This window comes from Streptomyces sp. NPDC054770 (assembly GCF_053611985.1).
On record NZ_JBSHBL010000013.1, the window covers coordinates 55212 to 110853 of the forward strand.

Annotated in this window: 56 protein-coding genes and 6 pseudogenes (2 of these 62 only partly in view); 31 read left to right on the forward strand and 31 right to left on the reverse strand. The window is 70.1% G+C overall.

Annotation, left to right across the window (positions count from 1 at the left end; all coding sequences use genetic code 11):
• On the forward strand, window positions 1-355 hold the 3' portion of the coding sequence (locus ACWGKQ_RS14545) for a VOC family protein (RefSeq protein ID WP_453292259.1). Its footprint begins 338 nt before the window's first position; 355 of the gene's 693 nt are visible here — the last part of the coding sequence; the start codon falls outside the window, past its left edge; its stop codon occupies window positions 353-355.
• Between the two features lie 706 nt (window positions 356-1061).
• Here ACWGKQ_RS14545 and ACWGKQ_RS14550 read toward each other — a convergent pair.
• Window positions 1062-1760, reverse strand: a complete 699-nt coding sequence (locus tag ACWGKQ_RS14550; RefSeq protein WP_046426084.1) for an SDR family NAD(P)-dependent oxidoreductase — start codon at window positions 1758-1760, stop codon at window positions 1062-1064.
• 105 nt (window positions 1761-1865) lie between these two features.
• Here ACWGKQ_RS14550 and ACWGKQ_RS14555 point away from each other — a divergent pair, with 105 nt between their 5' ends.
• From ACWGKQ_RS14555 to ACWGKQ_RS14570, 4 genes and pseudogenes are all read left to right on the forward strand, one after another.
• Window positions 1866-2744: a helix-turn-helix transcriptional regulator gene (locus ACWGKQ_RS14555; RefSeq protein ID WP_453292260.1), complete on the forward strand. Its 879-nt coding sequence runs from the start codon at window positions 1866-1868 to the stop codon at window positions 2742-2744.
• 40 nt (window positions 2745-2784) lie between these two features.
• Window positions 2785-3180: a transposase family protein gene (locus tag ACWGKQ_RS14560; protein WP_453292261.1), complete on the forward strand. Its 396-nt coding sequence runs from the start codon at window positions 2785-2787 to the stop codon at window positions 3178-3180.
• 37 nt (window positions 3181-3217) lie between these two features.
• A pseudogene (locus tag ACWGKQ_RS14565) lies at window positions 3218-3436 on the forward strand (transposase family protein); the annotation flags it as partial.
• Between the two features lie 170 nt (window positions 3437-3606).
• Window positions 3607-4338, forward strand: a complete 732-nt coding sequence (locus ACWGKQ_RS14570; RefSeq protein WP_453292262.1) for a phosphotransferase — start codon at window positions 3607-3609, stop codon at window positions 4336-4338.
• Window positions 4339-4368: 30 nt separating this feature from the next.
• On the opposite strand, the gene ACWGKQ_RS14575 is transcribed toward ACWGKQ_RS14570, so the two are convergent.
• Both ACWGKQ_RS14575 and ACWGKQ_RS14580 read right to left on the reverse strand, forming a co-directional pair.
• Window positions 4369-5826, reverse strand: coding sequence for a carboxylesterase/lipase family protein (locus ACWGKQ_RS14575; protein ID WP_453292263.1), 1458 nt, complete (start codon window positions 5824-5826; stop codon window positions 4369-4371).
• Window positions 5827-5891: 65 nt separating this feature from the next.
• Entirely contained in the window at window positions 5892-7178 is a 1287-nt protein-coding gene (locus ACWGKQ_RS14580) for an MFS transporter (RefSeq protein WP_453292264.1), read from the reverse strand.
• Between the two features lie 138 nt (window positions 7179-7316).
• On the opposite strand from ACWGKQ_RS14580, the gene ACWGKQ_RS14585 reads away from it, so the two are divergent.
• On the forward strand, window positions 7317-8576 hold the full coding sequence (locus tag ACWGKQ_RS14585) for an ROK family transcriptional regulator (protein WP_453292265.1): 1260 nt from the start codon (window positions 7317-7319) through the stop codon (window positions 8574-8576).
• Between the two features lie 161 nt (window positions 8577-8737).
• Here ACWGKQ_RS14585 and ACWGKQ_RS14590 read toward each other — a convergent pair whose 3' ends face one another.
• The 11 genes from ACWGKQ_RS14590 to ACWGKQ_RS14640 all read right to left on the reverse strand — a co-directional run bounded on the left by ACWGKQ_RS14590 (window position 8738) and on the right by ACWGKQ_RS14640 (window position 20267).
• Window positions 8738-9064: a DUF1048 domain-containing protein gene (locus ACWGKQ_RS14590; protein ID WP_453292266.1), complete on the reverse strand. Its 327-nt coding sequence runs from the start codon at window positions 9062-9064 to the stop codon at window positions 8738-8740.
• Window position 9065: 1 nt separating this feature from the next.
• Window positions 9066-9422: a DUF1048 domain-containing protein gene (locus ACWGKQ_RS14595; RefSeq protein ID WP_453292267.1), complete on the reverse strand. Its 357-nt coding sequence runs from the start codon at window positions 9420-9422 to the stop codon at window positions 9066-9068.
• Complete coding sequence (locus tag ACWGKQ_RS14600; RefSeq protein WP_453292268.1) at window positions 9419-9745, reverse strand: PadR family transcriptional regulator; 327 nt, start codon at window positions 9743-9745, stop codon at window positions 9419-9421. The genes ACWGKQ_RS14595 and ACWGKQ_RS14600 overlap by 4 nt, the downstream gene beginning before the upstream one ends.
• Before the next feature lie 192 nt (window positions 9746-9937).
• The gene (locus ACWGKQ_RS14605) at window positions 9938-10165 is read right to left on the reverse strand and encodes a hypothetical protein (RefSeq protein WP_453292269.1); all 228 of its coding nucleotides are present in this window, start codon (window positions 10163-10165) and stop codon (window positions 9938-9940) included.
• Between the two features lie 73 nt (window positions 10166-10238).
• On the reverse strand, window positions 10239-12782 hold the full coding sequence (locus ACWGKQ_RS14610; protein ID WP_453292270.1) for a DUF4118 domain-containing protein: 2544 nt from the start codon (window positions 12780-12782) through the stop codon (window positions 10239-10241).
• 1 nt (window position 12783) lies between these two features.
• Complete coding sequence (locus ACWGKQ_RS14615; protein ID WP_453292271.1) at window positions 12784-13467, reverse strand: response regulator; 684 nt, start codon at window positions 13465-13467, stop codon at window positions 12784-12786.
• A gap of 133 nt (window positions 13468-13600) precedes the next feature.
• Window positions 13601-14269: a potassium-transporting ATPase subunit C gene (locus ACWGKQ_RS14620; RefSeq protein ID WP_453292272.1), complete on the reverse strand. Its 669-nt coding sequence runs from the start codon at window positions 14267-14269 to the stop codon at window positions 13601-13603.
• 5 nt (window positions 14270-14274) lie between these two features.
• Window positions 14275-16407, reverse strand: a complete 2133-nt coding sequence (gene kdpB / locus ACWGKQ_RS14625; RefSeq protein WP_453292273.1) for a potassium-transporting ATPase subunit KdpB — start codon at window positions 16405-16407, stop codon at window positions 14275-14277.
• The gene (gene kdpA, locus ACWGKQ_RS14630) at window positions 16404-18068 is read right to left on the reverse strand and encodes a potassium-transporting ATPase subunit KdpA (protein ID WP_453292274.1); all 1665 of its coding nucleotides are present in this window, start codon (window positions 18066-18068) and stop codon (window positions 16404-16406) included. The genes kdpB and kdpA overlap by 4 nt, the downstream gene beginning before the upstream one ends.
• A gap of 7 nt (window positions 18069-18075) precedes the next feature.
• Window positions 18076-18165 carry a K(+)-transporting ATPase subunit F gene (gene kdpF / locus ACWGKQ_RS14635; RefSeq protein WP_037659531.1) on the reverse strand — a complete coding sequence of 30 codons (90 nt, stop codon included), beginning with the start codon at window positions 18163-18165 and terminating at the stop codon, window positions 18076-18078.
• Window positions 18166-18425: 260 nt separating this feature from the next.
• Complete coding sequence (locus ACWGKQ_RS14640) at window positions 18426-20267, reverse strand: APC family permease (RefSeq protein ID WP_453292275.1); 1842 nt, start codon at window positions 20265-20267, stop codon at window positions 18426-18428.
• A gap of 282 nt (window positions 20268-20549) precedes the next feature.
• Here ACWGKQ_RS14640 and ACWGKQ_RS14645 point away from each other — a divergent pair, with 282 nt between their 5' ends.
• Entirely contained in the window at window positions 20550-21119 is a 570-nt protein-coding gene (locus ACWGKQ_RS14645; protein ID WP_453292276.1) for a hypothetical protein, read from the forward strand.
• A gap of 39 nt (window positions 21120-21158) precedes the next feature.
• Here ACWGKQ_RS14645 and ACWGKQ_RS14650 read toward each other — a convergent pair whose 3' ends face one another.
• Complete coding sequence (locus ACWGKQ_RS14650) at window positions 21159-21944, reverse strand: DUF4118 domain-containing protein (protein WP_453292277.1); 786 nt, start codon at window positions 21942-21944, stop codon at window positions 21159-21161.
• A complete protein-coding gene (locus ACWGKQ_RS14655; protein WP_453292278.1) occupies window positions 21944-24439 on the reverse strand; it encodes an ATP-binding protein in 2496 nt (831 codons plus the stop codon). Before ACWGKQ_RS14655 ends, ACWGKQ_RS14650 begins: the two co-directional genes overlap by 1 nt.
• A 236-nt stretch (window positions 24440-24675) precedes the next feature.
• Between ACWGKQ_RS14655 and ACWGKQ_RS14660 the strand changes: the two genes are divergently transcribed.
• A complete protein-coding gene (locus ACWGKQ_RS14660; protein ID WP_453292279.1) occupies window positions 24676-26220 on the forward strand; it encodes a Na+/H+ antiporter in 1545 nt (514 codons plus the stop codon).
• Between the two features lie 432 nt (window positions 26221-26652).
• On the opposite strand, the gene ACWGKQ_RS14665 is transcribed toward ACWGKQ_RS14660, so the two are convergent.
• Window positions 26653-27471 (reverse strand): alpha/beta fold hydrolase, encoded by an 819-nt coding sequence (locus ACWGKQ_RS14665; RefSeq protein WP_453292280.1) that lies wholly within the window; start codon window positions 27469-27471, stop codon window positions 26653-26655.
• 68 nt (window positions 27472-27539) lie between these two features.
• Window positions 27540-28205, reverse strand: coding sequence for a DUF4097 family beta strand repeat-containing protein (locus ACWGKQ_RS14670; RefSeq protein WP_453292281.1), 666 nt, complete (start codon window positions 28203-28205; stop codon window positions 27540-27542).
• Between the two features lie 232 nt (window positions 28206-28437).
• Between ACWGKQ_RS14670 and ACWGKQ_RS14675 the strand changes: the two are divergent.
• Window positions 28438-28513, forward strand: a pseudogene (locus tag ACWGKQ_RS14675) (MarR family transcriptional regulator); the annotation flags it as partial.
• On the opposite strand, the gene ACWGKQ_RS14680 reads toward ACWGKQ_RS14675, so the two are convergent.
• On the reverse strand, window positions 28506-30476 hold the full coding sequence (locus ACWGKQ_RS14680; protein ID WP_453292282.1) for a potassium transporter Kup: 1971 nt from the start codon (window positions 30474-30476) through the stop codon (window positions 28506-28508). The pseudogene ACWGKQ_RS14675 and the gene ACWGKQ_RS14680 overlap by 8 nt on opposite strands.
• Before the next feature lie 371 nt (window positions 30477-30847).
• Between ACWGKQ_RS14680 and ACWGKQ_RS14685 the strand changes: the two genes are divergently transcribed.
• Window positions 30848-32071 carry a glycosyltransferase gene (locus tag ACWGKQ_RS14685; protein ID WP_453292283.1) on the forward strand — a complete coding sequence of 408 codons (1224 nt, stop codon included), beginning with the start codon at window positions 30848-30850 and terminating at the stop codon, window positions 32069-32071.
• Between the two features lie 56 nt (window positions 32072-32127).
• On the opposite strand, the pseudogene ACWGKQ_RS14690 reads toward ACWGKQ_RS14685, so the two are convergent.
• The 5 genes and pseudogenes from ACWGKQ_RS14690 to rpmG all read right to left on the reverse strand — a co-directional run.
• Window positions 32128-32253 (reverse strand): annotated as a pseudogene (locus tag ACWGKQ_RS14690) (cation transporter); the annotation flags it as partial.
• 74 nt (window positions 32254-32327) lie between these two features.
• Window positions 32328-32567, reverse strand: a pseudogene (rpsR, locus tag ACWGKQ_RS14695) (30S ribosomal protein S18); the annotation flags it as partial.
• Window positions 32568-32587: 20 nt separating this feature from the next.
• Window positions 32588-33721 (reverse strand): CobW family GTP-binding protein, encoded by a 1134-nt coding sequence (locus ACWGKQ_RS14700; protein ID WP_453292356.1) that lies wholly within the window; start codon window positions 33719-33721, stop codon window positions 32588-32590.
• Window positions 33722-33750: 29 nt separating this feature from the next.
• Window positions 33751-34008, reverse strand: coding sequence for a type B 50S ribosomal protein L31 (locus tag ACWGKQ_RS14705; protein WP_453292284.1), 258 nt, complete (start codon window positions 34006-34008; stop codon window positions 33751-33753).
• A 5-nt stretch (window positions 34009-34013) separates the two neighbouring features.
• Window positions 34014-34178 carry a 50S ribosomal protein L33 gene (rpmG, locus tag ACWGKQ_RS14710; RefSeq protein WP_453292285.1) on the reverse strand — a complete coding sequence of 55 codons (165 nt, stop codon included), beginning with the start codon at window positions 34176-34178 and terminating at the stop codon, window positions 34014-34016.
• Window positions 34179-34259: 81 nt separating this feature from the next.
• Here rpmG and rpmB point away from each other — a divergent pair, with 81 nt between their 5' ends.
• Together rpmB and rpsN are read left to right on the forward strand one after the other, a co-directional pair.
• A complete protein-coding gene (gene rpmB, locus ACWGKQ_RS14715; protein WP_453292286.1) occupies window positions 34260-34496 on the forward strand; it encodes a 50S ribosomal protein L28 in 237 nt (78 codons plus the stop codon).
• Entirely contained in the window at window positions 34496-34801 is a 306-nt protein-coding gene (gene rpsN / locus ACWGKQ_RS14720; protein ID WP_453292287.1) for a 30S ribosomal protein S14, read from the forward strand. The genes rpmB and rpsN overlap by 1 nt, the downstream gene beginning before the upstream one ends.
• A gap of 322 nt (window positions 34802-35123) precedes the next feature.
• Here rpsN and ACWGKQ_RS14725 read toward each other — a convergent pair whose 3' ends face one another.
• The gene (locus tag ACWGKQ_RS14725; RefSeq protein ID WP_453292288.1) at window positions 35124-35903 is read right to left on the reverse strand and encodes a helix-turn-helix domain-containing protein; all 780 of its coding nucleotides are present in this window, start codon (window positions 35901-35903) and stop codon (window positions 35124-35126) included.
• Window positions 35904-35989: 86 nt separating this feature from the next.
• Between ACWGKQ_RS14725 and ACWGKQ_RS14730 the strand changes: the two genes are divergently transcribed.
• The gene (locus ACWGKQ_RS14730) at window positions 35990-36967 is read left to right on the forward strand and encodes an LLM class flavin-dependent oxidoreductase (RefSeq protein WP_453292289.1); all 978 of its coding nucleotides are present in this window, start codon (window positions 35990-35992) and stop codon (window positions 36965-36967) included.
• Window positions 36968-37057: 90 nt separating this feature from the next.
• On the opposite strand, the gene ACWGKQ_RS14735 is transcribed toward ACWGKQ_RS14730, so the two are convergent.
• Window positions 37058-38194, reverse strand: a complete 1137-nt coding sequence (locus tag ACWGKQ_RS14735) for a TauD/TfdA family dioxygenase (protein WP_453292290.1) — start codon at window positions 38192-38194, stop codon at window positions 37058-37060.
• An 87-nt stretch (window positions 38195-38281) separates the two neighbouring features.
• Here ACWGKQ_RS14735 and ACWGKQ_RS14740 point away from each other — a divergent pair, with 87 nt between their 5' ends.
• The 4 genes from ACWGKQ_RS14740 to ACWGKQ_RS14755 all read left to right on the forward strand — a co-directional run bounded on the left by ACWGKQ_RS14740 (window position 38282) and on the right by ACWGKQ_RS14755 (window position 40888).
• Window positions 38282-39031: an AraC family transcriptional regulator gene (locus tag ACWGKQ_RS14740; protein ID WP_453292291.1), complete on the forward strand. Its 750-nt coding sequence runs from the start codon at window positions 38282-38284 to the stop codon at window positions 39029-39031.
• Window positions 39032-39236: 205 nt separating this feature from the next.
• A complete protein-coding gene (locus ACWGKQ_RS14745) occupies window positions 39237-39722 on the forward strand; it encodes an alpha/beta hydrolase (RefSeq protein WP_453292292.1) in 486 nt (161 codons plus the stop codon).
• A 274-nt stretch (window positions 39723-39996) separates the two neighbouring features.
• Entirely contained in the window at window positions 39997-40299 is a 303-nt protein-coding gene (locus ACWGKQ_RS14750) for a hypothetical protein (protein ID WP_453292293.1), read from the forward strand.
• Between the two features lie 79 nt (window positions 40300-40378).
• Entirely contained in the window at window positions 40379-40888 is a 510-nt protein-coding gene (locus ACWGKQ_RS14755) for a nuclear transport factor 2 family protein (RefSeq protein ID WP_453292294.1), read from the forward strand.
• A 241-nt stretch (window positions 40889-41129) separates the two neighbouring features.
• Here the strand turns inward: ACWGKQ_RS14755 and ACWGKQ_RS14760 are convergent, their stop codons facing one another.
• Window positions 41130-41654, reverse strand: coding sequence for a hypothetical protein (locus ACWGKQ_RS14760; protein ID WP_453292295.1), 525 nt, complete (start codon window positions 41652-41654; stop codon window positions 41130-41132).
• A gap of 219 nt (window positions 41655-41873) precedes the next feature.
• Window positions 41874-41972 (reverse strand): annotated as a pseudogene (locus ACWGKQ_RS14765) (IS982 family transposase); the annotation flags it as partial.
• Between the two features lie 73 nt (window positions 41973-42045).
• Here ACWGKQ_RS14765 and ACWGKQ_RS14770 point away from each other — a divergent pair.
• Window positions 42046-42435, forward strand: coding sequence for a hypothetical protein (locus ACWGKQ_RS14770; protein WP_453292296.1), 390 nt, complete (start codon window positions 42046-42048; stop codon window positions 42433-42435).
• Window positions 42436-42506: 71 nt separating this feature from the next.
• The gene (locus ACWGKQ_RS14775; RefSeq protein ID WP_453292297.1) at window positions 42507-42746 is read left to right on the forward strand and encodes a hypothetical protein; all 240 of its coding nucleotides are present in this window, start codon (window positions 42507-42509) and stop codon (window positions 42744-42746) included.
• A 176-nt stretch (window positions 42747-42922) separates the two neighbouring features.
• Here ACWGKQ_RS14775 and ACWGKQ_RS14780 read toward each other — a convergent pair whose 3' ends face one another.
• Both ACWGKQ_RS14780 and ACWGKQ_RS14785 read right to left on the reverse strand, forming a co-directional pair.
• Window positions 42923-44377, reverse strand: a complete 1455-nt coding sequence (locus ACWGKQ_RS14780; RefSeq protein ID WP_453292298.1) for an FAD-dependent monooxygenase — start codon at window positions 44375-44377, stop codon at window positions 42923-42925.
• Between the two features lie 71 nt (window positions 44378-44448).
• Window positions 44449-45084, reverse strand: coding sequence for an acyl-CoA-like ligand-binding transcription factor (locus tag ACWGKQ_RS14785; protein ID WP_453292299.1), 636 nt, complete (start codon window positions 45082-45084; stop codon window positions 44449-44451).
• Between the two features lie 269 nt (window positions 45085-45353).
• Here ACWGKQ_RS14785 and ACWGKQ_RS14790 point away from each other — a divergent pair.
• Together ACWGKQ_RS14790 and ACWGKQ_RS14795 are read left to right on the forward strand one after the other, a co-directional pair.
• Window positions 45354-45922, forward strand: a pseudogene (locus ACWGKQ_RS14790) (transposase).
• Between the two features lie 41 nt (window positions 45923-45963).
• Window positions 45964-46281 carry a hypothetical protein gene (locus ACWGKQ_RS14795; protein ID WP_453292300.1) on the forward strand — a complete coding sequence of 106 codons (318 nt, stop codon included), beginning with the start codon at window positions 45964-45966 and terminating at the stop codon, window positions 46279-46281.
• Window positions 46282-46431: 150 nt separating this feature from the next.
• Here ACWGKQ_RS14795 and ACWGKQ_RS14800 read toward each other — a convergent pair whose 3' ends face one another.
• Entirely contained in the window at window positions 46432-47025 is a 594-nt protein-coding gene (locus ACWGKQ_RS14800) for an SMI1/KNR4 family protein (protein WP_453292301.1), read from the reverse strand.
• Window positions 47026-47517: 492 nt separating this feature from the next.
• Here ACWGKQ_RS14800 and ACWGKQ_RS14805 point away from each other — a divergent pair, with 492 nt between their 5' ends.
• The 10 genes from ACWGKQ_RS14805 to hypA form a co-directional block, all read left to right on the forward strand.
• Window positions 47518-48006, forward strand: coding sequence for a TetR/AcrR family transcriptional regulator (locus ACWGKQ_RS14805; protein WP_453292357.1), 489 nt, complete (start codon window positions 47518-47520; stop codon window positions 48004-48006).
• Window positions 48007-48075: 69 nt separating this feature from the next.
• Window positions 48076-48900, forward strand: a complete 825-nt coding sequence (locus tag ACWGKQ_RS14810) for a maleylpyruvate isomerase family mycothiol-dependent enzyme (protein ID WP_453292358.1) — start codon at window positions 48076-48078, stop codon at window positions 48898-48900.
• 361 nt (window positions 48901-49261) lie between these two features.
• Entirely contained in the window at window positions 49262-50785 is a 1524-nt protein-coding gene (locus ACWGKQ_RS14815; RefSeq protein ID WP_453292302.1) for a hypothetical protein, read from the forward strand.
• Between the two features lie 3 nt (window positions 50786-50788).
• On the forward strand, window positions 50789-51883 hold the full coding sequence (locus ACWGKQ_RS14820) for an NADH-quinone oxidoreductase subunit B family protein (protein WP_453292303.1): 1095 nt from the start codon (window positions 50789-50791) through the stop codon (window positions 51881-51883).
• 54 nt (window positions 51884-51937) lie between these two features.
• Window positions 51938-53728: a nickel-dependent hydrogenase large subunit gene (locus ACWGKQ_RS14825; RefSeq protein WP_453292304.1), complete on the forward strand. Its 1791-nt coding sequence runs from the start codon at window positions 51938-51940 to the stop codon at window positions 53726-53728.
• Window positions 53721-54269, forward strand: a complete 549-nt coding sequence (locus ACWGKQ_RS14830) for a NifU family protein (RefSeq protein WP_453292305.1) — start codon at window positions 53721-53723, stop codon at window positions 54267-54269. Before ACWGKQ_RS14825 ends, ACWGKQ_RS14830 begins: the two co-directional genes overlap by 8 nt.
• Entirely contained in the window at window positions 54266-54886 is a 621-nt protein-coding gene (locus ACWGKQ_RS14835; RefSeq protein WP_453292306.1) for a DUF5947 family protein, read from the forward strand. Before ACWGKQ_RS14830 ends, ACWGKQ_RS14835 begins: the two co-directional genes overlap by 4 nt.
• 54 nt (window positions 54887-54940) lie before the next feature.
• On the forward strand, window positions 54941-55147 hold the full coding sequence (locus ACWGKQ_RS14840; RefSeq protein ID WP_093506980.1) for a hypothetical protein: 207 nt from the start codon (window positions 54941-54943) through the stop codon (window positions 55145-55147).
• 35 nt (window positions 55148-55182) lie between these two features.
• Window positions 55183-55359, forward strand: a complete 177-nt coding sequence (locus ACWGKQ_RS14845) for a hypothetical protein (protein ID WP_350777138.1) — start codon at window positions 55183-55185, stop codon at window positions 55357-55359.
• 7 nt (window positions 55360-55366) lie between these two features.
• Window positions 55367-55642: the 5' portion of a hydrogenase maturation nickel metallochaperone HypA gene (gene hypA, locus ACWGKQ_RS14850; RefSeq protein WP_453292307.1), read on the forward strand. 63 nt of this gene lie beyond the right edge of the window; the window shows 276 of its 339 coding nt (coding positions 1-276); it begins with the start codon at window positions 55367-55369; the stop codon falls past the right edge of the window.

A 55642-nucleotide genomic window follows, 5' to 3' on the forward strand; every position in this document is an offset into this window, starting at 1 on the left:
GCTGGTGGAGATCGCGATTGATGCACTGGATATCGCAGGGATTCGGCCGTTCTGGAAGGCGGTGCTGGGCTATACGGATGAGGTGGGTGCCGAGGGACCGGAGGATCCGCTCATCGACCCGGTCGGGCAGGGCCCGGCCATCTGGTTCCAGCAGATGGACCGGGCGCGCCCACAGCGCAATCGCATCCACTTCGACATCTGTGTTCCGCACGACGAGGCATCCCGGCGGATCGAGACCGCACTGGCGGCTGGAGGCCGACTCGTGTCCGCGACCCGCGCCCCCGCTTTCTGGGTACTTGCCGACCTGGAGGGGAACGAAGCCTGCGTGACCACATGGCAGGGCCGAGACGGCTGAAACTTCCTTCGAACGCGCTCTGCACGGGCCTCACTCGGATCGACACAGTCTCTGCCGGGTACGAAGCCGACTGCCACCGGGCAACCACGCAACCCCCGTTCAAGACCGCCATCACGGGCGCAGCCGAACCCGGCAGGCGATGCACACCACTGAGCCTCCGCCAACTTGAAGGCACAGGTCAAAGGGCTGGCGTGACGGTCTCCCGAGGTTCTCACGCTGGTCGGAGGCGGCAGTCTCCGGAGTAGATCGTCTGTCAGCGGTGGACTCCAAGATTCGTCAGGACGAGCAGGGCGCGCAGGAGGTGGGTGGCGCGGGTGGTCTCCGTGCTCACTCGCAAGTCCAGTGCGTCGCGCAGTAGTTCCGGTCAGGAACCCGAGCTGCCGCAGCATCGTCATCCTTCCGCCGCCCGACGGCGGCATCTGCCTCGGCGACGCTCTCCCAGCCCTTCTGCCTGAGTACAAACGCGGCGACGAGGGCGGCGACCACCAAGAAGGCGGCGGAGATGTGGAACGCCGTCTGGACCGCGCGGTCACCGGGCCCGACGGCGGCTACCGTCTCGACGTGCCGGGCCCCGGCTCGTACGTCCTGATCACCTCGGCCGGAGGTTCCGCCGACGCCAGTAGCGGCAGCGGTTCTCCTGTCCGGGACCGGTCTCGATGTTCTGCCCGTTCTGTTCTTCAGGGCCGGTGACCCGGCACCGCCGGTCTCAGGACCAGGCGATCTCGCCATGGCGGTCGATGAAGCGTCCGGTGCCGGCACCGGGCCCCTCGGTGGCGAGGGCGACGATCGCGTCCGTGCCCTCGGTGACGGTCTGGGAGCCGCTGTGACCGTTTATGTCGGTCGCGGTGTAGCCGGGGTCGGCGGCGTTGACGCGAATGCCCTTGAGCCCTTTGGCGTACTGCGTGGTCAACATCGTCAGCGCCGCCTTCGAGGAGGCGTACAGCGGCACGACGACGTGCGACTCGGACCGGCCGGGGTCGTGGGTGAAGGCGAGGGAGCCCATGCCGCTGCTGACGTTGATGATCACGGGGTCGTCCGAACGGCGCAGCAGCGGCAGGAACGCGGTGGTGGTGCGGACCACGCCGATGACGTTGACGTCGAGGACGGCGCGGGCGTCTGCGGCGGTGAGGTCGCCGGGATCACCGAAGGGACCCTGGACCCCCGCGTTGTTGATCAGGACATCGATCCTGCCCTCGTGCTCGGCGACGTCCGCGGCGGCGGCGGCCACGGACGCGTCGTCGGTCACGTCGACGGGGACGAAGCGTGCGCCCAGCGCGGCGGCTGCCTCCTCACCCCGCTCACGGTCGCGGGCTCCCAGGAGAACGGTGTGACCGCACGCGATGAGGCGGCGGGCGGTCTCGCGGCCGATGCCCTTGTTGGCTCCGGTGATGAAAGTGATCGTCATGCCTTCGATGGTTGCCTCGACGAGGGAGCCGGACCAGGGACGCTTCGACGGTGGGAAGACCAGTACCACCCTCGCGCCCCCGCCTGTGATCGGGGACGCGGGAGGATGGAGAGCATGACGACGACACCCCCCGGAGCCGGACTGGGCGCGATGATCCGCACGTGGCGGAACCGGCTGCCCCCGTCAGCCGCTGGGCTGCCGGTCGTCCGCAAGCGCCGGGCTGTCGGGCTGCGGCGCGAGGAACTGGCCGACCTGGCCGGAGTGTCGGTCGACTACGTCGTGCGCCTGGAGCAGGGGCGGGCCACGACACCCTCGGCGTCGGTGGTGGCGTCCCTGGCGCGCGCTCTCCAACTGTCCACTGCCGAGCGGGACCACCTCTACCGGCTGGCCCAGATCGTGCCGCCGGCGGACGGCACGATCTGCGACCATCTCCCGCCCGGTATGCAACGGGTACTCGTCCGCCTCGGAGACGTACCGGTGGCCGTGTTCGCGGCGGACTGGCAACTGGTGTGGTGGAACCACGGGTGGGCCGCCCTGCTGGGAGACCCCTTGGCCTCGCCGCCGCGGATGCGCAACTTCGCCCGCGACAGGTTCCCGGTGGACGTCGATCACACCCCCCTCGCGCTGTGGCCGGTCACCGAGACGGACCCCGACACCGCCGACGCCGCCCTCGTCTCCGATCTGCGCCGCGCCACCGGCCGCTTCCCCCGGGACAGCCGCCTGGCCGCGCTGGTCCGCGACCTGAACGCAGGCAACGAGAGGTTCGCCGAGCTGTGGGCGACGGGAGAGGTGACCGCGAACCGCGAGGTCCGCAAGAGGGTCGATCACCCGTCGGTGGGCCTGGTCACGGTGGACTGCGATGTCCTGACCGACGGCGACACGGAGCTCAAGATCGTCATCATGACCGCCGCGCCGGGCAGTGAGGACGAGACCAAGCTCCAGCTCACCACCGTCGTCGGCCCACCGGCCGGCACGCGCAACTGATCCGCCCCGCCCATCGGCCGACCGACGGCTCACGGTTTTCGTGACGCGCCAAACCACCGTCCGCCGCCGGCGCGACGAGCTGATCGCCCTCCTCGCCGCGCAGGCTCCGCGCCTGGACCGCGCCCTGAAGAAGGTGGCCAAGCAGGGCGGGGAGGTAGTCCTGATCGACGGCACCCTCATCCCCACCCGACGCCGCGCAGGAAAGGCCGACCGACAAAACTACTCCGGCAAATACCGCCATCACGGCCTGCACTTCCTCGCCGTGACCGACGAGAAAGGCCGCCTGATCTGGATATCCGCCGCCCGGCCCGGCCGCACCCACGACATCACGGCCGCCCGCCACGACCACATTCTGGCCCACCTGCGCGCCGCCGGTCTCGGCGCATTGGCGGACCTCGGCTTCCGCGGCCTCGACAACGACGTACGCGACCCGTGATCGTCACCGCTTCACAGCCACCCGCGCTCACAAGCTCACCCCCGGCCAGAAGACCGCCAACCGCGTCCTCGCCACCGCACGTGCACCGGTCGAACACGGATTCGCCCACCTCAAGAACTGGCGGACCCTCACCAAACTCCGCACCGACCCCGCCCGCGCCACCCACCTCCTGCGCGCCCTGCTCGTTCTGACGAACCTCGAAGGCAACCGCTGGCGGATGATCTACTCCGCAGACTGTCGCCCACGACCAGCGTGAGCACCCCGAGAACCGGTCACACCAGCTCTTTGACCTGTGATTTCAAGTTGGCGGAGGCTCACTGAGCCCCGCCGCCCTGGCGTCGCAGATCAAAGGGCTGGTGTGCTCGTCTGCCGGGGTGTCGGGACGAGTCATGAGCGTCGGAGGTGGCGATCAGGCAAGGTGGACGGATGCCTGAGTCGTCCTTGCCTGGAGGTTTCGTCAATGCGGTCGTTCGTGTCGGGGACACGGTGCGCCGTCCAGCCGCGGCGAAGTTCGTGGGTGATCTACTGAGGTTGCTTGAAGCCAGTGGTTGGGGTGGTGCTCCGCGGTATCTCGGTGTGGACGACAAGGGCCGTGAAGTCCTCGGTTTCCTCGACGGCCACGTGGCATGGGAGCCGCGACAACCTGCTGCTGTGTCATCGGACGAGAGTTTGGTGACGGTCGCCCGGCTCGTGCGTGAGTTCCATGACCTGACGGCCGACACCCCGCTGGCCGGAGATCAAGAGGTCGTGTGTCACAACGACCTGTCGCCCAGGAACACGGTCTATCAGCCGTGCAGTGGCGAGCTTCGGCCAGTGGCATTCATCGACTGGGACCTTGCGGCACCGGGCGCGCGGATCCACGACATCGCTCATGTCTGCTGGCAGTACCTCGATCTGGGCCCTTCGGTCACCGACGTCGAGGAGGTGGCCCGACGCATGAGGCTGATCGTGGACAGCTACGAGTTGCCGGACCGGCAACGTCTCGTGTCCACGATCTTGTGGTGGCAGGACCGGTGCTGGCGGGGCATCGCGACCCAGGCCGATGCGGGTGACGTCGCCATGACCCGGCTCCGGGACGCAGGGGCGGTGAGGCAGGTGCAGTCGGCCTGTCAGTGGGTTTCCGATCACCGGGGTGCGTTGGAACGCTCAGTGCGGTGAGCGCGCGGGTGACGGCCGCAGTCGGTTCGCTCAAGACCGCGCTGCCATTCCTTCCGGCCGTATCTCCGCTGCCCCCCATATACGGCGTTCGGCGCTCAGTGGGTCGTCGAGGGTGTGCGGGGTGGTGTCCCAGGTCATCGTGGCGCGGCGCTCCTGCGTGTAGCGGGGCCAGTGCGGGCCCGGGTCCAGGTCGCGGACGAAGGCGACCCAGGCGCTGTGCATCGCGTCGGCGAGGGACTGCGGTGGATGCGGGCCCGTCGCGGCGGTGACGCGTTCGGCGTTCAGGAGGTCGAAGGCGAAGGGGATGTCGATGCAGTGGGCGGCGCTGCCCCAGGTGAAGTGGTAGAGCCAGGTGGGCAGTTCGTGGTGTGCGCGGGCCTCGGCGAGGGCGAGTGAGGGGCCGCGGAAGATGGCGTCGGTGAGGGCCTGGCCCATGCGTTGCGCCGGGTCCGCCTTGTCGTGGAGGGCTGCGTACGCGCTCACGGCTTCGGGTCCGAGGCCGTTGGCGGCCAGCATGGCGGGTACGGCTTCGGCCGGTGCCGGTGTCGGGGTGGCTCCGGGCGGGGGGTTGAACTCGCGCCGGGTGAAGCCGAGCAGGAGTGGCACGCGGGACGCGCTGCCGTCGGCGAAGGCTTCGGGGACGGGCACCGGGACCGACTCCCCGTCTGCGAAGGGGGCCAGCGTCAGTCCGGCGTCGGGAGCGGCGAGGGCGTCCTGGAGGGCGAGCAGTTCGTCATCGGTGCGGTCGCGGAGTGCGGAGGCCAGGGCGGGGACGCCGGTGCGTGCGGTCAGGCGGGCCGAATCGGCGAGGGCGTCGCGCCGGTGCTGGGGGGACCGGACGGCGCCGGACTGGGAGATCGCGGCGCGGAAGAGCCCGTGTGCGGAAGGCGTGGCCATGAGGGTCTGCGCGGCGCCGCCGCCTGCCGACTGACCGGCGACGGTGACCTTTCCGGGGTCGCCGCCGAACGCGGCGATGTTGTCGCGTACCCAGGTCAGCGCGGCGATCCAGTCGAGCACACCGCGGTTGTCGGGGGCGTCGTCGAGGTGGAGGAAGCCCTCGATGCCGAGCCGGTAGCCGATGGAGACGAGGACGATTCCGTCCCGGGCGAAGGCCGATCCGTCGTACCAGGGGCTGGCGGCGGATCCGGCGACGTAGCCGCCGCCGTGGATCCAGACGAGTACCGGAAGGTCCGCGCCCGGTGTCGGGGACGGGGTGAAGACGTTGAGGTTCAGCACGCCGTCGCCCGGTATCGACGGCTCGGGGATGGTGGTGGGGCCGTCGAGGATGAAGGGGCGGCGTTGCGCGGTCGGCCCGTACCGGGTGGCGTCGAGTGGTTCGGTCCACGGCTCGGGCGGGACGGGGGCGGCGAAGCGGAGTTCGCCGACCGGGGGCTTGGCGTAGGGGATGCCGAGGAAACGGGCGGTGGTGTCCTGCCACGTCCCGAGGACAGGGCCCTGGGACGTGACAGCGCGTGCGGACTGGGGCACGGAACAACCTTTTCGTGGAGATGGGGGGGAGGAGAGAGGAGGGAGGAACCAGTGGTGGTCCAGGGCTACTTGACACCCTTGATCGGCCGGATCGCCAGCGCGCTGATCAGGACGACGGCCATGGCGAAGACGAACAGGACGCGGTAGCCCGGCAGTTTGTCGCTGCCCGCGGCGAAGGAGGTGATGAGCACGGAGGCGATGACCGGTCCCAGTGCCTGCGGGATGTTGGTGGCGATGTTGAGCAGGCCCAGGTCCTTTCCGGCCGCCGAGCCCTTGGGCAGGACCTCGGTCATCAGGGCCATGTCCAGCGACATGTAGGTACCGAATCCCATGCCGCTGACCAGTGCGTACGCGTACATCGCGGGCAGGGTGGGGCTGGCGAGCGGGATGGCCATCGACAGGGCCAGCAGGACCGAGGCGCCGACCACGAAGACCTTGCGGCGGCCGGTGCAGTCGGAGATCTTGGCCGCCGGCAGGGCACCGGCCAGGGTGCCGACGAGGGCGAGTACGGACATCAGCTGCTGGGCGCTGTCCACGGTGTCGGCGTCGAGGCCCACGTAGTCCTGGAGTGCGTACCGCTGGTAGGTGGCGACTCCCCAGTAGCCGAGGATGAACGTCATGCGGGCCACGAACGCCCAGGCGAAGTCGGGGTGCTTGCGTGGTGAGACCCAGAAGCCGGTCAGGAACTCCCGCCAGGAGAACGGCTCCGGAGCCTCGGGGCGGGTCCGGTCGCGGTTGAGCAGGACGAACGCGAGCACGGTCACCAGGACGACGGCGGCGATGACGCCGTATCCGAGGCCGAGCCGTCCGGCGTAGCGGGCGGCGAGGATCACGCCGAGTGTGGCGCCGAGGTTGGAGCCGAGGCCGACGAAGGCGGACACCATGCCGAACCGGCGGGGAGCGACCCGGTCGGCCATGACGGCGGTCAGCGGTGCCTGGATGACGTTCAGGAGCACCTGGACGGCGACCCACAGCAGCGTGAGCCACAGCAGGGTGGTGGCGTGCGAGATGGCCAGCAGGGCGAGGGTCGCGCCCACGGCGCCGAACAGCATCCAGGGGGTGCGGCGGCCCAGACGGCCCCGGGTGCGGTCCGAGATGGCGCCGATGATCGGCTGGGCGAAGAGCGTGACGATCGACGAGGTCATCGTCACCAGCGCGAGGTTCGATTCCTTCGCGGCGGCGTCGAGGTTCTGGATCTGGGTGGGGAGCAGGACCACGACGAGGCCGGCGTAGGCGGTGTAGAGAGCGGCGAATCCCGCGCCCATCGACCACATCAGGACGTTGACCTGGGAGCGGCCCAGGGTGTCGTCCGTTCGGGGAGTGGCGGGGGCGGAAGAGGTCGAAGCGGACAAGACGCCTCCACGGGGACGGACCGGCTGCGTTGCCGGTGCCGGGAGTATGGCCTCGTTCATTTATTTATTTCAAGACTCGAAAAAAAATATCTTGGCCACCCTGACCGGATCCCGTCGGGCCGGAGGCACAATCGACTGGTGAACGCACCCGCCGACTCGGCCGACGTACGACGCCGCAACCTGGCCCTGGTGCTGCGCTACCTCGACGCCCACGGCCCCTGCGCCCGTACCGAGGTCGCCGTCGGCACCGGACTGGTGCACGCCACCGTCACCGCGCTGGTCGCGGAACTCATCGACCGCGGCCTGGTCTGCGAGGCGGGCTCGGTGCCGTCCGGCGGCCGGGGCCGCCCCCGGCGCCTGCTGCGGCTCGAACCCGAACGCGTGGTCATCCTCGCCGCCCAGGTGACACTGGAGTCCGTGCACGTCATGGCGGCGGACTTCCAGGGCCACGTCCTGCACCGCGAGTCGGCGCCCCACCACGCGCCGTACGGCGATCCGCGCGCCCTGGCCGCGGTCATCGCCTGCCTGGTGCGGTCGGCCGAGGCGGCGGTGCGGGACGCGACGCCGCACGCCCACCTCGCCCAACTCGCCGTCGCCATGGCCGGGCCGGTCGTCGGGCCCTCCCATCTGGTCGCCGCCGCGATCGACTTCGGCTGGCACAGCACGGACCTGCGCGCCCTGGTGGCCGCCGAACTCCCGGGGCTCGACTGCCCTGTCGACGTGGTCAACGACGCCAACATGGCGGCCCTGGCCGAGTACCACGCCCTCGCGGCCGAGGGCGTACGGCACCCCGACACCGTCGCCTACATCAAGGCCGACACCGGAGTGGGCGGCGGGCTGCTCCTTAGCGGCCGGGTCCACAGCGGAAGTCACGGCATGGCGGGCGAGATCGGCCACCTGCCGATCGCCCTCGACGGTCCCGAATGCCGTTGCGGCACCCGGGGTTGCCTGGCGACCTACCTCGGCCCCGAACCCCTCATCCGCGCCGCCGGGCTGGAGCGGCTCGCCGAGGCGCAGGGTGGTGAAGCCGCACTGGCCGAGCTGGACCGCCGCCTGCGCGACGGCGATCCGGACGCGGTCGCGGCGCTCGGCGCGGCCGGACACGCTCTGGGAGCGGCCGTCCTCGGCGTGTCCGGCGTCACCGATGCCGGTGAGATCATCCTCGGCGGTTACCTCGCCACCTGGGCCGCGTGGTTCAGGCCCGGCCTCGAAGCGCGCCTGGCCGGACGCCACGCCCTGTCCCCCGACATGCAGCCGGTCATCACCTTCGGCGTCCTCGGCGGTGAGGCGACCCTGCGCGGCGCGTTCCAGACCTGCCGGGACGCCCTGCTCGACGACCCCACCAGCGTTCCCGCCACCCGGCGGACGCCGGTCGGCGGACCGGTGCGGCAACACTGAATGCCCGCACGTGACCACCGTGTGATACGGACAACGGCCGCCGCCAGCACGGTGGTTGCGGCCAGGGCACCCCACAACGGCGGCGGACCCGCCGTGAGCAGAGCGGTGAGCGCGGCCGTCCCGCCGCACGCCGCCTCAAGTGATCTGTCTACCCGTCGGTTTCACTTCTCGGTCGTGCCGGATTTCCTGCTGACGGACTCCTGATAGATGTCCGCGTAGGTGCGCGAGTCCTTGACCAGCCCGTCGCAGAAGGCAGCGACGTCGTTCCCGATGAGTTCCAGGACTCCCCTGCCGGCCGCGACACCCTCTTCGAAGAAATCGACGATCCCCGAGAGCAGGGTGCCGTCGGACAAACTGATCGGTCCGACCTTGAAGAAGTACTTCTGCATCTCCTTGTAGACGATCTGATAGTCCGGCGGGAGCGCCTTGACCCGCGCCATGTGCGCCCGCCACTGTTTCTTGCCCTCGATGATGTCCTGAATGCCCACGTCAGCCTCCCAGCCGGCCCAATTTCCTTGCGACGTTCCGGTTCAGCTGCTCGCGCCACCGGTCGCGATAGCTTCGAGCCCCCTCTCCGCCGGCCAGCGCCGCGCAGAAGCCCGCGACGTCGTCGCCCAGCACCTCGTGAACGCTCTGCCCGTCCGCGGCCGTTTCCTCGAGCAGCCCCAGGGCACCGTCGAGGATCGGCATCAGGTTGCGACCCGTGAAGTCCCCGTAGGGGAAGAGGTGGGCCTTGATCTGTTCCCACGCCGCCCGCTGGTCGGCCGGCAATGCCTCGGCCCGGACTTCGAACGCCTTCCATTCCCTGGTGAGGTCGCTGCCGGTAATGGTCTCCCAGAAGTTCATCGCCCGCCCTCCTTGAGCTTGTCGATTCGCGATGAGAGGTACTCCCATTTCACCCAGAACTTCCCGAGCTCTTCGCGCCCCGCGTCGTTGAGCGCATAGAACTTGCGCGGCGGCCCCATCCCGGACGGTCGTTTCGTCACCTGAACGAGCCCGTTCTTCTCCAGTCGCAGCAGGATGGTGTAGACGGTCCCCTCGATGACGTCGGCGAAGCCGAGTTCGTTCAGCCGACGCGTGATGGCGTACCCGTAGGTCTCCTCACTGCCGATGATCTGAAGCACGCAGCCCTCGAGCGTGCCCTTCAACATCTCCGTCAGGTCGTCCATCGCACCCCCCTCCGATCCTCCACTACTACGTAGTACCGAGTACCACTATACGGTATCACCGAGTAGTCGGGCGAGCGCGGGCCGGACCGGCCGCCTCGGCGCTCGGCAGAGCGACCGTCACGCGCACGGTCCGGTCACCCGACGCGGGCCGACTGAGCCTTGTCGAGGCCGCACCGCCCTGCGAACATTCGTTCAGCGCAGGCTTGTTGCATGCTCAGCGCCGTGGACCAGGCCAATGACGCGGTGGACGCCGCGCACGGCGACTGGTACGCCCTCGCCAGGAGCATCGCCGTCCTCGGGAGCCGGTGCCGAGAACCGCGGGTCCACCGTGACGGTGGTGATGCCGAGCGGAGCGGTCAGCGCGCGCAGGGCCGGCTCGGCGAGGCGGATCCAGCGGGGTACGGAAGATGTGGTCCGCACACTCGGAGCGGCCCGGCCGGGAACCGACGGGCGGGGTCGCGGTCGACACCGTGCCGCCCGGTGTCTGAGTGTCTCAGGACGTGGTCGCGGCGGGCAGCTCCGACTGCTGTGGCAGCCGGTCGGGTGCTGTCGGTACGGCGAGCACCATGGTGAGGCCGCCCCCGGGCGTGTCCTCGGCGTGGATCGTGCCGCCGACGGCCTCGGTGAAGCCGCGCGCGACCGCGAGACCGAGGCCGACGCCGGCGCCGCGGGGTGAGTCGCCGTAGCGCTGGAAGGGTTCGAAGATGCGGTCCTTGGCCTCGTCCGGGACGCCGGGGCCGCGGTCGACGACCCGTACCTCGACCCGGTCGGCGATGGCGCTCGCCGACACCAGGACCTTCTCGCCGGGCGGGCTGTACTTGACGGCGTTCTCGACGACATTGGCGACGGCCCGCTCCAGCAGCCCGCGATCGACGTCGACCATGGGCAGCGTCTCGGGGATGTCCAGTTCCACACTCTCCTCGGGGACCCCGCCGAGCGCCATGGGCACGACCTCGTCGAGGTCGGTCTCGCGGATGACGGGGGTGACGGTGCCGGTCTGGAGGCGGGACATGTCCAGGAGGTTGCCGACCAGGAGGTCGAGCCGGTCGGCGCCTCCCTCTATGGCCTGGAGCAGTTCCGTCCGGTCCTCTTCGGACCACTCGACGTCGTCGGAGCGCAGCGAGGACACGGCGGCCTTGATGCCGGCGAGCGGGGTGCGCAGGTCGTGGCTGACGGCGGCGAGCAGCGCGGTCCTTATCCGGTTGCCCTCGGCCAGTTCCTTGGCCCGGTCGGCCTCGCGCTGGAGGCGCTGGCGGTCCAGGACGACGGCGGCCTGGGCGGCGAACGCGGCCAGTACCCGCCGGTCGGAGGCCGGCAGCACGCGGCCGCGCAGGGACAGGGCCATGTGGTCGCCGACCGGTACGTCGACGTCCGCGTCCTCCGGATGTTCGGCGGGCTGGGACCCCACACTGCCCGCGCAGGTCCAGGGAGCCGTCTCGCCGGTCCGTTCCAGCAGGGCCACCGACTCCATGCCGAAGGTCTCGCGGACCCGTTCCAGCAGCGCCTCCAGCGAGGTCTCACCGCGCAGGACGTTCCCGGCGAGGTAGGACAGGATCTCCGACTCGGCCCGCAGCCTTGCCGCCTGGTGGGTGCGGCGGGCCGCGAGGTCCACCACCGAGGCCACCGACACGGCGACCCCGACGAAGATCGCGATGGCGACGATGTTCTTCGGGTCGGCGATGGTGAGGGTGTGGACGGGCGGGGTGAAGAACCAGTTCAGCAGCAGGGAGCCCACCACCGCGGAGGCCAACGCCGGGAAGAGGCCGCCCATCAGGGCCGCTGCCACCGTCAGCGTCAGGTACAACAGCATGTCGTTGGCCAGGCCGACCTCCGGAGCGGCGCTGGTGAGGAGCCAGGTGAGGAGGACAGGTCCCAGCACGCCGGCGAGCCAACCCCAGATGACCCGGGAGCGTCCCAGGCGTGCTCCGCGCGCCGCCGGCAGTCCACGGCCCTTGCCCACCTCGTCGTGGGTGATGAGGTGGACGTCGAGGTCCGGTCCTGAGTCCCGGGCCACCGTCGCGCCGACGCCCGGCCCGAAGACGTTCTGCCAGCTGCGGCGCCGGGAGACGCCGAGGACGATCTGGGTGGCGTTGACCGCGCGCGCGAAGTCCAGCAGGGCCACCGGTATGTCGTCGCCGACGACCTGGTGGAAGGTGCCGCCGAGGTCCTCGACCAGGGTGCGCTGGACGGCGAGTTCCTTCGGGGAGGCGGCGGTGAGCCCGTCGCTGCGGGAAACGTAGACGGCCAGCACCTCGCCGCCGGCGCCCTTCTCCGCGAGCCGCACGGCCCGCCGGATCAGCGTCCGGCCCTCGGGGCCGCCGGTCAGTCCGACGACGATCCGCTCGCGCGAACCCCAGATGGCCGAGACCTGGTGCTCGCTGCGGTACTCGGTGAGATACGCGTCGACCCGGTCGGCCACCCAGAGCAGGGCCAGTTCGCGCAGGGCGGTGAGGTTGCCGGGCCGGAAGTAGTTGGAGAGAGCCGCGTCGACCTTGTCCGACTTGTAGATGTTTCCATGCGCCATACGACGGCGCAGCGCTTGCGGGGACATGTCGACCAGCTCGATCTGGTCGGCCCGCCGCACCACCTCGTCCGGCACGGTCTCGCGCTGCCGTACGCCGGTGATCGACTCGACGATGTCGCCCAGTGACTCCAGATGCTGGATGTTGACAGTGGAGACGACATCGATCCCGGCGGCCAGCAGCTCCTCCACGTCCTGCCAGCGCTTGGTGTTGCGGGAGCCGGGGATGTTGGTGTGGGCCAGTTCGTCGACCAGGGCCACCTGGGGACGGCGGCCCAGGACGGCGTCCACGTCCATCTCGCTGAAGACGCTGTCCCGGTACTCCAGTTCCTTGCGCGGAATCTGTTCCAGCCCGTGCAGCATCACCTCGGTGCGCGGCCGGTGGTGGTGTTCCACGAAGGCGACCACGCAGTCGGTGCCCCGCTCGATCCGCCGGTGCGCCTCGGAGAGCATGGCGTAGGTCTTGCCGACGCCCGGTGCCGCGCCGAGGTAGATCCGAAGCTTGCCACGTGCCATGTCATCCCTCGAAGCGGTAGCCCATGCCGGGCTCGGTGATCAGATAGCGGGGGTGGGACGGGTCCGTCTCCAGCTTGCGACGCAGCTGGGCCATGTAGACGCGCAGGTAGTTGGTCTTGTTGCTCTGCGAGACGCCCCAGACCTCCTGGAGGAGGTGCTTCTGCGTGATCAGTCGGCCGGGATTGGTCACCAGGATCTCCAGCAGGTGCCACTCGGTCGGAGTCAAACGCACGTCCCGCCCGCCACGGACGACCTTCTTGGCCAGCAGATCGATGCTGAAGTCCCCGGTCTCGACAAGCGTCGTATCGGGCACCGATGCCGTGTCCTCGGTACGGCGGACGGCGGCCCGCAGCCGGGCGAGGAGTTCGTCCATGCTGAACGGCTTGGTGATGTAGTCGTCGGCACCGGCGTCGAGAGCGGCCACCTTCTCGTCGGAGGCCTGCCGGGCGGAGAGGACCAGTATCGGCACGCGGGTCCAGCCCCGCAGGCCCTTGATGATGTCGACGCCGTCCATGTCGGGCAGGCCGAGGTCGAGCAGGACCACGTCGGGCTGACGCGCGGCGGCGAGCCGGAGGGCCGTGGCGCCGTCGGGGGCGGCGTCCACTCCGTACTTGCGTGCCTGCAGGTTGATGACGAGGGCCCGTACGAGCTGCGGGTCGTCCTCCACCACGAGCACCCGGGTCATGGGTGTGTGCCTCTCCTGTCGCACATCGGGCCGTGCCCGCAGGAAGCGGGGCGACCGACGTCATGACGGTGGGAGTCGGCGGACCCGGGGTACTCCCCCGGCCGCCGACTCCCGTGTGGGTCGCGTAAGGCCATCACTTCGTCGCTACGAGGTCCTTGAGCGCGATGTTGAGTTCCAGGACGTTCACCCGGGGCTCGCCGATGAAGCCGAGGGTGCGGCCGGTGGTGTGCTCGTCGACCAGCTTCCGGACCTGGGCCACGGACAGGCCGTTCTGCTCGGCGATCCGGTGGACCTGGAGGTCGGCGTAGGCCGGGGAGATGTCCGGGTCGAGGCCGGAGCCGGAGGAGGTGACCGCGTCCGCCGGAACGTCCGACGGCTTGACCGTGTAGCCGGGCACGGAGTTGTCCTTGACCACCGCGGCCTTGGCGTCCTTCACCTGCTGGATCAGCACCTTGTTGTCGGCGGCCAGGTTGGTCGCACCGGACAGCAGCAGCTTGTACTGGGTGTTGATGCTGTTGCTGCCGAGCCCGTTGGCCGGGCGGCCCTGGAACCACTGCAGGGCGGCGTCCGGGGTCTCCTGGCCCTTCTTCAGCGGCAGGTTGTACGACTGCCCGATCAGGGACGAGCCGACGACCTTGCCGTCCGACTTGATCTCGGAGCCGTTCGCCTTGTTGTTGAACGCGGCCTGGGCGATGCCGGTGACGACCAGCGGGTAGATCACACCGGTGACCAGGGTCAGCACGAGCAGGGCCCGCAGGCCCGCCCAGAGCAACCGGGCAGTGTTCGTAATGGAGTTGTTCATGGCGATCAGCCGATTCCGGGGATGAGGGAGATGAGCAGGTCGATGATCTTGATGCCGATGAACGGGACGATCAGCCCGCCGATGCCGTAGATCGTCAGGTTGCGCCGCAGCATCCTGTCCGCGCTCACCGGCCGGTACTGCACGCCCTTCAGGGACAGCGGGACCAGCGCGATGATGACCAGCGCGTTGAAGATGACCGCGGACAGGATCGCGGAGTCCGGCGAGGACAGGCCCATGATGTTGAGCTTGTCCAGACCCGGGTACACGGCCGCGAACAGCGCCGGGATGATCGCGAAGTACTTCGCGACGTCGTTGGCGATGGAGAACGTGGTCAGCGCACCGCGCGTGATCAGCAGCTGCTTGCCGATCTCGACGATCTCGATGAGCTTGGTCGGGTTGGAGTCGAGGTCGACCATGTTGCCGGCCTCCTTGGCGGCCGACGTACCCGTGTTCATCGCCACGCCGACGTCCGCCTGCGCGAGCGCCGGCGCGTCGTTGGTGCCGTCACCGGTCATCGCGACCAGCTTGCCGCCGGCCTGCTCCCGCTTGATGAGGGCCATCTTGTCCTCGGGGGTGGCCTCGGCGAGGAAGTCGTCGACGCCGGCCTCCTCGGCGATCGCCTTGGCGGTCAGCGGGTTGTCACCCGTGATCATGACGGTCTTGATGCCCATGCGGCGCAGTTCCTCGAACCGCTCGCGCATGCCCTCCTTGACGACGTCCTTGAGGTGGATGACACCCAGCACGCGGGCACCCTGGTCGTCCTTGACGGCGACCAGCAGCGGCGTGCCACCCGCCTGCGAGATGGCGCTGGAAAGCGTGTCCGCGTCGTCCGCGACGGTGCCGCCCTGCTCCTGGACCCAGGCGATGACCGAACCGGCCGCACCCTTGCGGATCTTGCGCCCGTCGACGTCCACACCCGACATGCGGGTCTGGGCGGTGAAGGCGATCCACTCGGCGTGCGCCAGCTCCCCTTGGTGCCGCTCGCGCAGCCCGTACCTCTCCTTCGCCAGCACGACGATGGAGCGGCCCTCCGGGGTCTCGTCGGCCAGCGACGACAGCTGGGCCGCGTCGGCGACCTCGGCCTCCGTCGTCCCGCTGACCGGCACGAACTCGGACGCCTGCCGGTTGCCCAAGGTGATGGTGCCGGTCTTGTCGAGCAGCAGCGTGGAGACGTCACCGGCGGCCTCGACCGCACGGCCCGACATGGCGAGCACGTTGCGCTGCACCAGCCGGTCCATGCCGGCGATGCCGATCGCGGAGAGCAGCGCGCCGATGGTGGTCGGGATCAGGCAGACGAGGAGGGCCACCAGCACGACCATCGTCAGATGGGTGCCGGCAAAGTCCGCGAACGGCGGCAGCGTGGCGACGGCCAGCAGGAAGACGATCGTCAGCGAGGCGAGCAGGATGTTCAGCGCGATCTCGTTCGGCGTCTTCTGCCGGGCCGCACCCTCGACGAGGCTGATCATCCGGTCGATGAACGTCTCGCCCGGCTTCGTCGTGATCTTGATGACGATCCGGTCGGACAGCACCTTCGTACCACCGGTCACCGCGCTGCGGTCACCGCCGGACTCGCGGATGACCGGGGCCGACTCACCGGTGATCGCCGACTCGTCGACCGAGGCGACGCCCTCGATGACGTCACCGTCACCGGGAATGATGTCGCCGGCCTCGCAGACGACCAGGTCACCGATCCTCAGCTCGGTGCCGGGCACCTGCTCCTCGGTGTCCCCGACCAGCCGGCGCGCGATCGTGTCGGTCTTGGCCTTGCGCAGGGTGTCCGCCTGGGCCTTGCCGCGGCCCTCCGCGACCGCCTCCGCGAGGTTCGCGAAGATCACGGTCAGCCACAGCCAGGCGCTGATCGCCCAGCCGAACCAGTCGCTCGGATCCTTGAAGGAGAAGACCGTGGTCAGGATCGAGCCGACCCACACCACGAACATCACGGGCGACTTGACCATCACCCGCGGGTCGAGCTTGCGGCAGGCGTCCGGCAGCGACTTGACCAGCTGCTTGGGGTCGAACAGGCCCGCGCCGACACGGCCCTCGGCCGGCTTGTGCCCGGTGGGGACGTCGCTGTGCGGCGCCCGGGTCGGGGTGGCTGTGGACATGGAGTCCTCTGACTTCTCTATACGGGTCGTCATGACGCCAGCCCCTCGGCCAGCGGGCCCAGCGCCAGGGCCGGGAAGTAGGTCAGACCGGTGATGATGAGGATCGCGCCGACGAGCAGGCCGGTGAAGAGCGGCTTCTCGGTGCGCAGGGTGCCGGCCGTGGCCGGGACGGGCTTCTGCTCGGCGAGCGAGCCGGCCAGCGCCAGCACGAACACCATCGGCAGGAAGCGGCCCAGCAGCATCGCGAGTCCGGTCATGGTGTTGTACCAGTCGGTGTTCGCGTTGAGACCGGCGAAGGCCGAGCCGTTGTTGTTCGCCGCGGAGCTGAAGGCGTACAGCACCTCGGAGAAGCCGTGCGCCCCGGAGTTGAGCATGGAGTGCGGCGGGGTCGGCAGCGCCATGGAAGCAGCCGTGAAGATCAGCACCAGGGCCGGGGTGATCAGGATGTAGCAGGCCGCCAGCTTGATCTCACGGGAGCCGATCTTCTTGCCCAGGTACTCGGGCGTGCGGCCGACCATCAGACCGGCGATGAACACCGCGATGACCGCCATGATCAACATGCCGTAGAGACCGGAACCGGTACCACCGGGGGCGATCTCGCCCAGCTGCATGCCCAGGATGGTGACGCCGCCGCCGAGGCCGGTGAAGGAGGAGTGGAAGGAGTCCACCGCACCGGTCGAGGTCAGGGTGGTCGACACCGCGAAGATCGACGAGGAGCCGACCCCGAAGCGGACCTCCTTGCCCTCGTACGCCCCGCCCGCGGCCTGGAGCGCCGCACCGTGATGGGCGAACTCCGTCCACATCATCAGAGCGACAAAGCCGACCCAGATGGTGGCCATGGTGGCGAGGATCGCGTACCCCTGCTTCACCGAGCCGACCATCACGCCGAAGGTGCGGGTCAGCGAGAACGGGATCACCAGCAGAAGGAAGATCTCGAACAGGTTGGTGAACGGGGTGGGGTTCTCGAAGGGGTGGGCGGAGTTGGCGTTGAAGTAACCGCCGCCGTTCGTGCCGAACTCCTTGATGGCCTCCTGGGAGGCGACCGCGCCGCCGTTCCACTGCTGCGAGCCGCCCATGAACTGGCCGACCTCGTGGATACCGGAGAAGTTCTGGATCGCACCGCACGCCACGAGCACGATCGCAGCGATCGCCGCGCCGGGAACCAGGATGCGGATGGTGCCGCGCACCAGGTCGGACCAGAAGTTGCCCAGCTCACCGGTGCGCGAGCGCGCGAAGCCCCGTACGAGGGCGACCGCGACGGCGATGCCGACGGCGGCGGAGACGAAGTTCTGCACGGCCAGGCCGGCGGTCTGCACGACGTGGCCCATGGACTGCTCGCCGTAGTACGACTGCCAGTTCGTGTTGGTCACGAAGGAGACGGCCGTGTTGAACGACTGCGCCGGGTTGACCGAGGAGAAGCCGAGCGAACCGGGCAGGATGCCCTGGAGCCGCTGGAGCAGATAGAGGAAGAGGACGCTGACGGCCGAGAACGCGAGGACCCCGCGCAGGTAGGCGGGCCAGGTCATCTCGGTGTCGGGGTTGGCACCGATGCCCTTGTAGATCCACTTCTCGACGCGCAGGTGCTTGTCGGAGGAGTAGACCCTGGCCATGTAGTTGCCGAGGGGAATGTAGGCGAGCGCCAGCGCGCCTATGAGGGCGAGCAGCTGGAGAAAGCCGGCAAGGACGGGACCCATGGATGTCTCAGAACCTCTCCGGGAAGATCAGGGCGAGGACGAGATAGCCCAGCAGGGCGACGGCCACGATGAGGCCGACGATGTTCTCGGCGGTCACAGCTTCGTCACCCCCTTGGCGACGAGGGCCACCAGCGCGAAACCCGCGAGCACGGTGACGACGAAGGCCAGATCGGCCATCGCAAACTCCTGGAGTGAGGTTCGGAACGTACGGGGACAGTTAGAGGAAAGCGTCTTTCTGGCCGGATTCGGCTGCCGTTGACGGGTCCCTTACGGCGGTGTTCGCGCCTTTGACGGGACTCTTACGACCCCTGATCCATAGCCGGTGAGCAAGCCGCCGTAACGGTCGGTGACCCGGGCTCACGGCAGCCGGAAGCGGAGCCGGCAGATCACCGCGTCGGTCTCCCGGCGCACGGCGTGCGCGACCACCGCGCCCCGCTGGTTCTGCAGCAGCCGCTGCCACAGCCGCTCCGGTTCGGTCTCCGGGATGAGTACGGTCACCTGGGTGCCCGGCTCGGAGGCGGTCACCTCGCGGACGTAGGCGGCGATGGGACGGCCCAGGGTGCGCCGCTCGCAGGACAGGCGGACGAGGGGAACACCCGGGTCCCATGCGGCCCAGGCGCGCTCCAGGGCGTGCAGGGCGGCCCGGTCCTCGGGGTCCGGATAGCACACGGTCACCGCGCGGACCTCGTCGCCGAGCGAGGCAGCGGCCGTGAGAGCCTCCGAGGTCAGCCTGGACAGGGACGAGGCGGGGACCAGCACCAGCGAGCGCTCGCGGTGCGGGGGCTCGGGTATGCGGCCGAGACCGAGCCGCTCACCGATCCGGCCGTAGGCGCGGTGCACGGCGCCGAAGGCGGCCACGAGCAGCGGCAGCATCACGACGACGAGCCAGGCGCCCTCGGTGAACTTGGCGGCGGTGACGACGACGGTGGCCACCGCGGTGAGCACCGCCCCGAACCCGTTGAGCAGCGCCTTCCCGTACCAGCCGGTCCCCCGCTGCAGCCGCCAGTGCCGCACCATGCCCACCTGGGCGATGGTGAATCCGACGAAGACCCCGATGGCGAAGAGCGGCACCAGCGTGTTGGTGTCACCGCCGGAGAACACGAGTAGCGCGGCCGAGACCAGCGCCAGGGCGAGCACTCCGTGCCGGTGCACCTGGCGGTCGGCCTTCAGGGCGAAGACGTGCGGCGCGTAGTTGTCCCGGGCGAGCAGCTTCAGCAGCACCGGCAGCCCGCCGAAGCTGGTGTTCGCGGACAGGGCGAGCAGGATCATCGTCGCGAACTGGATGACGTAGAAAGCCCAGTTGTGGCCGAAGGAGGCGTCCGCCAGCTGGGCCAGGACGGTGACGCCCTCGACCGGCTGGAGGTGGAAGCGGCCGATCAGTACCGACAGGCCGATGAGCATCAGGCCGAGGACCGCGCCGAGGGCGACCTCCGCGCGCTGGGCCCGCTTGACCCGCGGCGTCCGGAAGGAGGGCACGGCATTGGCGATGGCCTCCACGCCCGTCAGCGCGGCACAGCCGGAGGCGAAAGCTTTCAGCAGGAGCAGGGCCCCCACGCTCGTGGCGTTGTCGGCGAGCACCGAGGCGTGACCGGCGGCGGTCGCCGTGCTCACGGGGTGGGAGCGGAAGAGGCCGACGGCGATGAGGACGAAGATCGAGCCGACGAAGACGATCGTCGGCACGATGAACGCCTTGGCCGACTCCACGATCCCGCGGAGGTTGACGCCCGTGATCAGGGCGAGCACCGCCAGGCACAGCCACAGCCGGTCGTCGTAGAGGGCGGGGAAGGCGGAGGTCAGCGCCGCCACTCCGGCCGTGACGGCCACGGCGACGTTGAGGACGTAGTCCAGCACCAGCGACGCCGCCGCCACCAGGCTGGTGCGCGCCCCCAGGTGGGTCCTGGCGACCGCGTAGGAGCCGCCGCCGTCCGGGAAGGCCGCGATGACCTGCCGGTACGACGCCACCAGCACCGCCAGCAGGGCGGCGATGGCCAGCGTGACCGGCATCGTGAAGCCCAGGCCGTGGGCGCCCGCGGCCGCCAGGACGAGGACGATCGCCTCGGGGCCGTAGGCCACCGACGCCATCGCGTCCAGCGACAGCGCGGCCAGGCCTGTGACGGCGGTCAGCCGGTGGCGTTCACCGGTATCGGGAGGCTCCTCGCCGGCGGGGACGGCGTTCGGCTCGGTGGTCAGGACGGACATGGATACGGACTCCTTCTTGCCTCGGCCACGCACCCGGGCTGATGCGCGCGGCAGCATCCAGGTTCTGTCCGTTTCCGGCCGTGTCCGACGGTTCCTTGCGGCATCTTCGCGCCCAACGGGCCGACCTTGACGCGACCTTGACGGGCGTGTGAGCTGGGCGGCTGTCATCTGCTCCCGCCGGCAGGCGCGTTCCTCGGTGAGGAGGCAAGGAACCGCTGGATGGCCGTCAGGGTCGCATCAAGACGAACTGATCGGGCTCCTCGGATCCCTACCGTCGACACCATGGGACGCCGTGACGACGACGTGCGCGGAGGGCCGCCAGACCCCTGCGCGGAGAGGCCCGACGCATCCGGTGACGCGACGAACGACCCCGAGTGGGCGCAGGAGTTGTGGGGTACCGTCCGCTGCGCGGGCGTGCTGCTCGCTCTCCTTGTCCTGGTCGACTGCGGTTCCGGCCGGTTCACCCTGTGGCGTGCCGCGCTGTGGTTCGCTCTCACCGGGCTGCTGTTCGTCGTGCTGTGTCCCACCCGGGTGTCCGCGGGCGGGAACTGGCTGGCTTCGCGCCGGCTGGTGCGTGAGCACCGGGTGCGGACGGATCTGCTGGTGTCGGTCCGCTGCCTGGACGGCATCTCCCAACGGATCCTGCTGCGGGACGCGCTCGGCGGCCGTGTCGAGATCGACCCCGAGGTCCTGGTGCGCAACCCGCAGCTGTGGCTGCACCTGGACCGAGGCGCGCGGAAGGCCGCTGCCGACGGGCACCTGCTGTGCGGGGCGACCGTGCTGGGGCGCATCTCCCGCCGCGTGGACCACGAGACCGCCCAGGCCGTGTTCAGAGCCTCCGGCCTGGAGTGAGCGTCAGTCCGTCCCGACCGGTCAGCCCATCCCGGCCGGTCAGCCCGCGTCCAGCGCCGATCCGGCCTGGTCGGCCAGTGTCACCGCCACGAGCCGGGCCTGGAGCGGGGGTACCGGCCCCGGGCCGGGAGTGAGCATGAAGCGGCCGAGGTAGTGCCCGTTGCCGTAGGCACGCAGCTCGATGTCGCCCTCGGGCCAGCCGGCCGTGTCCACGTTCCACGAGCGCCTGCCCGCCGTCACGCCGCCGTCGTTGTGCAGCCGGGGCGGCTGCCCTAGGAGGGTGCCGTACTCGAAGCGGCACGCGCGCAGCCCGAGGAGGTCGGTGAGCTCCTGGCGGACGTGGTCGACCACGGTGTTCGCGGAGCCCGACGACTGCGCCAGTTCGGCCGTCCGGTGGATACGGGAGAGGTGGGCCGCGTCCGTGACCGTGATGACCTCCAAGCGGCGGGCGCGGGCCGCCAGTTGGGACACGATCACGCCGACGACGAGCAGGAGCACCGCCGTTTCGATGTCGGCGGACGCGGTGATGTCGAATGTCTCGTACGGCCGGGTCAGGAAGAAGTCGAACCAGGCCGCCGCCGACAGCGCCGCGAGCACGCCCGCCGTGCGGCTGCCCAGCGTGGCCACCGCGACGACCACGACGACGAGGACGAGTGCGGCGTTCGTGTGCGACAGGCCGGTACGGAACGGGACGAGGGCGAGGGCCGCCAGGAAGGGGCCGGCGAGGCCCGCCGTCAGGGCGAGCCTGTCCCGCAACGGCCAGGTCCGGGGCGTGGTCCGGGTCCTGCTCCGGTGCTGTTTCCACGCGCTGGTCATCGTGCTCATCACGCACCTCCCACGGTGTGCTCCGTCGGTTCGGCACCCACGCTCTGCGCGGCGCGCGGCAGCGACACGACCATCGTGAGACCGCCGCCGGGAGTGTCCTCGGGGGTGAGGGTGCCGTTCATGGCCTCGGTCAGGCCCCGTGCGAGGGCCAGTCCGAGGCCGAGGCCGGTGGTGTTGTCGGTGTCGCCGAGCCGTTGGAAGGGCTCGAAGAGCCGCTCCCGGCCGTCGGCGGGCAGACCGGGCCCCCGGTCCACGACCCGCAGCTCCACCCGGCCCGCCAGGGCGCTGGCGGTGACCAGCACCTTCTTCCCGCGCGGTGTGTGGCGGTCGGCGTTGCCCGCCAGGTTGGCGATCACCCGTTCCAGCAGCGGCGGGTCGGCGAGCACCTGCGGGATCTCCTCCACGTCCGCCACGTCCACGCCTGAGACGTCCGCCAGCGCCATGGGCAAGACCTCCTCCAGAGAGGTGGGACGCAGGTTCAGCGGGAGGGCGCCCGCCTCCAGGCGGCTGAGGTCGAGAAGGTTCTCCACCAGACGGTTGAGTTTGGCCATGGACTCGTCGGCGGTGGCGAGGAGTTCGTCCCGGTCCTCCGGGGAGAACTCGACGTCCCGGCTGCGCAGTGAGGTGACCGCCGCCCAGCCCGCGGCGAGCGGGGTGCGCAGGTCGTGGCCGACGGCCCGCAGCAGCGCCGTACGCAGCCGGTCGGCGGCCTTCACCGGCTCGACCTCGGCCGCGGCCTCGGCGAGCCGGGCCCGCTCCACGGCTGAACCGACATGCGCGGCGAACGCGGCCAGCACGCGCCGCTCGGACGACGACAGCGTGCGGCCGCTCAGGGCGAGGAAGGCGCCGGGGCCCGCCGGAACGGCCGTCACTCCGGCGGCGTCGGGAGGCTCCTCCACCAGGTCCGCCGACTCCATGCCGAAGGTCTCGCGGGTCCGCTCCAGCAGTGCCGGAATCGTCGTCTCGCCCCGCACGATGCTGCCGGCCAGGGACGACATGGTCTCCGCCTCGGCCGTGGCGCGGGCGGAACGGCGCGACAGGCGCAGGGACCGGTCCACGACCGCGGCCACGGTGGCGGCCACGACCGCGAAGACCGCCAGGGCCAGCAGCGCGTTCGGGTCGTCCAGCGTGAACTGCCCGATGGGTGGAATGAACCAGTAGTTGAGCAGCAGGGATGCGGTGACGGAGGCGATCACGGCGGAGGTGACCCCGCCTATGCAGGCCACGCCGACCACCGCGAGCAGGAACAGCAGTGCCTCGCTGGTCAGGTTCAGCGTGCCCCGCAGCTGTGCGAGGACAATCGTGAGGAGTACCGGCAGCACCAGCCCGGCCACCGGGCCGGCGATCAGCCGGGCCGTCGAGAGCGTGCGCCGCCGGGACGGCAGGAGGGTGCCGCGTCCGGCCCGCTCGTGGGTGACCCGGTGGACGTCGATGTCGCCGGACAGCTCGGTCACGGTCTCTCCCGTGCCGGGCCCGGTCAGGAACCGTGCCAGCCGCCCGCGGCGGCTCGTCCCCAGCACGAGCTGGGTGGCGTTCTCGGCGCGGGCGAACTCCACCAGGGTCGCGGCGACGCCGTCGCCGACCACCGAGTGGTAGCTGCCACCGAGGTCCTCTACCAGCCGCCGCTGCCGGGCCAGCGAGGCGTGCGAGACACCGGCGGCCAGTCCGTCGCTGCGGGCCACGTGCACGGCGAGCAGGTCGCCGCCCGCCGACCGGTCCGCGATGCGCGCGGCCCGCCGGATCAGGGTGTCGCCCTCGGGCCCGCCGGTGAGCGCGACGATCACCCGCTCCCTGGTCTCCCACACCCTGCCGATGCCGTGCTGCGAGCGGTACTCCTGCAACGCCTCGTCGACCCGGTCGGCCACCCACAGCAGGGCCAGCTGCCGCAGCGCGGTGAGGTTGCCGGGGCGGAAGTAGTTGGCGAGAGCCGCGTCGACCTTCTCGGGGGCGTAGATGTTGCCGTGCGCCATCCGGCGGCGCAGCCCCTCCGGCGGCATGTCGACCAGCTCGATCTGGTGGGCGCGGCGTACGACCTCGTCCGGGACCCTCTCGTGCTGCGGCACCCCCGTGATCTTCTCGACCACGTCGTTCAGGGACTCCAGGTGCTGGATGTTCAGCGCGGTGACGACGTCGATGCCGGCGTCGAGCAGGGTCTCGATGTCCTGCCAGCGCTTGGGGTTGCGGCCGTCGCCGGGGATGTTGCTGTGGGCGAACTCGTCGACGATCACGACCTGCGGACGGCGCGCGAGGACCGCGGCCAGGTCCATCTCCTCGAACCGTCCGCCGCGGTAGGTGCAGGACACCCGGAGGACGGTCTCCAGTCCGTCGAGCATGGCCTCGGTGCGCGGGCGCCCGTGGCACTCCGCGAACCCCACCACCACATCCGCCCCGCGCGCGGCACGGCGCCGCCCCTCGTCGAGCATCCGGTAGGTCTTGCCGACCCCCGGAGCCGCCCCGAGGTAGACCTTCAGTTGTCCGGGCCGTACGTCACTCATCGCCGCCGACGCGCTCCGCTCACTGGTGCAACTCTCCTGCGCACAAGGGTTTCTCCTCCCAAGGAAGCCGCTTCGCGAGGCCGTCGGCGGGGTTGTTAGCGGTTCCTTGTCGCGGGGCCCGGGGACCTTGACACCGTCTTGACGTAACCTGCGCCCGATAGGATGACGGCCGGTGTGCCGGGAAGTCTGGTCGGCCGGGGAGCCACGTGGCTCTCCGAAAGCCCCAGGGGGACGGCATGCGCAGCGTCGGTACGGTTCTGGCCCTCGTGGTCCTCGCCACGGTGGTCGCCACCTTCGCACGCCGGTGGCGCATCCCCGCCCCCTCCCTGCTGGTCGTCGCAGGTCTGGCGGTGGCGCTGCTGCCCGGCACCCCGCGGATCGAGATCAGCCCCGAGATCATCGGGCTGGTGGTGCTGCCGCCCCTGCTGTACGCGAGCGCGGAGGACATGCCCTGGCGGGAGCTGCGCGCGGTGTGGAAGCCGGTCGGGATACTCGCCATCGGCCTGGTGCTGGCCTCCGCGGCGGCCGTGGCGGCCGTGGCCGCGCTGGTCACTCCCCTGTCCTGGCAGATGGCGTTCGTGCTGGGCGCGATCCTGGCCAGCACCGACCCGGTGGCGGTCACCGCGCTCGGCCGACGGCTCGCCCTGCCGCCCCGGGTGCAGGTGCTGGTGCAGGCGGAGAGCCTGTTCAACGACGCGACCTCGCTGGTGCTGGTGCGGGTGGCGGCCGGCGTCGCCGTGGCGTCCGCCGCCGCGAACTGGGGTGCGGCGGGGGGCGAGTTCCTGGTGCTCGCGGGCGGCGGCACGGTGATCGGGGCCGCGGTCGCCGCGGTGGTCACCCTGATCCGGCGCCGTACCGAGGACCCGGTGCTGGAGACGGTGATCGCCCTGGTCACCCCGTACGCCGCCTACCTGCTGGCGGAGGTCGCGCACACCTCCGGAGTGACGTCCTGCGTGGTGGCCGGTGTGGTCCTCGGCGGCCGGGGCGAGAAGCTCACCACCGCCCGGATCCGCCTCCAGCTCCACGCCGTCTACGGCACGGTCGTCTTCCTGCTGGAGAGCGTGGTGTTCAGCCTCATAGGGCTGGCCCTGCCCACCCAGGTGCGGGCCCTGGCCGACGGTGACCGGGCCTGGCCGCTGTACGCACTCGCCGTCGCCGCCACCGTCGTCGCCGTACGCATGCTGTGGGTCGCGCCCCTGTCTGCGGTCGTGCAGCGCAAGGGCGGGCTGGGCCGGGTGAACTGGCGGGTGCCGATGGTGCTGACGTGGGCCGGCACCCGCGGGGTGATGCCGCTGGCCGCCGCGCTGTCCATCCCGGAGGTCATGAAGGACGGGACCCCGCTCGCCGACCGGCCGCTGGTCCTGGTCCTGACCACCTCGGTCGTGGTCGTCACCCTCGTCGTCCAGGGCTTCACCCTCGCCCCGGTCGTCCGCCGCTCCGGCATCGCGCTGGAGCCCGCGCACACCGCACGCGAGGAGGCCGAGGCCCGTTCCCACCTCGCCCACGCCGGCCTCGCCCGCCTGGAGGAACTCGCGGAGCTGGAGGTCGTGCCGGACGTCGTCCTCGACCGGCTCCGCCGCGGCCTGGCGGCCCGCCTGGACGACGCCGACGTGGGCACCGAGTCCGCCGACCAGGTCTACCGCCAGCTCCGCCGGGACCTGATCGTCGTCGAGACCGAGGCACTCCAGCGCCTCTACGACGATCACACCATCAGCGACACGACCCGACGGCGGCTACAGCGGGGGCTGGATCTGGAGGAGGCGCGGTTGGCGGATGCGTAGCGCTCCGCGGGTGGGGTCGTGTTTCGTCTGTGGGTGCTACGAACCGGGTTCCTGCGCCGGTAGCCCGCGTAGGAGCACGTCGAGGAAGAGGTCGAGGCGGGGCGCATCCGGGCCGACGTCGTGCCCCGTCTGCAGGGCCCCGAGCCACTGCACGACGCCAAGGCGCCCAGCTCGTCAGCTCCCTCCCCGAGGCACTGCGCAAACTGCACCCGAGGGCCCCGGTCGGGAACCCCGTGCTCTTCGTGGTGTCCGTGGGAGCCGCGCTGACCACCCTGTCCGCGCTGCTGCATCCCCGGTCACCCGCGAAGTGCTGCGGCGGCCGTCCCGCGCGAAGGACTGGTCGCCCTGCGCGGTCGGGACGCGGTCGGGCCGGACGGTGATGACGGACGACGGCAGCGAGAACACGCGGTCGTCAGCCCGCTGGCCATGTCTTCAGCGTTCCCCTCGGTCGAGGGCCGCGACCTCGCGCACGGCCTCGGCGACGGCCGGGAAGTCCTTCTTCAGGATCGCGTCGTGGTTGCTGTCGACCTTGGCACTGAGCCGGAGGTTCGAGTTGCGCTCAAACACCTGGTCGAGGCTGGCGCGGATGCGTTCCTGCTCGTCGCCCTTGCTGCCGAGGGACGCCCCCGAGGCAAGCACGTAGCGCACCGGCACGGTGATGCCGTCCAGCACCGGGCCCAGTTCGCGTTCGCGGGAGATCCTGCCGAGCTCGATGTTGCAGTCCGCCATCTCCTGGGGGGCCATCCGCGGGGTCAGGCCCGTGGGGCGCAGCAGCGGCAGGAACCAGCCCATGCGCCGGAACATCTTCCGGATCCGCTGCTCCATGGCCTCGTCCAGCCAGTCGTACGGTTCCGCGCCGTCGACCAGGACCGCGCCCAGGCAGCGCTCCGGATTCCGGTGGGCCCAGTGCGCCCCGACGAACGCCCCGTAGGACCAGCCCACCACCAGCGCCCGGTCCACGCCCCTGGCCGCGAGCACGGCGTCGACGTCCCGGACGGCGGCCTCGAAGGAGTAGTCCGCCGAGCGCTGCGACTTCCTGCCGCGGGCCCGCTCGTCGTAGGTGATGTGCCGCCACTCCGGGCCCAGTTCGGCGACGACCCGCCGCCAGTAGCCCTGCGTGGCGAACTGGCCGTTGAGGTAGACCACCGGGATGCCGGTACCGCCGGTGTCGGCGACGGCCAGGGCGGTGTCGTCGACCCGCACCATGCCGGTCCATGTCGCCCTGGGCGAGGAAGTGCCGTTCTTCGTCATGTCGTTGTTCCCCCTGATCGTGCGAGCTGTCGGGTACGGCTGGTACGGGCCTTGCCCGCGCCGCTTCCTCAGAGGCTGCGGGCGGTGATGTCGCCGCGGGAGGTGGTGGCGCGGATCTCGAGTTCGGCGGTGCCGTCGTTCTTGAGGGAGTTGCTGACGCGGCCGTAGTCGGTGCCGGCGTCCAGGGCGGCCGAGACGCCGACGGCCGCGCCGACCGAGATGTCGCCGTCCTGGGTGCGGAGCACGACCGCGCCGCGCACGGCCTCGGCGATCCGGATGTCGCCCCTGGCGGTGCTGATCTCCGCGGGGCCGCCCAGCCGGCCGATCTCGACATCGCCGTCGAGCGCGGTGAGGCGAACGCTCGCAGCCTCATCGATCTTGATCTGGCGGTACGCGCCCTCGAACGCGATGTCACCGAGGCGTCCGACCCCGCGGAGTTCGGCGCCGGAGGTCCTGGCCTCGACGCGGGAGCCGGCGGGCAGCTTGACGGTGATCTCCAGGGATCCGGACGGGCCGAAGAGCTGGTTGCCGGAGACCGCCGCGGTGATCCGCAGGACACCGTCGGCGTAGGCGACGGTGGTCTGCTCGGCGGTCCTGGTGTCGCGGTTCCTGGCGGGGTTGGCGGGCAGGACCTCGACGGTGGTGTCGGCGCGGTCCGCGGCAATGAACTGGATACGCCCGGCGGGGATGTCCAGGACGGCGGAGATCGGGGCGGGGGTGTCGAACTTCTGCATCGTTCTCTCCTGTGACTCGCTGTTTCCGATGAACGAAAAGCTACGTTGCGTTCACCGATCCAGCAACATGCTGATTGCATGAAAATGCCATATGCGCAGTACAGAGGCAGGAAAGTGTTGCATTGACTTTCGAACTAAATGCAACGACGACCAAGGATCCGTTGCAATGGATGGAAGGTGAAAGCTACGCCGCAGAGAGCAAGGATGGCCTAGGGGTACGAGGCGGACCTCGATGCCGGGAGGCAGACTCACCCAGCAGGAACGCCGGCAGATCGCGCCGGGACCGGCCGACGGCCTCGCCTACACCTCGATGTGCGAGCCCATGATGACCGTCCGGTCGCGAGGCAGGCCGAAGTACTCGGCGGCATCCGCGGTGATGTAGGACGTGGCGATGAACAGGCGCTTGCGCCAGGGCGCCATCGTGGGCGCCGTTCCACGGCGGAGCTCGATCGTGGACAGGAAGTAGGACGCCTCGTCGAGTTGCAACGGCCCCTCGGTCGAGGCCGGGTCCAGCGCCGTCAGGACGCCGGGCACGTCAGGTGTCTCCATGTAGCCGAAGTGGGCGGTGACGTGGACGATCCCGTCGTCGGCATAGCCGAGGCCGTCGACGGTGATCCGCCGGTCGGCCGGGACGCGCGGAATGGGCTCGGTCGTGATGGCCAGGATCACGACGTGGTCGTGCCGTACGTGGTTGTGTTCGAGGTTGGCCCGCATCGCCAGGGGCGCGGTCTCCTTGCCCCGGTTGAGGAAGACGGCCGTGCCGGGCACACGGAGCGTCGTCGCCTCCTTGGCTCGGAGCTCCTCGATGAACTCCTCCAACGGGCCCTCGCGTCGTGCCCGTTCGGCGGTGACGAGCTCGCGGCCGCGCTGCCAGGTGGTCATGACGGTGAACACGGTGAGGCCGATCAGGAGCGGCAGCCAGGCGCCGTGGACCAGCTTGGTCAGGTTGGCGGCGACGAACAGCAGGTCCACCGTCAGCAGCAGCGCGGCGCCGGTACCGATCAGCCAGCGCGGTGTGCCCCACTTGGCGCGGGCGACGTAGAAGAACAGCAGGGTGGTGATGGTGATGGTGCCGGTGACCGCCATGCCGAAGGCGAAGGCGAGTGCCGCGGAGCTGCGGAACGCGAAGACGAGGGTGAGGACCGAGACCATCAGCAGCCAGTTGACCCAGGGAACGTAGACCTGGCCCATGGCGGACTCGGAGGTGTGCGCGATCCGCAGCCTCGGCAGGTAGCCCAGCTGTGCCGCCTGGGAGGTCACCGAGTACGCGCCGGTGATCACCGCCTGGGAGGCGATCACCGTGGCCGCCGTGGCCAGCAGGACCATCGGCCACCGTCCCCAGCCCGGCACGAGCAGGAAGAACGGGCTGCTGATGTTGTGCGGGTCGGCGAGGATCAGCGCGCCCTGGCCGAGGTAGCTGAGGACGCACGCCGGGAGGACGAGGAACAGCCAGGCGCGCGTGATCGGGCGGCGCCCGAAGTGACCCATGTCGGCGTAGAGCGCCTCGGCGCCGGTGACCGCGAGCACGACCGCGGCCAGGGCGAAGAAGGCGGTCCCGAAGTGGCCGTACAGGAAGCCGGCCGCATAGGTCGGCGACAGCGCCTTGAGGATCTCCGGGTGGTCGGCGATGCCGACGACGCCGCAGGCGCCGATGGCCAGGAACCAGGCGATCATGATCGGCCCGAACACCCGGCCCACCGCTGCGGTTCCTCTGCGCTGGACCAGGAACAGCACCACGATGATCACCGCGGTGATCGGCACGACCGCGTCGCCCAGCGACGGCTCGACGACCTTCAGGCCCTCGACCGCGGACAGCACCGAGATCGCCGGGGTGATCATGCTGTCGCCGAAGAACAGCGACGCGCCGAAGATGCCCAGGGCCGCCAGGATGCCGGCGGCCCGCGCGCCGCGCTGTCCGCTCCACCGGCGCAGCAGGGTGATCAGCGCCATGATGCCGCCCTCGCCGTCGTTGTCGGCGCGCATCGCGAGCAGGACATAGGTGACCGTGACGATGATCATCACCGACCAGAACACCAGGGACACCACCCCGTACACGTTCTCCGTGCTGACCGGGACGGGGTGCGGGTCGCCCGGGTTGAACACCGTCTGGAGGGTGTAGATCGGGCTGGTCCCGATGTCGCCGAAGACCACACCGAGCGCCCCGACCACCAGCGAGAGGCGGAGTGCGGCCCTCGGGTCCGGAGCATGCGGCGCTGACAACCCCGCTGCTGGTCCTTCGTCCGAGCCGGTCGGGTGCCGATGGCTGGTCATGTCGATCCTCCTCGGCACAGGCCGGCTGCCGGGCATGTCGTGCGGGACGATATAGGTCCGTCACATGCCCCTTGACAGCACACCCCGTATGCCGGTTCCCGATTCGGCACGATGCCGCAGAGCGGGATGACGGGGGACCTTCAGGTGAGCGTAGGTGAGAGCCTCCGGGGCCGCCCCGCCGTGCTACGCGGCGCACCGCCGCTTCATCGGGAGGTCGTTCGTCCGCCGCGGACGGCAAAAGGCAACGGCAAGGAGATTCCCGTTCCTTGCCGTGCTCAACGTATAGCGCGCCGGGGGGCTTGCGGCAAGGCCCCTGTCGGGCCGCAGAATCGCCGACCGAGGCCAGGAACTGCGAAAACGGGAGTCGGGCAGTGCGTGTGTTGTTGTCGACGTATGGGTCGCGCGGGGATGTCGAGCCGCTGGTGGCGCTCGCGGTGCGGTTGCGGGAGCTCGGTGCCCGGGTGAGGGTCTGTGCGCCGCCGGACGAGGTCTTCGCCCGGCTGCTGGCCGGGGCCGGCGTGGAACTGGTCGCGGTCGGCAGGCCGATGGGCACGATGACGGCGCCGTCGACGGAATCGGCGGCCTCCCGCCGGGTGGCCGAACTGGCCGCACAGTTCGACACGGTCGTCGCGGCCGCCGAGGGATGCGACGTCCTCCTGGCGACCGGGCTCGCACACTTCTCCTCGCGGTCCGCGGCCGAGAAACTCGGTATCCCCTACGTGTACGCGACCTTCTGCCCGTTCCTGCTGCGGTCTCCGCACCAGGCGCCTCCCGCGCTGCTGCCGGGCCAGTCGTTCCCGCCGGAGGTGACCGACAACCGGGCGCTGTGGGACCTGAACGCCCGGACCTTCAACGCGCTGCACGGCGGGGCGCTCAACGCCCACCGGGCCTCGGTCGGTCTGCCGCCGGTGGACGACGTCTACGGTTTCATCTTCACCGACCGGGCGTGGCTGGCGTCGGACCCGGTCCTGGGTCCGTGGCGCGAGAGCCCGGAGCTCGACGTCGTGCACACCGGGGCGTGGCTCCTGCCGGACGAACGCCCCTTGGCGGACGACCTGCTGGCGTTCCTGGACGCCGGCACACCCCCGGTGTTCGTCGGCTACGGCAGCATGCGGGGTGTCTCGGCGGACATCGCCAGGGTGTCCATCGAGGCGATCCGCGCGCACGGCCGCCGCGCACTCGTCGGCCGCGGCTGGGCCGAACTGGCCCTGATCGACGACCGGGACGACTGTTTCGCCGTCGGCGAGGTCAACCAGCAGGCATTGTTCGCCAGAGTGGCCGCCGTCGTACACCACGGCGGCGCGGGCACCACGACGACGGCCGCCCGGGCAGGAGCGCCACAGGTGGTGGTGCCCCAGGCGGCGGACCAGCCCTACTGGGCCGGCCGGGTCGCCGCCCTCGGAATCGGCGCGGCACACGACGGGCCGGCTCCGACCACCGAGTCCCTGTCAGCCGCACTCGGGACGGCCCTCGCCCCCGGGACCCTCGCACGGGCGAGGGCCGTGGCCCACGGCATCCGTACCGACGGACCGGCCGTGGCCGCGAAGCTACTGCTCGACACCGTCAGCCAGGGCAGGCCGTCCGTGCCGGCGTGACCGCCCCACGGGATCGCCGAGCCGGAAGGCGGCCCGCGCAGGGCCATCGCGCCGACGCCGGCCGTGAGGGCGACGACCGCCTCGACGACGTTGTAGGTGATGGTCGCGGCGACCAGCAGCCGTATCCGCTCGGCAAGGACGCCGCGTCTGGCCGGGTCGGGGCCGATAAACAGGGATGTCACTGCGCGTGGTCAGCAGCACCCCTTCTCGGTCGCCGCCCCGACAGGGCTGGCTCCGACAGACGATCACCGCACTGTCGGGGCCCGTAGGGAAGCAGCGCCATCTCCCGTGCGTTCTTGATGGCCTGTGCTATCTGCCGCTGCTGCTGACGCGTCACGTGGGTCACCCGACGGCTGCGGATCTTTCCGCGGTCGGAAATGAACCTCCTCAGCAGATCGGTGTCCTTGTAGTCGATGTATGTGATGCCGGCGGCGTCCAGTGGGTTGGTGCGCCGGCGCTGGACGGGCTCCCGCCGGATGCGTGTGCCTCGGGGCATGGTGCGGTCGGTCCTCTCTTTCAGGTCACGGGGTCGAGCAAGTCGTCGAAAGCGTGCGGGAGTTGTTTCCACCGGTCCTGGCCCGCCGTGTACTCGTCCTCGGTGAGCAGGCAGGAGTCGAGCAGGGCCGACAGACCGTCTCGGTCCAGGCCGGGCGAGGTGAAGGTGAGGTACTGGCAGCGGTCACCGTGTTCGGGATGCCAGTCCACGGACGCGGCGTTACGACGCTCCGCGGGCACCATCTCCCAGGCGGCATCGGGCAGGACGGCCAGCCAAGGGCCGGCCGACTCCACGCACAGCGCACCGCCGGCAGCGTCCCAGGACAGCAGGGTGTCGGGGCGGTCCGCCAGCCAGAACCGCCCACGACTACGGGCGGCCGCGCACGTCAGGTCCTCCAACGCCGAGTACAGGCGCTGCGGGTGGAAGGGCCGTTCGCGCCGCCAGACGAAGGTGCTCACGCCGCGCTCGTCGCACTCCTGCGGCAGCAGTGCACAGGCCGGGTGCATGCGAGCGGCGGCCGCTGCCACGTGGAAGCCGGCCGGCAGAGCAGGCCCCAGGGCGCCACTCGCCAGGCGTACCTTTCGTGCGGCTGGTGTGAGCTGGGCGAGCAGCGCGTGGCCGATGTCCTCGGCGGCCTCCCCGTAGGAACCGTCCTGGGCGAGAGCGATCAACGTGGGGTATTCGAGTTGGCGGGCGAAGGTGTCGGCGACGGTGCGCTGGTCGCTCGGGGCGGCGGCGAGGCCGACGTCGGCCAGGTCGTCGCCGCTCGACAGGTACGGCAGGACGAGTGCCGGGTCGACAGCGGTGGCGACCCCGGTCAGCGCCAGCGGTGCGCCCGCGGCGGCGATGACTCCTGCCATGGCCTGAGGTTCGACGGAGTCCCAGAGCTCCACGACGGCCATCCGGTGCCTGCCCTCCGCCGCGAGCCGCAGCAGTTCGGGGACGAGGTCCTCGCGCAGCGCGCAGCACGCGCAGTCGTTCACCAGGGGTGCCTCGCCGCTGCCCAGCAGGCCGTCGACGTCACGTACCGTGCGGTGCACCGCACGGTCTACGGCGGACGTCAGGTCGTGGTGCAGGGCGACCAAGCCGGGTACCGTCCGAAGGATCTCCTCGACGGCGGCCCCACGGGCGTCCGCATGCAACCCGGCGACCATCGCGACCGGCAGCCGCACCCCGTCCACGCTCACCCCTCGCTCCGTCCGCGCCCGTATCGCCGCTCGAAGCGCTCGACGCGGCCCGCGGTGTCCAGGACCCGCTGCGTGCCGGTGTAGAAGGGGTGGCTCGCCGAGGAGATCTCGACATCGATGACCGGGTAGGTGTTGCCGTCCTCCCACTCGACGGTCCTGTCGCTCGTGGCTGTGGACCGGGTGAGGAAGGCGAAGTCGGCGGCGCGGTCGCGGAAGACGACGGGTCGGTACTCGGGGTGGATTCCGGATTTCACGGCGGTCAGCGCTCCTCACGGAAGTCGACGTGCCGGCCGACGGCGGGGTCGTATTTGCGCAGCGTCAGCCGGTCGGGGTCGTTACGGCGGTTCTTGCGGGTCACGTAGGTGTAGCCGGTGCCGGCGGTGGACCTCAGCCTGATGATCGGGCGCAGTTCGTTACGGGCCATGGAGAGCACCATACAAGAGATTGGTTTTCATTTTCATCAAGCTGCTAGGGTGCTGCTGCATCCGCTCCCAAGGAGGAACCCGTGTCCGCCCACTGCCAACTCACCGGCCGGCAGCCTGACTTCGGCCACCGCATCTCCCACTCCCACCGGCGCAGCAAGCGCCGCTTCGACCCCAACACCCAGAGCAAGCGCTACTGGCTGACCGGCGAAGGCCGCCACGTCCGGCTCACGCTCTCCGCCAAGGGCATCAAGACGGTCGACACGATCGGCATCGAGGCCGCGGTGGCCCGCATCCGGGCCCGGGGAGGGAAGGTCTGATGGCGAAGAAGAGCAAGATCGCGAAGAACGAACAGCGGCGCCTTGTCGTGGCGCGTCATGCCGCTCGCCGCGCCGCCCTGAAGGCGATCATCTCGTCCCCCTGGACATCCGACGACGAGCGCGCCACCGCCCAGCGGGAGCTGCGCCGTCAGCCCCGCGACGCCGGCGCCACCCGCCTGCGCAACCGCGACGCCGTGGACGGACGCCCCCGCGGCCACCTGCGCGCCTTCGGCCTGTCCCGCATCCGCGTACGCGAGATGGCCCACGCGGGCGAGCTCCCCGGCGTGACCAAGAGCAGTTGGTGACGCTTGCCGCAGCGGCCCACACCGGTGGTGCGCATGTTGCGGCCGGTCCTTGGCAGGCCACGAGGCGCTCGGCGGGTGCCGCCCGCACCGCCGTGACGGACATCGCGGTGTTCACGACTGTTCGGCGTTCCGGAGGCCGGCTTCCGTGACGCGCCGGTGGTACTCGGCCTCAGCGACAGCTTCCACGGTCGTCCCCCGGCCGGACGCGTCGGCGCCCCCGCGCCGCAGCCGGGCCACCGGCTTCCCGAAGGCCGGCTCCACCGCGCCCCGCAGGATCTGGTCCGAATGGACCTGCCCGGGCCAGGAGACGAAGATGATCGAGTTACCTGTTCCCGGGCTCCTGGCCGGCGGCAGCGCAGGCCATTGCCCCGGCGGCTGCCGAGAGCGCCTCGGCCGTCGCCGGGTCGGCCGGCAGGAACGCCTCCAGCTTCAGCTCGGCAAGCGTCACATCGACAGCGGTGGCGAAGGTCGTCACGGTCGTCATCAGGCGCAGCTCACCGTACGAGGACCGCAGGCGGAGCGGCACCGCGAAACCGAGTTGACCGGCGGACGGCTCCAGCTCGGGAACGTACCCGGTGAGCTCCGCGCGCAACTCCTCCAGGTGGCCGAGGCGCACCAGGATGTGGCGCGCCCACTCGGCGAGGTTGAGGATACGGGGGGCCAGGCCGTCGGGATGCAGCGCAAGGCGGTAGATGTTCGTGCCCGGACCCACCAGCTCGGCGGCCACACCCTCGGTGATCAGGTCGAATGCCGTGTTCGCGGCGATCAGGTCACCGCCCCGGTCCACGACCAGCGCCGGATACGGCAGATGCCCGCGGAGGATGTGGTCGATCGCCGTGCGCACGGGGGCCAGCACCGGATCGTCCAGTGAGCTCTCCGGGTAGGCGGGCGCGTACCCGGCGGCCAGCAGCAGCTCGTTGCGCTCCCGCAGCGGCAGCTCCAGCGACTCGGCCAGGCGCACGACCATGTTCCGGCCCGGGACAGACCTGCCGGATTCGATGAAGCTGAGGTAGCGCTGGGTGGTGCCCGCTCGCAGCGCCAGGTCGAGCTGGCTGACATGACGGCGGGTACGACGTTCACGAAGCGTACGAGGAAAGTCCACGGGCCTGTTGTAACGGCGGCGGAGCGTCCCAGGCCATTCCCCACAGGGAATTGTCGCCACTCGTAGGGGTCGTGAACATTGCCGGCATGGACATCGGTGTACTACTTCCGACCGGAACTGCCCAGTGGGGCACTGCCGGCGACCCGCGCGAGCTGATTGCCTTCGGCCGGTACGCCGAACGCTCGGGCTTCTCCTCGCTCTTCGCCAACGATTCCCTGATCAGCCCGCGCATCGAGGCGCTCACGATGCTGGCCGCACTCGCCCCGGTGACCGAGACCGTGACGCTGGGCACAGCTGCACTGATGCCGTTCCTCCGCCGGCCGGTCCAGGCCGCGCAGTCACTTGCCTCGATCGACCTGCTGTCCGGTGGCCGACTCACCGTGACCGTCGGCGCCGGCTTCCCCGGCCGATTCGGGCGGCCCCTCTACACGCTGTCCGAGCTGCCGTGGGAAAGGCGCTTCGCCCGCCTGGACGAGACCGTCACGCTGTGGCGGGCCCTGTGGGACGGCGCCGACGCCTTCCACGGCGAGATCCTCCGGTTCGATGACATCCCGCCCGCGACCAGGCCGTCCCGAGCCGGCGGCCCACCCATCTGGCTCGGCGGCGCGACACCCGCAGCGCTGGCCCGCACCGGCCGGCTGTACGACGGATGGCTGCCCTACCCGCCTGACCCCGCCGACTACGCATCCGGCCTCCGCGACGTCCACGAAGCGGCGACCGACGCCGGACGTGCGGCCGAGGACATCACCCCCGCACTGTTCGTCTCGGTACGGATCGACAACGACATCGAGAGCGGCCGTCGGGCACTGGACGACTACGCGCGGGCCACATACGGAATGCCGCTGGAGGAGCTGGAAAAGATCCAGGCAGTTGTCACCGGCTCCGCGGACGAGGTGCTCGAGCACCTGGGGCGCTACGCCGCCGCCGGCGCTCGGCACATCGTCGCTCGCCTCGGCGCCCTGGACCTGCACTCCCAGCGCGACCAGCTCGAACGGCTCGCAGACCTGATCCCCGCCGTCCAGGGGGCAGCTGATCACGCCTCTGCCCGCCAGTTTTCGTGGTGAAGGGCCGGGGTGGAATGGTGAGAGCCCTCCAGCGCCCAGTGATCGAGACCTGCGACTCTCTGCCCATGTTGCGAGTCGGATCAGGTCGGGTCAGGCGCGGTGGCGCCAGGGTGTGCTGCTGAGGTCTCGCATGAGGGTCTTTTGACGGCTGGCCACGACATCGCGGTCGAGGTAGGCCTGCCGCATGTGCCGGCTTCCGGTGGCGAGCGTGAAAGCGGTGCGGCTGTGGATCATCCGGAAGTTGTCGATGACGAACATCTCCCCCGGCTGGAGCTTGAACCGGAGCTGGTTGGCATCATCGCTGATGAGACGCGAGTAGAGCCGCCTGGCCTCGAAGAACGTGTCGATCAGGTCCGGGTCCAGAGCAGGAATCAGGTCGCTTCGGCCGTGGAAGCGGACGTGTGAGACCGATCCGTCAGCCGCCACTTCGATGAACGGGCTGGAGTCCTCGAGGACGGCCTGTTCGTCCGCGTAGCGCCAGTTGACGGGCACTGACGTCAGCGCGCGGAACAGGTCGGGGTGGTCGCGGCGGAGGGTTTCGGCGATGTAGAACCCGTCGGTCATGCCGGACTCGCCGCCGTCGGCGTCATTGGCGAGGCAGTGCAGGAGCACGTAGCCGGGCTGGGGGATGCGGTACGGGTTGTCGGTGTGCGGTTCGAGCGCGCGGGGGGTCATGCTCAGGTCGTAGGCCTGCTCCGGCGGCAGCGCCCTGATGTCCTCGATGGCACCGTTGTTGGTGATGCGCATGAAGCCGATCAGATCGATGAGAGCCTGCATGCCGTCCAGGTCCGCCGGGATGCCTCGGACAAGGGCGAAGCCGAGACGGCTGACATCGTTGAGCACCGCGAGGAGTTCGGCCGGCCGGGCCTGCAAGCGGTCCAGCTCGTGCCAGGGGAGGCCGTCCAGAGTGGACACGTTCCACAGGTGCTTGCTGCCGGCCAGGTCGTGCAGCAGAGGATCTTCGGCAGCGCTGCGCAGGTCCGTATAGCTGAAACGCGTGCGGTGCCCGTCGCTGAACTCCACCACCAACCCGCCGTCCTCCTCGGTGGCACCGGTGATCCGCAGCTCCATCGGCAGCAGGTCGCCGTCGCCGAGCTTGTGTCCTGTCCTCAGGTCGCGCCAGGCCGGATCCTTGGATGCTTCGCGCAGCCACAGTGCGGTGAAGCTGTGGTGGAACCCGTCGCCGTCGTGCAGGTGCAGTCGGCTGTCCTTGAGCAGATGCCGCATCGGAAGCTCCCTCGGTCGCGTGGGCGGATGACGGCTCTCAGTCTTCGCCGGCCCCCGAGCATCCCGCTTTCGATAAGATGCCTGTTCATGGCGGAAAACGGCCAGACCGAGCCGACGGTCACCATGACCCGGGTCCTGCCCGGTGGCACGACGATCGCACCGCATCGCCATCGCGGGCATCAGGTGGTGTACGCGAGCCAGGGCGTCCTCGCCGTGGAGACGGACACCGGCACCTGGATCGCTCCGGCCGCCCGGGCGATCTGGGTCCCGGCCCGGGTGCGGCACGCACACCGCGCCTACGGAACGACCAGCTTTCACACTCTCGCGCTCGGCCCGCACACCAACCCGCTCAGGCTGAACCAGCCGACCGTGCTCAGGGTCAGCCCCCTGCTGCGCGAGATCCTGATCTCCTACAGTTCGCTCGACCCGTCCGATGCGGGCACGGCCCGCCGGCAGGCGCGCCTGCGCGCGGTGCTGCTGGACGAGCTGGAGCCGGTCGCCCAGCCGCCGCTGCATCTGCCTGCACCCCATGATGACCGGCTCACCGCGGCATGCGCACTGGTCACCGCCGATCCCGGCGCGCATCGGGACCTGGCCGCCGTGGCCGGCGAGGTCGGAGTCGGCCGGCGAACCCTGTCCCGTCTGTTCGCCCAGGAGTTCGGCATGTCCTTCCCGCAATGGCGCACACAGGTACGCCTGGAGCTGGCCCTGCGTCTCCTTGCCGAGGGCACCTCCGTCACCGCGACAGGCCATCGCTGCGGCTGGTCCAGCACCAGTTCGTTCGTGGATGTCTTCCGCCGGCACATGGGCTACACGCCTGGCAGCCGCCCGTCTTAGCAGGGGTGTCTCAGGACGTCGGTTCCACGAAGTGGCGTCGGCAACCGGACAGCCAGGCGGGGAACGTCGTACGCCCAATAGGCGTACGCCTCTCGCCTCCCATGGCATGGGCGACAGGATCGTCACATGCAGCCCGTCTTCGTTCTCGTGCACAGTCCGTCCGTAGGCCCCCCGACCTGGCACCCTGCGGCCGAAGACCGCGTTGGTGGCACACAGCAACGCAGGCTTGTTTCTCCCGGCGATCCGCTCGGGCCTCGACCATCCGGTGGCCAGCTCGATCTTCGTCGACGCCGCGCTTCCGGCCCGGACCGGACCGACCCCTGTCGCGTCACCCGAGTTGCTGGAGTTCCTGCGCCCGATGGCTGTGAACGGCAGGCTGCCACGCCGGACCGATTGGTGGGACGAAGCAGACGTCGCGCCCATGTTCGCTGATCCGATGGTGCGGCAGACCATCATCGAGGAGCAGCCAACCCTGCCGCTGTCCCACTACGAACAGCACATCCCGGTCCCCGACGGCCGGGATGACCATCCCTGCTCCTACCTGCTGTTCGGTCCTCCGTATGACGACCCCGCCGCCGAGGCGCGTGAACGCGGCTGGCATGTGGCACACCTGCCCGGCGCACACCTCCATCAGATCATCGATCCTGCCGGCACAGCCCGGCTCCTCGTCGAACTCGCTACTACGACTTGATCCACTTCCGATACACGCCCTGGTCCGCCGGTGGGGTGAACCCGCCCCCGACCGACCGACGCGGCCCCGTCAGGCCGCTACGAAGATCACACCCCTGCCGGTGGGTTGCTCACGCGTCGCGTGCCCCCGGAGCGTACGCCGCGCCGCCGCCACGTTCGAGTGCATTCCTGACCGAGGGGCAGCGGGCGTGCCGGCATGCCTGCTGATCTGAAGGAGACACCGCCCGCTGACAGAACAGGGGTTTTTCATGCACAGGTGGAAACGACTGGCCCGGATGACCGTAGTGGCCGCTTCCGCGGCCATGTTGGTGACAGGACTGTCGACCAGCGCCCACGCCGCGTCGGGCTCCTTCGCCTACAACCGGGCCGACACCGGCTTCCGGCAGGTCATGGAGAACCCGCCGGACGACGAGTGCCTGGTGATGCCGGGCGGCGGTGGCGTCGTCGACAACTTCACGGACACCGTGGCCACGCTCTACCGGGACGAGAGCTGCAGCACCCCGCAGGACACTCTGTCGCCCAACAGCGGCGGTGCGTACGGCGGAGCCACGGTTCCGCACTCGGTGTTCTTCGGCTAACTGCTGGCCCTGGGACGGTACTTGCAGGGGTGAGGCAGCTGCCCTGCGGGCCATCTCGACCGTCAGTAGCCTCCCAGGAATGACGACGCTACAAGATCTCGCCGCTCGCCTGGACCGAGTCGAGGCCGAACTCGCAGTGCACCGGCTGGCCCACGACTACTGCGTGGGTGCCGACCACCGCGACCCAGTCCGCTGGAAGGCGATTTGGACGGCGGACGCCGTGTGGGAGACCAGCTCGGACCAGATATTCACGGGGATCGAAGCCATCCGTGCGGCGGTCGAGCAGCAGTGGCAGGCCTTCCCGATCATGCAGCATGCCACTGCCAACCACACGGTGGAAATCGACGGCGCAGCCGCGACCGGTCGATCGGATGTCGTGGTCCTGGCCCAGCTCCGCGACCACCGCTGGATTGCCGGAGGAGGTACCTACGAGGACGAGTACCGGCGCGAGGGAGGGATCTGGCGCATAGCGCGGCGCCGGGCAGTACGTCCCTTCGACCTTGCGCCTTTGGCACCGAGCGACGGACCCGTCCATGTCGACGAACCAGTCCGGGCCGATGCCGGCGATGCAGATGAGCCGCACCAGTAGTAGGCGTTCGTCGGCGGCACACCGTTACGGGTTCAGCCCGAACAGCACGGGACCCGGACGGACACAGGCCGTAGGGCGCCGCTCGTGGAAGTACGGGGCGCAGTGGGCGCCTGGCTGCCGAATGCCTCTGATGTCCCGATGCGGGCCGGACCGGTCGCCTTCCGCTTGGTGGCGCACCCTGGAACGGGAGCGCCACCACGGGGAGATGAGTGCCGCCGGGCCCCCATCTCCCCTGTAGGGGTCAGCCGATGCCGGTGACTGCCAGCGCGGTGGTCCAGTTGGTCTTGATGGCGCTGCGGGCCGAGGCCAGCGTGATCGTGCCCGCGCAGACCGCGTTCTTCAGCTTCGTTTCGACCCCGTCCTTGGTGGTGGCGGTCTTCGTGCCGGAATACGGCTCCGGCCACAGATTGGTCGTCGCCGTCGGGGAACCGCCGAGTTCGAGGGGGACCAGGTGGTCTTCCTCGTAGTCGGCGGTGCTGGTGTCGGTGTACCCGTAGTCGATGATGCCCTGGACCTTCAGCGGGTTGGTGTAGGAGGTGGGCGGGCGGACGGTCGCGGTCCATCCGGACACGCAGATCGTGGACCCTATCGTGGACTGCGTCACGGCCGAGTAGTAGGCACCGGGCGTGCACTTGGGGTCGGGCAGCGGCAGATAGGACTGGGAGCAGGTTGCGGCGTGGGCGGTGCCGGTGCCGGCGGCAAGGCCCGCGGCGGCGAGAGCGAGGGCGGAACAGGTGGTGGCGAGAGTGCGGGGAAGGGCGCGCATGAAGAAGCTCCTGGTGCTGGCCCGACCGGGCGCCGGGGATGTGTACATGACAGCGCACCAGTCGCTACGCGAGTAGATACCGGTCGGTGAACTTCCCGTAAGAGCAACGTTTCCGACGCTTGCCTCGCCGCACTTCGTGATCATCAACAGCGCGGCTCAGCGGACCGAAGCACCGGTCGTCGATGCGGCTCAGGCCCTGAAGGACAATGCAGGCAACCCGGAGGTGCAGCCGAGTATGGCCTGCACCGTGGCGAGGGTGACCAGTTCGGCATCGCTCAGGCGGGGCGCAATGCCGACCGGCGGGCGCCGCGGCGCCAGGTTAAAACGATCTCGGACACCCTCGTTGTCGTCTCCGCAGGCACCCCTTGGACCACACCACCAGGAGGAACCAGTGTCATACCCGCAACCGCTCACCCCCGAGGAGAAGCTCGCCGCCGCGAAGAAGCTGTTGAGCCTCCCGCGTATCGTCGTGATCTGCGGCTCCACCCGCTTCATGACCGAGATGAACGAGGCCGATCTGCGGCAGACCAAAGCCGGAAAGATTGTCGTCAAACCGGGCTGTGACATGAAGTCGCCGCACGAACTTCGGTCCGATCCTGTCGAGGCCGCGGCGCTGAAGGTTCGACTCGACGATCTGCACCGGGCGAAGATCCGGCTCGCTGATGAGGTGCTCGTAGTCGGCGACTACATCGGAGACAGCACCCGAGCCGAAATCGCCTACGCCCGGTCGCTGGGCAAGCCCGTGCGGTTCACGCACCCCGAAGTCGACCCTGACACCTGACCGTCTCGCGGTGGCTTCGGCCGCCGCCCACCCCACACCCTCCGCAGGCATCCCTTGGAATTGATCATCCAGTGCGGCTCGCTGCCGACGAGTCGGCGACCTGGGCCCAATGGGCCGAAGCTTCGAACGTCGGCGACATCGCACTTGAGCAGCTCATGGCCGAGACGCGGACACTCGCGTCGGACTATCTCACGTCAGATCCGGTCGTGCTCTTCGTCCGTACGCGAGCCTTGCGCGACCGCCTCTTCTCCCTCCTCGAAGGCCACCAGTACCCCCGTCAGTCGCCCGACTTGTACGTCGCGGCCGGCTGAGGCGGTCAGCGATACCGGGCGAGCAGCGGCAACGGGCAAGGCAGGCGGGCCGATCAGCAGAAGTGGATCTTACCTCTGGAGCCTGCCGCACCACCTGACGCAACGACCAGGCAGGATGGCTCCATGCCCGCCGCGCGGGCGTCGACCAGGACCTCTCCGCGGGACAGCCGTGCCGTTCAAGCAGCCCTGAACCAGGTTCCCAGCGCTTCGTGCAGGCCATCGCCCGTGGTGCCTTGCCAGGCGACGTAGCAGTCGGGCCGGAGCAGCAGTGCGGTGTCGAGTTCTGGGACGGTTACGGTGTCGACTTGCGACGCCCAGGAGCCCGCATCGAGGGTGCCCGTCGGGTCCAGAAGGAGCGGGCGGCCGGTGCGGGTCAGCTCACGCAGGCCCGGCAGGTCCGGCGCCCACCGGCCGACAAGCGCTCCGGTCGCCGGTCCCATGTCGTAAGCGATGTCCGCGCCGGACAGCAGATTCGCGATGTGCTGCCGCGTCGCCGGCTGGGCGAGCAGTTCGCCGAACAGTTCACGCATCGCCGTCACGTCGCCGCCCGGCCGGGTCAGCAGCGACTGCGCCTGAGTGTGCATGGTGACCCGCTGTGCCACCGGGGATCGTTCCGACTCGTAGGTGTCCAGCAGCCCCCGCGGCGCGTGGCCCCGTAGTTCCGCGGCCAGCTTCCACCCGAGGTTCACCGCGTCCTGCAGGCCGAGGTTGAGCCCCGGGCCACCGATCGCCGAGTGCACGTGCGCGGCGTCCCCGAGCAGGAACACGCGGCCCGCACGGTATCGCGACGCGATCCGGGTGTTGCCGCCGAACAGCCGCCTCATCAGGTGAGGTCCCGGCCCGGTCGGTGGGTCAAGCGGGACGTCCACGCCGAGCACCCGGGAGGCGCTGGCCCGAAGCTCCTCAAGCGAAGCCTCGCCTTCGGCCGACTGCTCCCATTCCACCGTGCTGATCAGCGGATCGCCAGCCGGGAACGGCGCCCAGGCGATCAGGCCGTGTTCAGTGCGCAGTTGACGGAACGGCGGCACGATGCCGAAGCCGGGCACGACCAGGCCGCCATCGGCGCCGGCCATGTCCCGGGGCACGCTCACATGTCCGGTACGCGACACCGAGTCATCCGTGGTCACGCCGGGGAACTCGATCCCAGTAAGCTTGCGGACCACACTGTGCCCGCCGTCGGCGCCGACCAAGAACGCCGCTTCGACCGGCTCCCGCCCGTGTAGCTCGATCACCACCGACTGCTCGCCCTGCGTCAAGCCGATGACCTCATGGTCGCGGCGGACCTCGACGCCCAGTTCGGCCGCACGCTCAGCGAGCATGTGCTCGATCCGGCGCTGCGGCACCGCCAGTGTGCAGAGCGGGTTGTCCGGCAGGTCGTTCAGGTCGAGCGGGAACGCGCCGAAGACGAAGCCGGGCGCCGGCTCGGGTGTGGTACCGGGTGCGGTCAACCTCTCGTACAGTCCGCGCCGGTCGAGCATGCGGACGACCTGACCGACCAGGCCGTTCGCGCGCTGCTCGCCGGTCGGTTCGGACAGGCGCTCCAGGACGAGCGGGCGCGCGCCGGCCAGGGCGAGTTCGCAGGCCAGCATTAAGCCGTTGGGTCCGGCGCCCGCGACAGCGACATCGATCACGAGTGAACTTCCGTTTCTGGGCAGAGGACATCGGCCCGGCCGCTGCCGGGCTTCCCGTCCGGAATGGATGCCTAGGGGGTGGACAGTCCCGCCGCGACCCGGGTAAGGGCGTCTGCGAGCAGACGGACCACCGGTACCGGCGGATCGGTGCGGAGGTGGTGTGCCATGGCCGTGTTGATCGCGGCGACGACTGCGGATGCGACGAGGTGTGGGTACAGGTCCTGCTTCAGGTCGGTGCCGGTGCGGTCGGCGACGGCCGCGGCGATCTCGGCCTCGGCAATGGCCCCGGCCCGCAGCATCTCGCCTTGCAGGGCCGGTTCGGAGACCATCACGCGCACGCCTGCCGTCCACTGGGCCGCGTCAGCAATGGGGTGAGCGGCCGCCTCGGCGTCCGACTCGAACTGTGGCAGAACCGATCGGGTGATCGCGTCCCACAGCGGCTCCGCGGGGTGGTCGCGTAGCGCTTCCGCGATGCGGAGGCTGCGGTCGAGGTGGCGGGCGACGATCGCTTCACCCTTGCTGGAGAAGTAGTTGTTGAACGTGCGCGGGGAGACGCCGACGGCCTCGGCGATGTCCTCCACCTTGACATTGCCAAACCCGCGCTCGACGGTCAGCCGGACCGCCGCCCAGCTGAGCGCCGCGCGCGTCTCGGCCTTCTTCCGCTCTCGCAACCCCATGAAACAACGGTAGCAAATCTTGCGCGGCACGCAAATATGCGTACCACGCAACCTCTCACTGTGACCCAACGGATTAATCGGTGCGCATCTGACACACACCGGAGCATGGGTGGACCGGCACGGCTCGCCGCCAGCTGTCCTCCTCGTCCAGCTCCGCCATGGGCGGACAGCCCCGACCAAAGGCGCACGAGCAGCACCACAACCGCAAGGGCCACCTGGAATCCGGGGCGATCCTGTGGCGACGGGCGCGGAGCCGACCACTAGGAGGTCATCTCATTTGGCTGGGTGGGCTGTTGGCCGTGGCGGGGATTGTCGAGCGGCTGGTGCCGGACGGACTGTGGGAGCTGTTCCAGCGGGTGGTGCCAAAAGCGCCGTCGCGGCCTCAGGGTGGTGGCCGGCGACGCCATGGTGACCGGGAGGTGCCGCCCGCCATCGTGTTCGTGGCGACGTCGGGCTGCACCTGACAGCAACTGCCTGCGGCGTCGTTCGGGCCGTCCGGTGCGACGGCCCACCGCAGGTTCACCGAGTGGACGAAGACTAGGGTCTGGGCCAAACTCCACCGCCTGGCCCTAGATGAACTCGGCTCCCGCGGCGACCTCGACTGGTCGCGGTGTGCGATCGACTCGGTGAACATGAGGGCCCTGAAAAAGGGGGGCTGTCCCAGCGCGGAATCCGGCACCGCATCGCCCGCAAGGGCGCCGAAACCTCACAGCGACTCGGCCGACACCGCTTGACCATCGGACGGACCATGGCCTGGCTCGCCAACTGCCGTCGACTCCACCGCCGCTACGAGCGCAAAGCCGAGCACTTCCTCGCTTTCACGAGCATCGCCTGCACCCTCATCTGCTACCGCCGCATGAACCCCTGAGCGCACGCCACACACGCTGCCGCGTGCAGGAGTATGGCCAGATGATCAGATCCGAACTGATGCAGAAGGCAGCCCATCTCTGGCAGGAACACCTCGACGCCGAATTCCCAGTCAACCTGCGAGGCGTCGAGTTCGAAGACATCGACTTGGTACTGCTTGACGCGGATACCGCAGGTTGCGCCTACACGTGGATCAACAACGACGGCGCCCTCGATCCAGGGCGCAGACGCATCCTGCAGACCTGCATCGAAGACCTGGACCGAGCGATTCCGCAGATCAGCGACCCATCAGGCCGCCAGTACTACCAGCGGTTGCACCAACTCGCCCTCCTCGTTTCAAGAGCCCCCAACGCCAAATGAGATGACCTCCAAGGCAGCCGGCAGGGTAGGAGAGGCGCAAGGCTTACCCGGTTGTCCTGGTGCGTGGTCACAGAAATCAGCAGGCCGCACCAGGCACGTGCGTGCCAGCAGGTCCGGGCCGAACGCCGCAGCCCGCGCCTCGTCCGACGTTCACAAGGCCGCCACCGCTGAGATCAGGAGCGTGGCCACAAGCTGGGCCTCGTTGCCGGACATCTGGTCGGCGAACCAGCTGAGGGCCCGGTGTCCGGTCAGGACGAAGTCGAGCCACCGCTCATACCAGGACAGGAAGTCGGAGTCGGTGTGAAAGCGGGGAGCGAAGAACCCCCCGCCGTTGACCTCGACCAGGCGCCCGCGCCCGGGGCCTGTCACGACAAGCAACGTGAAGTCGCTGCAGCCCCGGTAGACGACCGTGATGGTGCCGGGGAAAGAGCCTGTGAACTCGCCTTGGTCAGCGGGACCTTGGGGGATATCCAGATCGGGGACGATCGGGAACGATTCGGTGAGCTGTCCCACACCGGCCTCACGGCTGACCCACCGCTCCATCGGCAGCAGCCCATAGGTGGGACCGTATCCGCCGTGGCCTATACGGGTGAGGAACTGGCGGAATTCCTCAGGCAGTCGGACGCCGTGGCCGTCCTCGAAATCCGAGATCTGTGCCTCGGTGAGCGGGGGGCCAAGTACGGCCCTCTCCGTTACCGGCAGTGCGGCGAGTTTGGTTTGGATCCGGGTGATCCTGGCGTCCACCGGTACGTCTTCTCATGTCGGATGAAAGTCCGAGGCGACCATATTCCATGATCGGGCTGCCTGGTTGCTGTCAGTCTGCGTCGAACACGGCAGGACGGCGCCGGAGCTCCAGGTTCTGCTGTTGTGACAGGCGTGCGCTCAGCGCACACCGTCTGGGCGAGAGCGGTCCGAGCTCGTTTGCCGGCGTCCGTGGTGCGCGCCTTCGCAGCTCGGTGCGGGTGCTCTGGCAGAGGGTCGCTGAGCGCCGTCCAGGAGCCCGCGATGTAGAGACGGTCGTAGGTGATCACGTGCCCTCTCCCGAGGATTCGAGCGAAACGGTCTTGTCATCCGCTGCCGCCCGACGCCAACTGTCACATTAATGTAGCATATAAGGCTTCCATCGGCTCACCAATGTAGCATTAGATGAGACAGACTCCACACCTCGGCTATGCTCTGCACGTGAGAGCCGACGCAGTACGCAATCTGGAAGCCGTTCTGACGACCGGGGCCCGTATGCTCGCCGCCGACCCGGGCGCGAGCATCGCCGCGATCGCCGCCGAGGCCGGGGTCGACCGGCGCACCGTCTACCGGCGGTTCGCGTCCCGCGAGGAGCTGCTGGCGGCCATCTACGAGGCGCGGTACGACGCGGTCGAGCGGGCCGTCGAGCACGCCAGGCTGCGGGAGGCCCCCGTCTCCGTGGCACTGCACCGGTACGTCGAGGAGATCATCGGCGTCAATCGCAAGTGGCCCGTGGAGCTCACCCGGTTGAAGGCCGACGACGCGATCCGGGAGCGGCGCGACGCCCTGGTCCGGGGGGTCGACGACTTCCTGCGGCGGGCCACCGACGAGGGGCTGCTCCGCGACGACCTGCCCCTCGCCTGGGCCCGTTCACTGCTTCCGCAGCTCATGCATCTGGCGTCGCAGCAGTTGCCCGAGCTCAGCGCCGCCCAGGCGGCCGACACGGTCGTCGACACCTTTCTGCGGGGGCTCGGGGCGCGGTGATCGCCGCGGGGCTTGTGGTGCGCCCGTGCGTCTGATTGGGTACCGCGCGACAGAACAGGGGTGACCAGGGTGGATGAGGCGGCACGGCAGGACGTCCGAGGGGCGCTGCCCGCGGGGCTCGGGCAGGCGATACGGCAGACCGCCGCCGACATCACGGCCGTACTCGACGGTGTGGCCGACACGGATACCGCCGTACCGGGATCCCGGTGGACGGTCGGCGAGGCGGCGGCGCATCTGGCGCTGGCCAACGAGCTGATGGCCGACCTCGCCCTGGGCCGGGAGCGTCCGTACGGGGACGGCACACCGCAGAGCCTGGCGGCGGCCAACGCCGAGTCGCTCGCCGCGTTCGGAGAGCGCCGGGCGGCGCCGCTCGCGGCGATGATCAGCGAGCAGGCGGAGCGCTGCGCAGACGCGCTGGCCGCGACGGCCGACGGGCCCGCGCCGGTGACCCCGCTGGGGCCGATGGAGCGGTCCGTCCTCGCCTCCTACCTGCTCACCCACATGCTGGGCCACGGCTACGACCTCGCCCGTGCGGTGCGGCGCCCGCACATGATCGACGCCGAGCGGGTCGGATGGTGCATGCCGTTCATGCTCTCGGTCATGCCGTCCGTGGCGGACAGCTCAGCCACCGCGGGTCTGACCGCCCGCTACACGATCCGGCTGCGCGGTGGCGACAGCGCCTTCGGTGTCACCGTCGCCGACGGTGCCGTCCAGGTCACGCCGGAACCGGGCGGCCGCACGGACTGCACGATCCTCATCGATCCGGTCGCCTTCCTGCTCATCGCCCTCGGCCGCCGCAACCCGTGGCTGGCCATGGCCCGTGGTCAGGTACTCGCCTTCGGCCGCAAGCCCTGGCTGGGCCCTCGCTTCCCCGCCCTCTTCGTCGCCCCCTGACCACGCGGCCGAGGCACTCGAACGGCCGTGCGGCGCAGGGGATGCGGGAAGGGCGACCGGGACATGCCGCCGAACACCGGTGAGTCGGGGCCCGCCGGTGAATCGGGGCCCACTGGGCCCGTAGGCGGTTGCATGCTCGGCGGCAGGCTCGGCAGCGGAGGCGAGGGGGCGGCCACCTCGCGCGCTCGCCCTCGGGGCGCCGACTGAATCGGTGCTCCGCCCGCTGGTCCGGCGTACGCCCGGCCCCCACCACCCCACCCCCCGTCCGGCCCAACGCCGCTCGTCCAGAAGAGGCGAGCGGGCGTGACCGGTGTGACCGTGGTGGAAGGTATGGGCGCGCGCACGGATCCGAGGAGGCTGGATGGCCGAGGGACTGGTCGACGGCAGAGCGCCCCGCACTGCCCTGGTGGACGGCTCCGGCCGCCCCGCCCCGACGTTCGAACAGATGAGTGCCGTTGCCGACGCCGTACTCTACGAGGGCTACCTCCTCTACCCCTATCGGCGGTCCTCGCCGAAGAATCGTGCCCGCTGGCAGTTCGGGGTGCTCTTCCCCCGGGACTGGGTGGAGGCCGACGGTCCGATCAGCCCGGGTGTGTCGGGTTCGGCGGACTCCTGGTACCAGCAGACGGAGTGCCTGCTGCGGGTGCGCCGGCCGGATGCGGTCGTACGGCTGCGGGTGCGGTATCTGCAAGTCCAGCACAAGCAGGTCCAGGACCGTGGCGGGCGGCCGGTCGAGTCGCTGAGCTGCGACGACGGGACCGTGCAGCTGACCTTCGAGGAGGCGGTGGCGCGCGAGACCGACCTCACGATCACGCTGGACGAGGGCGAGCACAGGTTTCCGGTGGGTTCCCCGGCCGGCACCGACACGCAGGAGCTGTCCTCCGGTGCCGGGCGGATCGCGCGGCGCCGGGAGGAAGTGCGGGCGAGCACCGTCCTGGTGGCCGAGCGGATCGGCGACGGGGTCTTCCGGCTCCGGGTGCGTACCGAGAACAAGGGGCACGTGGGGGATCCGCACGCCCCGCGCGATCGGGCCCTGCGGCAGGCGCTCATCGCCACCCACACCCTCCTCGGCGCCGAGGGCGCGGAGTTCGTCTCCCTGATCGACCCGGGCCCGGCGCTCCAGGAGGCCGCCCGGAACTGCCGCAACGACTTCACCTTCCCGGTGCTCGGCGGCGCTCCTCCGGCCACCGCCCCCGAGGACGGCTCGGTGTCCGCCCTGCTGCTCTCCTCGCCGATCATCCTCCCCGACCATCCGCAGGTGGCACCGGAGAGCCCGGGTGACCTGCACGACGCCGGTGAGATCGACGAGATCCTGACCCTGCGCACCATGCTGCTGACGGACGAGGAGAAGCGGGAGGCCCGGGCCACCGACCCGCGGGCCGCCGAGATCCTCGACCGGGTCGACACCATGCCGCCGGAGGTCTTCGAACGGCTGCACGGCGCCATCCGCTCGCTCAGCCCGGTCGGCGAAACCTCCGGAGGCGGAGGCTCCTTCGGCGGAGACTCCCCCGCCGAGCGTCCCGCCTGGTGGCAGGAGGGCGGCGACGACGGGTTCGCCCCGGCCACCGACACCGTGCTGGTCGGCGGTGTCCGGGTCGGCGGCGGCAGCCCGGTGCGGCTGTGCCCGCGCGGCAGAGGCGCCGACGCCCAGGACATGTTCCTGGCCGGCCGGACCGCGACCGTGGCCGCCGTCTTCCACGACGTGGACGGCAGCGTCCACCTCGCCGTCACCGTGGACGACGATCCGGCGGCCGAACTGCACGGCTGGTACGGCCGTTTCCACTACTTCCGGCCCGACGAAGTCGAGCCGCTCGGGGGCACCGACGTCCCGGATCCAGCGGCGGCTGCCGAGCCGTCCCCGGGACCCACTCCATCGGAGGCCTAGCGCATGAGCACCAGCAAGAACGGCACCACGGCCGTCGCCGGCGAACCCGGCCGAGCCGACGGCGAGCACCAGGGGTTCGACGAGATCACCATCCTCTGGATCTCCGAGGGCATGAGCTGCGACGGCGACACCGTCTCCGTGACGGCCGCCGACCAGCCCTCCATCGAGGACCTGGTCCTGGGCCTGATCCCGGGGATTCCGAAGGTCAACCTGGTCAACAAGGTGCTCTCGCCGAGCCTGGGCGGCGAGGACTTCCTCGCGCCGTACCGGGCGGCCGCGCGGGGCGAACTGGAGCCGTTCATCCTCGTCATCGAGGGGTCCGTCCCGAACCAGAACATCATCGAGGGCGACGGCTACTGGACGTCCTTCGGCAACGACCCGGAGACCGGCCAGCCGCAGACCCTGAACACCTGGATCGACGAACTGGCGCCCCGGGCCTGGGCGGTGGTCGCCATCGGCACCTGCGCCACCTTCGGCGGCATCCACGCGATGGCCGGCAACCCGACCGGCGCCATGGGCCTCGCGGACTACCTCGGCTGGGACTTCAAGTCGCAGGGCGGGCTGCCGATCGTGAACATCCCGGGCTGCCCGGTCCAGCCGGAGAACTTCATGGAGACCCTGGTCTGGGTGCTCTACCACGCCGCCGGCACCGCTCCCCCGCCGCCGCTGGACCACATGCTGCGGCCACAGTGGCTGTTCGGCCGTACCGTCCACGAGGGCTGCGACCGAGGCTCGTACTACGAGCAGGCGTCCTTCGCGGCGGACTACAACTCGCCCAAGTGCCTGGTCAAGACGGGCTGCTGGGGTCCGGTCGTGAACTGCAACGTGCCCAAGCGGGGCTGGATGGCCGGCATCGGCGGCTGTCCGAACGTCGGCGGCATCTGCATCGGCTGCACCATGCCGGGCTTCCCGGACGCGTTCATGCCGTTCATGGACGAGCCGCCCGGCGGCACCCTCTCCTCGCTCGCGATCAAGCCGTACGGGGCGGTCATCCGCCGGCTGCGCGGCTTCACCAACGACCTGGTCAACCACGAGCCGAAGTGGCGCCACAACAAGCGCAAGCTCACCAGCGGCTACGCCCCGCGCTGGCGCCCCTGACGCGCCGGCACCCTCCCGCCCCAAGTCCCCCCACAGCAAAGGTCAGCGACGCCGATGACAACCGAGGCCCGGCACAAAGGGCGCAAGCCCGCGCAGATCGTGGACATGTCCTGGGATCCGATCACCCGGATCATCGGAAACCTGGGCATCTACACGAAGATCGACTTCGCCAACAAGGAGGTGGTGGAGTGCCACAGCACCTCCTCCCTCTTCCGCGGCTACTCCGTCTTCATGAAGGGGAAGGACCCGCGCGACGCGGGGTTCATCACCTCCCGCATCTGCGGTATCTGCGGCGACAACCACACCACCTGCTCCGACTACGCCCAGCAGATGGCGTACGGCGTGAAGCCGCCGCCGCTGGCCGAGCACATCGTGAACCTCGGCGAGGCGGCCGAGTACATGTTCGACCACACGATCTTCCAGGACAACCTGGTCTTCGTGGACTTCTGCGAGCAGATGGTCAAGGCCACCAACCCGAGTGTCCTGGCCCGCGCGCAGAAGACCGCCGCGCCGCGCGGTGACATCCACGGCTACCGGACCATCGCGGACATCATGAAGGCCTTCAACCCCTTCGAGGGCGAGGTCTACAAGGAGGCCCTGAAGGTCTCCAGGACCACCCGCGAGATGTTCTGCCTGATGGAGGGCCGGCACGTCCACCCCTCCACGCTGTATCCGGGCGGTGTCGGCACCATGCCGTCGCCGACCGCGTTCACCGACTACCTCAGCCGGCTGATGCACGTCATCGACTTCGTGAAGAAGGCCGTCGCCATGAACGACGACGTCTTCGACTTCTTCTACGAGGCGCTGCCCGGCTACGAGGAGGTCGGCAAGCGCCGTATCCTGCTCGGCTGTTGGGGCGCGTGGCAGGACCCGAAGGTCGTCGACTACAAGTACGAGAACATGGACCGCTGGGGCAAGGCGATGTACGTCACCCCGGGCATCGTGGTCGACGGCGAGCTGGTCACCAACAACCTGGTCGACATCAACCTGGGTCTTCGGATCATGCTGGGCAGCTCGTTCTACGAGGACTGGGTCAACGAGGACCCGTTCGTCACCCACGACCCGCTCGGCAACCCCGTCGACATGCGCCACCCGTGGAACCAGACCACCCTCCCGGTGCCGCAGAAGCGGGACTTCGAAAACAACTACAGCTGGGTGATGAGCCCGCGCTGGTTCGACCAGCGCACCGGCGACCACCTCGCGCTGGACACCGGCGGCGGCCCGCTGGCCCGGCTCTGGTCGACCGCGCTGAGCGGCATCGTCGACACGCCGTACATCAAGGCCACCGGCCACAGCGTGCGGATCTCGCTGCCCAAGGGCGCGTCCCTGCCGGAGACCACGCTGGAGTGGAAGATCCCCAAGTGGTCAAACACCCTCGAACGCGACCGCGCCCGGCCGTACTTCGTCGCCTACGCGGCCGCCATGGCCCTGCAGTTCCTGGACGAGGCGATGGGCCTGGTCCGGGCCGGCGACACCAAGGTGTTCGAGGACTTCGAGGTGCCGGACGAGGCAATCGGCTGCGGCTTCCACGAGGCCGTGCGCGGGGTCCTCTCGCACCACCTGGTGATCAAGGACAAGAAGATCGCCAACTACCACCCGTACCCGCCGACCCCGTGGAACGCCAGCCCCCGCGACAAGTTCGGCACCCCCGGCCCGTACGAGGACGCCGTCATGGGCCAGCCGATCTTCGAGGAGAACGGCCCGGACGACTTCAAGGGCGTCGACATCATGCGCACGGTGCGGTCCTTCGACCCCTGTCTGCCGTGCGGAGTCCACATGTACACGGGCAAGGGCAAGACGCTGACCGTCACGCACTCGCCGACGTACGGGGCGAATCATGGCTGACGCCGGACGGCTCGACGGACCGGCGGTCGAAACCCGGCTGGCCCGGCTCGACACGCTGCTGGAGAGCCTGGAGTCCGCCCCCGGCCCGACCGGCGGCTCGGCCGTCGAGGCGGTACGGCTGCTGACCGAGGTCTACGGCGAGGCGCTCGCCCGTGTCCTCGACCACGCGGACGCGCAGGTCGTCCGGCGGCTGGCCGACGACGAGCTCCTCGACCACCTGCTGGTCCTGCACGACATCCACCCCGACGCGCCCGAGCTGCGCGCCGCCCGCGCGGTCGAGCGGCTGCGCCCCGCCGTACGGGAGCGCGGCGGTGACGTCGAGTGGGCCGGTGCGGAGGGCGAGGTGGGCCGGGTGCGGCTGGCCACGGGCGGCGGTTGCGGCTCGGGGTGCGGCGGAGGTACCACTGAGGTGACCGACGCCGTCCGGGAGGCGGTGCTCGCCGCGGCTCCCGAGCTGACCGACGTACAGCCGCTGCCCGAGACCCCGGCACCCGCCTTCGTCCCGCTGGACTCGCTGCGCCGGCCACAGGAGGCCCGGTGACCACCCGAACACCGCCTGGCGGAGCCCTGGCCCGCCTCATCCGTTCCTCGGCCGACCGGCAGCCGGCGGCCGGGGCGGAGGTGTGCGACCTGTGCGCCGAGCCGGTGTCCGAGGAGCATCCGCATCTGTACGACACCGGGCAGGGCGAGGTCCGCTGTGCGTGCCGTGCCTGCTCGGTGCTGTTCGCCGGCACCCGGCGGGGCACCGGCGGCGGGGACGGCCAGTTCCGGCTGATCCCCACCCGCCGGGTCCGCCTCCCGAAGGTCGACACCGCGGCCCTCGGGGTCCCGGTCGGTCTGGTCTTCTTCGTACCGCGCACCGACGGCTCGGTCACCGCCGAGGGGCCGAGCCCGGCGGGCGCCATGCGCTGGGAGGTGGAGGCGGCGGCCTGGCAGCGGGCGGTCGCCGGCTGCCCGCCGCTGGCCGGCATGACGCCCGATGTCGAGGCGCTGCTGGTCAACACCGTGCACGGCCTGGACCACCACTGGATCGTCCCGGTCGACGACTGCTTCCGCATGCTCGCGGTGGTCCGCCGGGAGTGGCGCGGCCTGTCCGGCGGCGGCCGGATGTGGCCGGCCGTGGAGCGTTTCTTCGAGGAGCTCACCGAGCGGCCCTGAGCCGAGCGGCCTCGAGGAACGGCAACACAGGAAGGCTCAGGAAGGAGAAACCCCATGGGCAGCATCCGAGTCGGCCGGGCCCAGGCCCGACCCGACACACCGTCCCACGTGCCCGGCATGCACCAGGGCAACAGGGGCCCGTACACGAAGCAGACAGGACATCACCCGGACGGCACCGCCGACGCGCGGCGCTCGACCAACATCCACTGGAAGCGGCACGACGTGCTGCTGGACGTGATGCCGAACATCCCGCCCGGATGACACAGAGCGACCCAGAGCGACAGGGAGTTCCCCGCATGAAGATGCAACGCAAGAGAACGGGCACGGCGGCCCAGCGCGTCCTGACCGCCGAGGTCGCCGTGGTGGGCGCGCTGCTGCTGGCGCTGTTCGTCACCGAGATCCCCAGCATGATGCGCGAGATGAGGATCTGGCGGATCGCCGGCGGGCTGCGCGCCGGTCACCGGTATCCGTGAGCCGGTCGTGCACGAACTGTCGATCGCGACCGCGATCGTGGAGCAGGCCGACGAGTGGGCCCGGGCGGACGGCGCGGACAGCGTCTCCGCGGTGACCGTCCGGGTCGGCGAACTGTCCGGGGTCGTCCCCGACGCCCTGGACTTCGCCTTCGAGATGGCCCGCGACGGCACCGCCCTCGCCGCCGCCCGGCTCGTGGTCGAGCAGGTGACCGCGCGGGCCTGGTGCGGGCCGTGTGCCGAGGAGTTCGCGGTGGGCATGCCGCCGTTCTTCTGGTGCCCGCGC

Coding starts and splice junctions, on each gene's coding strand:
- ACWGKQ_RS14550 (WP_046426084.1), bottom strand. CDS start 1,760: ATGACGATCACTTTCATCACCGGAGCCAACAAGGGCATCGGCCGCGAG.
- ACWGKQ_RS14555 (WP_453292260.1), top strand. CDS start 1,866: ATGGAGAGCATGACGACGACACCCCCCGGAGCCGGACTGGGCGCGATG.
- ACWGKQ_RS14570 (WP_453292262.1), top strand. CDS start 3,607: ATGCCTGAGTCGTCCTTGCCTGGAGGTTTCGTCAATGCGGTCGTTCGT.
- ACWGKQ_RS14595 (WP_453292267.1), bottom strand. CDS start 9,422: ATGAACTTCTGGGAGACCATTACCGGCAGCGACCTCACCAGGGAATGG.
- ACWGKQ_RS14600 (WP_453292268.1), bottom strand. CDS start 9,745: ATGGACGACCTGACGGAGATGTTGAAGGGCACGCTCGAGGGCTGCGTG.
- ACWGKQ_RS14610 (WP_453292270.1), bottom strand. CDS start 12,782: ATGGCACGTGGCAAGCTTCGGATCTACCTCGGCGCGGCACCGGGCGTC.
- ACWGKQ_RS14615 (WP_453292271.1), bottom strand. CDS start 13,467: ATGACCCGGGTGCTCGTGGTGGAGGACGACCCGCAGCTCGTACGGGCC.
- ACWGKQ_RS14620 (WP_453292272.1), bottom strand. CDS start 14,269: ATGAACAACTCCATTACGAACACTGCCCGGTTGCTCTGGGCGGGCCTG.
- kdpB (WP_453292273.1), bottom strand. CDS start 16,407: ATGACGACCCGTATAGAGAAGTCAGAGGACTCCATGTCCACAGCCACC.
- kdpA (WP_453292274.1), bottom strand. CDS start 18,068: ATGGGTCCCGTCCTTGCCGGCTTTCTCCAGCTGCTCGCCCTCATAGGC.
- ACWGKQ_RS14640 (WP_453292275.1), bottom strand. CDS start 20,267: ATGTCCGTCCTGACCACCGAGCCGAACGCCGTCCCCGCCGGCGAGGAG.
- ACWGKQ_RS14645 (WP_453292276.1), top strand. CDS start 20,550: ATGGGACGCCGTGACGACGACGTGCGCGGAGGGCCGCCAGACCCCTGC.
- ACWGKQ_RS14650 (WP_453292277.1), bottom strand. CDS start 21,944: ATGAGCACGATGACCAGCGCGTGGAAACAGCACCGGAGCAGGACCCGG.
- ACWGKQ_RS14655 (WP_453292278.1), bottom strand. CDS start 24,439: ATGAGTGACGTACGGCCCGGACAACTGAAGGTCTACCTCGGGGCGGCT.
- ACWGKQ_RS14660 (WP_453292279.1), top strand. CDS start 24,676: ATGCGCAGCGTCGGTACGGTTCTGGCCCTCGTGGTCCTCGCCACGGTG.
- ACWGKQ_RS14665 (WP_453292280.1), bottom strand. CDS start 27,471: ATGACGAAGAACGGCACTTCCTCGCCCAGGGCGACATGGACCGGCATG.
- ACWGKQ_RS14670 (WP_453292281.1), bottom strand. CDS start 28,205: ATGCAGAAGTTCGACACCCCCGCCCCGATCTCCGCCGTCCTGGACATC.
- ACWGKQ_RS14680 (WP_453292282.1), bottom strand. CDS start 30,476: ATGACCAGCCATCGGCACCCGACCGGCTCGGACGAAGGACCAGCAGCG.
- ACWGKQ_RS14700 (WP_453292356.1), bottom strand. CDS start 33,721: ATGGTCGCCGGGTTGCATGCGGACGCCCGTGGGGCCGCCGTCGAGGAG.
- rpmG (WP_453292285.1), bottom strand. CDS start 34,178: ATGGCCCGTAACGAACTGCGCCCGATCATCAGGCTGAGGTCCACCGCC.
- rpsN (WP_453292287.1), top strand. CDS start 34,496: ATGGCGAAGAAGAGCAAGATCGCGAAGAACGAACAGCGGCGCCTTGTC.
- ACWGKQ_RS14730 (WP_453292289.1), top strand. CDS start 35,990: ATGGACATCGGTGTACTACTTCCGACCGGAACTGCCCAGTGGGGCACT.
- ACWGKQ_RS14735 (WP_453292290.1), bottom strand. CDS start 38,194: ATGCGGCATCTGCTCAAGGACAGCCGACTGCACCTGCACGACGGCGAC.
- ACWGKQ_RS14740 (WP_453292291.1), top strand. CDS start 38,282: ATGGCGGAAAACGGCCAGACCGAGCCGACGGTCACCATGACCCGGGTC.
- ACWGKQ_RS14750 (WP_453292293.1), top strand. CDS start 39,997: ATGACCGTAGTGGCCGCTTCCGCGGCCATGTTGGTGACAGGACTGTCG.
- ACWGKQ_RS14755 (WP_453292294.1), top strand. CDS start 40,379: ATGACGACGCTACAAGATCTCGCCGCTCGCCTGGACCGAGTCGAGGCC.
- ACWGKQ_RS14760 (WP_453292295.1), bottom strand. CDS start 41,654: ATGCGCGCCCTTCCCCGCACTCTCGCCACCACCTGTTCCGCCCTCGCT.
- ACWGKQ_RS14795 (WP_453292300.1), top strand. CDS start 45,964: ATGATCAGATCCGAACTGATGCAGAAGGCAGCCCATCTCTGGCAGGAA.
- ACWGKQ_RS14805 (WP_453292357.1), top strand. CDS start 47,518: ATGCTCGCCGCCGACCCGGGCGCGAGCATCGCCGCGATCGCCGCCGAG.
- ACWGKQ_RS14815 (WP_453292302.1), top strand. CDS start 49,262: ATGGCCGAGGGACTGGTCGACGGCAGAGCGCCCCGCACTGCCCTGGTG.
- ACWGKQ_RS14820 (WP_453292303.1), top strand. CDS start 50,789: ATGAGCACCAGCAAGAACGGCACCACGGCCGTCGCCGGCGAACCCGGC.
- ACWGKQ_RS14825 (WP_453292304.1), top strand. CDS start 51,938: ATGACAACCGAGGCCCGGCACAAAGGGCGCAAGCCCGCGCAGATCGTG.
- ACWGKQ_RS14830 (WP_453292305.1), top strand. CDS start 53,721: ATGGCTGACGCCGGACGGCTCGACGGACCGGCGGTCGAAACCCGGCTG.
- ACWGKQ_RS14840 (WP_093506980.1), top strand. CDS start 54,941: ATGGGCAGCATCCGAGTCGGCCGGGCCCAGGCCCGACCCGACACACCG.
- ACWGKQ_RS14845 (WP_350777138.1), top strand. CDS start 55,183: ATGAAGATGCAACGCAAGAGAACGGGCACGGCGGCCCAGCGCGTCCTG.